Source organism: Parabacteroides sp. AF48-14, from assembly GCF_003477465.1.
Classification (GTDB): domain Bacteria; phylum Bacteroidota; class Bacteroidia; order Bacteroidales; family Tannerellaceae; genus Parabacteroides; species Parabacteroides acidifaciens.
On the sequence record NZ_QUDI01000012.1, the window covers coordinates 57672 to 115342 of the forward strand.

General features: G+C 47.6%; 37 protein-coding genes, 2 tRNA genes and 5 pseudogenes (1 of these 44 only partly in view). 25 read left to right on the plus strand and 19 right to left on the minus strand.

Annotated elements, in window-relative coordinates:
- Positions 1–381 precede the first annotated feature (381 nt).
- The 8 genes from DW083_RS07565 to DW083_RS07600 all read left to right on the plus strand — a co-directional run bounded on the left by DW083_RS07565 (position 382) and on the right by DW083_RS07600 (position 11335).
- Positions 382–942, plus strand: a complete 561-nt coding sequence (locus tag DW083_RS07565; RefSeq protein WP_122331972.1) for a flavin reductase family protein — start codon at positions 382–384, stop codon at positions 940–942.
- A gap of 7 nt (positions 943–949) precedes the next feature.
- Positions 950–1459, plus strand: a complete 510-nt coding sequence (locus DW083_RS07570; protein ID WP_115499795.1) for a GNAT family N-acetyltransferase — start codon at positions 950–952, stop codon at positions 1457–1459.
- A gap of 282 nt (positions 1460–1741) precedes the next feature.
- Positions 1742–3628: an amidophosphoribosyltransferase gene (locus DW083_RS07575; RefSeq protein WP_122331973.1), complete on the plus strand. Its 1887-nt coding sequence runs from the start codon at positions 1742–1744 to the stop codon at positions 3626–3628.
- 7 nt (positions 3629–3635) lie between these two features.
- Entirely contained in the window at positions 3636–4802 is a 1167-nt protein-coding gene (carA, locus tag DW083_RS07580) for a glutamine-hydrolyzing carbamoyl-phosphate synthase small subunit (protein ID WP_122331974.1), read from the plus strand.
- A 29-nt stretch (positions 4803–4831) separates the two neighbouring features.
- The gene (gene carB / locus DW083_RS07585; protein ID WP_122331975.1) at positions 4832–8101 is read left to right on the plus strand and encodes a carbamoyl-phosphate synthase (glutamine-hydrolyzing) large subunit; all 3270 of its coding nucleotides are present in this window, start codon (positions 4832–4834) and stop codon (positions 8099–8101) included.
- Positions 8102–8643: 542 nt separating this feature from the next.
- Positions 8644–9384: a (Fe-S)-binding protein gene (locus tag DW083_RS07590; RefSeq protein ID WP_115499791.1), complete on the plus strand. Its 741-nt coding sequence runs from the start codon at positions 8644–8646 to the stop codon at positions 9382–9384.
- Positions 9381–10748: a lactate utilization protein B gene (locus DW083_RS07595; RefSeq protein WP_122331976.1), complete on the plus strand. Its 1368-nt coding sequence runs from the start codon at positions 9381–9383 to the stop codon at positions 10746–10748. Before DW083_RS07590 ends, DW083_RS07595 begins: the two co-directional genes overlap by 4 nt.
- Positions 10749–10756: 8 nt before the next feature.
- Positions 10757–11335 carry an LUD domain-containing protein gene (locus DW083_RS07600; protein ID WP_122331977.1) on the plus strand — a complete coding sequence of 193 codons (579 nt, stop codon included), beginning with the start codon at positions 10757–10759 and terminating at the stop codon, positions 11333–11335.
- Positions 11336–11414: 79 nt separating this feature from the next.
- On the opposite strand, the gene DW083_RS07605 is transcribed toward DW083_RS07600, so the two are convergent.
- Complete coding sequence (locus DW083_RS07605; RefSeq protein ID WP_115499788.1) at positions 11415–11657, minus strand: GlsB/YeaQ/YmgE family stress response membrane protein; 243 nt, start codon at positions 11655–11657, stop codon at positions 11415–11417.
- A 328-nt stretch (positions 11658–11985) separates the two neighbouring features.
- Here DW083_RS07605 and DW083_RS07615 point away from each other — a divergent pair, with 328 nt between their 5' ends.
- Complete coding sequence (locus tag DW083_RS07615; protein ID WP_122331979.1) at positions 11986–13602, plus strand: ABC-F family ATP-binding cassette domain-containing protein; 1617 nt, start codon at positions 11986–11988, stop codon at positions 13600–13602.
- 96 nt (positions 13603–13698) lie between these two features.
- On the opposite strand, the gene DW083_RS07620 is transcribed toward DW083_RS07615, so the two are convergent.
- Together DW083_RS07620 and DW083_RS07625 are read right to left on the minus strand one after the other, a co-directional pair.
- Positions 13699–14697 (minus strand): gliding motility protein GldB, encoded by a 999-nt coding sequence (locus DW083_RS07620; protein ID WP_122331980.1) that lies wholly within the window; start codon positions 14695–14697, stop codon positions 13699–13701.
- A gap of 243 nt (positions 14698–14940) precedes the next feature.
- Positions 14941–16065: a DNA polymerase III subunit delta gene (locus DW083_RS07625; RefSeq protein WP_122331981.1), complete on the minus strand. Its 1125-nt coding sequence runs from the start codon at positions 16063–16065 to the stop codon at positions 14941–14943.
- Positions 16066–16510: 445 nt separating this feature from the next.
- Here DW083_RS07625 and DW083_RS07635 point away from each other — a divergent pair, with 445 nt between their 5' ends.
- Positions 16511–17554: an asparaginase gene (locus DW083_RS07635; RefSeq protein ID WP_122331983.1), complete on the plus strand. Its 1044-nt coding sequence runs from the start codon at positions 16511–16513 to the stop codon at positions 17552–17554.
- Between the two features lie 80 nt (positions 17555–17634).
- On the opposite strand, the gene metF is transcribed toward DW083_RS07635, so the two are convergent.
- Both metF and DW083_RS07645 read right to left on the minus strand, forming a co-directional pair.
- Positions 17635–18585, minus strand: a complete 951-nt coding sequence (gene metF / locus DW083_RS07640) for a methylenetetrahydrofolate reductase [NAD(P)H] (RefSeq protein ID WP_115499782.1) — start codon at positions 18583–18585, stop codon at positions 17635–17637.
- Positions 18586–18619: 34 nt separating this feature from the next.
- Positions 18620–19054: a pyridoxamine 5'-phosphate oxidase family protein gene (locus tag DW083_RS07645; RefSeq protein ID WP_122331984.1), complete on the minus strand. Its 435-nt coding sequence runs from the start codon at positions 19052–19054 to the stop codon at positions 18620–18622.
- Positions 19055–19419: 365 nt separating this feature from the next.
- Between DW083_RS07645 and DW083_RS07650 the strand changes: the two genes are divergently transcribed.
- From DW083_RS07650 to DW083_RS07665, 4 genes are all read left to right on the plus strand, one after another.
- Entirely contained in the window at positions 19420–20439 is a 1020-nt protein-coding gene (locus DW083_RS07650) for a branched-chain amino acid aminotransferase (protein WP_122331985.1), read from the plus strand.
- Between the two features lie 160 nt (positions 20440–20599).
- The gene (locus tag DW083_RS07655; RefSeq protein WP_122331986.1) at positions 20600–21778 is read left to right on the plus strand and encodes an ATP-binding protein; all 1179 of its coding nucleotides are present in this window, start codon (positions 20600–20602) and stop codon (positions 21776–21778) included.
- A gap of 30 nt (positions 21779–21808) precedes the next feature.
- Entirely contained in the window at positions 21809–25360 is a 3552-nt protein-coding gene (gene nifJ / locus DW083_RS07660) for a pyruvate:ferredoxin (flavodoxin) oxidoreductase (RefSeq protein WP_122331987.1), read from the plus strand.
- 142 nt (positions 25361–25502) lie between these two features.
- Complete coding sequence (locus DW083_RS07665) at positions 25503–26174, plus strand: MIP/aquaporin family protein (protein ID WP_115499776.1); 672 nt, start codon at positions 25503–25505, stop codon at positions 26172–26174.
- A gap of 70 nt (positions 26175–26244) precedes the next feature.
- On the opposite strand, the gene DW083_RS07670 is transcribed toward DW083_RS07665, so the two are convergent.
- On the minus strand, positions 26245–27420 hold the full coding sequence (locus DW083_RS07670; protein ID WP_122331988.1) for a porin: 1176 nt from the start codon (positions 27418–27420) through the stop codon (positions 26245–26247).
- 139 nt (positions 27421–27559) lie between these two features.
- On the opposite strand from DW083_RS07670, the pseudogene DW083_RS07675 reads away from it, so the two are divergent.
- From DW083_RS07675 to DW083_RS07690, 5 genes and pseudogenes are all read left to right on the plus strand, one after another.
- A pseudogene (locus DW083_RS07675) lies at positions 27560–28311 on the plus strand (Cof-type HAD-IIB family hydrolase).
- A 34-nt stretch (positions 28312–28345) separates the two neighbouring features.
- A complete protein-coding gene (locus DW083_RS07680; protein ID WP_122331989.1) occupies positions 28346–28888 on the plus strand; it encodes a carbonic anhydrase in 543 nt (180 codons plus the stop codon).
- A gap of 190 nt (positions 28889–29078) precedes the next feature.
- A complete protein-coding gene (locus DW083_RS22240) occupies positions 29079–29237 on the plus strand; it encodes a hypothetical protein (protein ID WP_167451669.1) in 159 nt (52 codons plus the stop codon).
- A 276-nt stretch (positions 29238–29513) separates the two neighbouring features.
- The gene (locus tag DW083_RS07685) at positions 29514–30512 is read left to right on the plus strand and encodes a M28 family metallopeptidase (protein WP_122331990.1); all 999 of its coding nucleotides are present in this window, start codon (positions 29514–29516) and stop codon (positions 30510–30512) included.
- 668 nt (positions 30513–31180) lie between these two features.
- Entirely contained in the window at positions 31181–32818 is a 1638-nt protein-coding gene (locus DW083_RS07690) for an ABC-F family ATP-binding cassette domain-containing protein (protein ID WP_122331991.1), read from the plus strand.
- Here the strand turns inward: DW083_RS07690 and DW083_RS07695 are convergent.
- Positions 32815–34293, minus strand: coding sequence for a DUF3943 domain-containing protein (locus DW083_RS07695; protein ID WP_115499770.1), 1479 nt, complete (start codon positions 34291–34293; stop codon positions 32815–32817). The genes DW083_RS07690 and DW083_RS07695 overlap by 4 nt on opposite strands.
- A gap of 156 nt (positions 34294–34449) precedes the next feature.
- Here DW083_RS07695 and DW083_RS07700 point away from each other — a divergent pair.
- The 4 genes and pseudogenes from DW083_RS07700 (at position 34450) to DW083_RS07715 (ending at position 37152) form a co-directional block, all read left to right on the plus strand.
- Positions 34450–35060 (plus strand): annotated as a pseudogene (locus DW083_RS07700) (trimeric intracellular cation channel family protein).
- A 22-nt stretch (positions 35061–35082) separates the two neighbouring features.
- Complete coding sequence (locus DW083_RS07705; RefSeq protein WP_115499768.1) at positions 35083–36153, plus strand: asparaginase; 1071 nt, start codon at positions 35083–35085, stop codon at positions 36151–36153.
- A gap of 30 nt (positions 36154–36183) precedes the next feature.
- Entirely contained in the window at positions 36184–36987 is an 804-nt protein-coding gene (locus DW083_RS07710; RefSeq protein WP_115499767.1) for an MBL fold metallo-hydrolase, read from the plus strand.
- A 92-nt stretch (positions 36988–37079) separates the two neighbouring features.
- Positions 37080–37152: transfer RNA gene (locus DW083_RS07715), tRNA-Lys, on the plus strand.
- 129 nt (positions 37153–37281) lie between these two features.
- On the opposite strand, the gene DW083_RS07720 is transcribed toward DW083_RS07715, so the two are convergent.
- The 12 genes and pseudogenes from DW083_RS07720 to DW083_RS07775 form a co-directional block, all read right to left on the minus strand.
- Positions 37282–37356 (minus strand) — tRNA-Val (locus DW083_RS07720).
- Between the two features lie 128 nt (positions 37357–37484).
- On the minus strand, positions 37485–41093 hold the full coding sequence (locus DW083_RS07725; protein ID WP_122331992.1) for a glycoside hydrolase family 38 C-terminal domain-containing protein: 3609 nt from the start codon (positions 41091–41093) through the stop codon (positions 37485–37487).
- 438 nt (positions 41094–41531) lie between these two features.
- A pseudogene (locus DW083_RS07730) lies at positions 41532–43207 on the minus strand (sodium:solute symporter).
- 32 nt (positions 43208–43239) lie between these two features.
- The gene (gene rpiB, locus DW083_RS07735; protein ID WP_115500826.1) at positions 43240–43671 is read right to left on the minus strand and encodes a ribose 5-phosphate isomerase B; all 432 of its coding nucleotides are present in this window, start codon (positions 43669–43671) and stop codon (positions 43240–43242) included.
- A 56-nt stretch (positions 43672–43727) separates the two neighbouring features.
- A complete protein-coding gene (locus DW083_RS07740) occupies positions 43728–45755 on the minus strand; it encodes a transketolase (RefSeq protein WP_122331993.1) in 2028 nt (675 codons plus the stop codon).
- Between the two features lie 56 nt (positions 45756–45811).
- A pseudogene (locus DW083_RS07745) lies at positions 45812–47490 on the minus strand (ribulokinase).
- A gap of 3 nt (positions 47491–47493) precedes the next feature.
- Positions 47494–49004, minus strand: a pseudogene (gene araA, locus DW083_RS07750) (L-arabinose isomerase).
- A gap of 32 nt (positions 49005–49036) precedes the next feature.
- A complete protein-coding gene (locus DW083_RS07755) occupies positions 49037–49723 on the minus strand; it encodes an L-ribulose-5-phosphate 4-epimerase (protein ID WP_122331994.1) in 687 nt (228 codons plus the stop codon).
- Between the two features lie 205 nt (positions 49724–49928).
- On the minus strand, positions 49929–50621 hold the full coding sequence (locus DW083_RS07760) for an NUDIX domain-containing protein (protein ID WP_122331995.1): 693 nt from the start codon (positions 50619–50621) through the stop codon (positions 49929–49931).
- 28 nt (positions 50622–50649) lie between these two features.
- Positions 50650–51795 carry a galactokinase gene (gene galK, locus DW083_RS07765; RefSeq protein ID WP_115500832.1) on the minus strand — a complete coding sequence of 382 codons (1146 nt, stop codon included), beginning with the start codon at positions 51793–51795 and terminating at the stop codon, positions 50650–50652.
- A 101-nt stretch (positions 51796–51896) separates the two neighbouring features.
- A complete protein-coding gene (locus DW083_RS07770; protein WP_122331996.1) occupies positions 51897–53177 on the minus strand; it encodes an MFS transporter in 1281 nt (426 codons plus the stop codon).
- 49 nt (positions 53178–53226) lie between these two features.
- Positions 53227–54306, minus strand: coding sequence for an aldose epimerase family protein (locus DW083_RS07775; protein ID WP_122331997.1), 1080 nt, complete (start codon positions 54304–54306; stop codon positions 53227–53229).
- Between the two features lie 189 nt (positions 54307–54495).
- On the opposite strand from DW083_RS07775, the gene DW083_RS07780 reads away from it, so the two are divergent.
- Together DW083_RS07780 and DW083_RS07785 are read left to right on the plus strand one after the other, a co-directional pair.
- Complete coding sequence (locus DW083_RS07780) at positions 54496–56448, plus strand: alpha-L-arabinofuranosidase C-terminal domain-containing protein (protein ID WP_122331998.1); 1953 nt, start codon at positions 54496–54498, stop codon at positions 56446–56448.
- A gap of 72 nt (positions 56449–56520) precedes the next feature.
- On the plus strand, positions 56521–57671 hold the 5' portion of the coding sequence (locus DW083_RS07785; protein WP_370038856.1) for a glycoside hydrolase family 97 protein. It continues 745 nt past the right edge of the window; 1151 of the gene's 1896 nt are visible here — the first part of the coding sequence; its start codon is at positions 56521–56523; its stop codon lies beyond the right edge, outside the window.

The following is a 57671-nucleotide window of genomic DNA, read 5'->3' on the forward strand; positions in this document are numbered from 1 at the left end:
GGTGCTTTTTTGCCCTTTAGACGGTCCTCTTTTCAATTACGACCGTCCAAATCGCCATTACGACCGTGCTAATCTTCGCGAGGTGCCGAGTGCACTACACATTAGCACGGTCGCGATGGCAAAGAGGACGGTCGTAATGGCTGGAAACGCTCAAAAAAGAGGAAAAAGTCCCTTTTTGACGCCGAAAAAGTGGATTAACATTTGTTTAATTTTGGATGCCTTTTGAGCCTGGAAAATACGTTTTATACAATAAGCCCCCCTCTTGAACAATTATTATTTAGAAATGGACTTTGAATCTGACTATGCCTATCTGTTTTATATATGGATTAGAATCGCTATTTTTGTAACTAATCATATTTATAGAATTAAAAAATAATCAAGATGAGAAAGAATTTTGGAGCAAAACCGTGGAGCTATCCTCAACCCGTGTTTATCGTTGCGACTTATGATGAGGAAGGAACGCCTGATGCCATGAATGCCGCATGGGGAGGTATTGACTTGGATGACCAGATAAACCTGTGCCTGAGTGCCGGTCACAAGACCGTGAAAAATCTGCTTGCTACAAAAGCTTTCACTGTGAGTATGGGTACGGTAGAACAATTGGCTGCCTGTGATTATGTAGGTATTGTTTCCGGAAACAAAGAGCCGGATAAGTTTGCCAAAGCCGGTTTTCATGCTACGAAGTCCGAATTTGTAAATGCTCCGCTCATTGACGAACTGCCGATGGCCATTGAGTGTGAACTCATATCGTATGATTCCGAAACCTGCCACCTTGTGGGCCGCATCATCAATGTTTCGGCGGATGAATCTGTGTTGGATGAAAAAGGTAAGATCGATCCAGCCAAGCTACGTCCTATCACTTTTGATCCGGTACATAACGACTATCTTGTAATCGGTGAAAAAGTAGGGAATGCATTCAAGGATGGAGTGGCATTAAGGTAAATGTAAAATGAAGATACTGGAAACTGAGCGGTTAATATTGAGAACGCTGGTACAGGACGATTTTGATGAGGTATGCAAGTTGTTACAGGATAGTGAAGTTATGTACGCTTACGAAGGGCCCTTCAGCGATCAGGAAGTACAGGAGTGGCTGGATAAACAGTTCAGGCGCTATCGGCATGACGGTTTCGGCTTATGGGGCGTGGTGGAGAAAAGCAGTAACGAATTGATCGGGCAATGCGGCATTACTTATCAAGAATTTGACGGAAAACAAATTGCCGAAGTCGGCTATCTGTTCCGGAAAGAGTTTTGGCATAAAGGCTTTGCCACCGAAGCGGCTATCGCTTGCCGGGAATATGCCTTTCATGCGCTTGGTTTCAACGAAGTTTATTCTATCATCCGGGATACGAATATCGCTTCCCAAAAAGTGGCACAACGTAACGGGATGGAGAAAGTCGCAACTTTCGTCAAGCACTATCGGGGTGTGGATATGCCGCATTTCGTTTATAAGAAAAAGTGAACTATCTGCATCTGGTCGGACGGATACGTCTGAACAAATTCGTCCTGATTATGATTATATAATAAAAGCCCTTTCCTTTTGCACGGATTGTAAGGACGAAAAGGGCTTTTCCTTTGTTTTTGAAAGGTTTGCCGAAACGGCATCGTTTTATATAATAATTTAACTAAATGGCGGATAAAATGATTATTTCTATTAATGTGTCAAATAAATTGCGATTGTATGAATAATATGTAATATAATGTAAGTATCTTTGCACGCAAAATAAAAACAAGTTAGAACCAAATGGAAGTACTTAAACACGAGTGTGGAGTCGCCATGGTCCGGTTACTAAAGCCTTTGGAATATTATCATCAGAAGTATGGTACCTGGATGTATGGGCTCAATAAGCTCTATTTGTTGATGGAAAAGCAGCATAACCGCGGTCAGGAGGGAGCCGGTTTAGCCTGCGTTAAGTTAGAAGCCAGCCCCGGTGAAGAATATATGTTTCGGGAAAGAGCATTAGGAACCGGAGCTATTACCGAAATATTCGCTGACGTTCATCAACATTACAAAGATTTACCACCCGGTAAGCTGAACGATCCGTTTTTTGCTAAGACAGACCTTCCTTTTGCAGGAGAACTTTATATGGGACACCTGCGTTACAGTACAACCGGTAAATCCGGTATTTCCTACGTCCATCCTTTTTTACGCCGCAACAACTGGAGAGCCAAGAACCTCGCTCTTTGCGGTAATTTCAATCTTACCAACGTTCAACATATTTTCGAAGAGATAACAGCCATCGGTCAGCACCCGCGCGCCTATGCCGACACCTTTATCATGCTCGAGCAGGTGGGACACCGCCTGGATCGCGAGGTAGAACGTCTGTATCAGAAATACGAGGCCGAGGGATTGACGGGCATGGATATTACAAACGCAATCGAGGCGAATGTGGATCTGGCGAATGTCCTGAAACGTTGCGCACCGCAGTGGGACGGCGGTTACGTGATCTGCGGGCTGACCGGAAGCGGGGAGTCCTTCAGCGTTCGCGATCCCTGGGGCATCCGTCCGGCTTTCTATTATGCCGACGACGAGATTGTGATTCTGGCCAGTGAGCGTCCGGTTATCCAGACAGCCATGAACGTACATGCGGAAGATATCCGCGAACTGCAAAGGGGAGAAGCCCTCTTTATCAACAAGAAAGGCGAATGGCGCACGTCGCAGATCGTGGAGCCGAAAGAGAATAAAGCCTGCTCGTTTGAGCGCATCTACTTCTCCCGGGGTAGCGATGTGGATATTTACAAAGAGCGCAAACGCTTGGGTGAAAACCTGGTTCCGGCCATTCTGAAATCGGTGGACAACGATCTGAACCATACTGTCTTCTCTTTCATCCCCAACACGGCCGAGGTGGCCTATTTCGGTATGCAGGAGGGATTGAACGAATACCTGAACAAGGTCAAGAAGGAATGGATCGCCGACCGCAGCCACCTGTTGCTGGAAAAAGAACTGGAACAGATACTTTCCATGCGCGTCCGGTGCGAGAAAGTGGCGATTAAGGATATAAAATTGCGTACTTTTATCGCCGAAGGCAACAGCCGCAACGATTTGGCAACCCATGTGTATGATATTACTTACGGCAGCATCGTGCCCGATGTGGACAACCTGGTCGTGATAGACGACAGTATTGTGCGCGGGACGACCCTCCGGCAAAGTATCATCGGAATCCTGGATCGTCTGCATCCGAAGAAAATCGTGATTGTCTCGTCCTCGCCGCAGGTGCGTTATCCGGACTATTACGGCATCGACATGTCGCGTATGAACGAGTTCATCGCTTTCAAGGCTGCTGTTGCCCTGCTGAAAGACCGGGGTATGGAAAACATTCTGCTGGATGCCTACCGCAAGGCGAAGAAGCAACAGGCCGGGCAGGACGGAACGATTGTGAATTATGTCAAGGAAATATATGCGCCTTTCACCGACGAAGAGATTTCCGCCAAGATGGTGGAACTGCTTACTCCGGCCGGTACACGGGCGAAAGTGGAGATCGTCTACCAGACGCTCGAAGGCCTGCACGCATCTTGCCCGAATCATCCGGGAGACTGGTATTTCTCGGGAGATTATCCGACACCGGGCGGCACGCGCATGGTGAACGAAGCGTTTATTCATTATATGGAAGAAGAATATTTAGTCAATTAAAAGAAATATGCAAGTTAGAAAAACAGCGACATTGGTTTTGGATGACGGAAGCGAGTTCCACGGCTTCTCTTTTGGTTACGATAAGGCGGTAGCCGGCGAAGTGGTGTTCAATACTGCCATGACCGGTTATCCGGAAAGCCTTACCGATCCTTCGTACGCCGGTCAGTTGATGGTGCTGACCTATCCGTTGGTCGGAAACTACGGAGTACCTCCTTTCTCTATCGAAGAGAATGATCTGCCTACGTTTATGGAAAGTGAGAAAATCCATGCGGAGGCAATTATTGTGAGTGACTATAGCGAAGAATATAGCCACTGGAATGCTGTGGAAAGCCTGAGTGACTGGCTGAAGCGGGAAATGATTCCCGGAATTACGGGCATAGACACCCGTGCATTGACAAAAAAGATACGCGAGCATGGGGTAATGATGGGACGCATCGTTATCAGCGATGCCGATAACGAAGTGGAAAGTGGAAAGGTGAAAGATGAAAGTGAAATGCCGGATTACGGAAGCATCAACTACGTCGACCGTGTTTCTTGCAAAGATATCATCGTCTACCGGCCCGACGGCACCTCTACCACTTACCCTATAGGCTCTGATAACTTTCAACTTTCACCTTTCAACTCTCAACTAAAGCGCGTTGTGCTTCTTGACTGTGGCGTGAAAGCGAATATCATACGCTGCCTGCTGAAACGGAATGTGACTGTTGTTCGCGTCCCTTGGGACTACGACTTCAATACGCTGGAATACGACGGGCTTTTCATCTCGAACGGTCCCGGCGACCCGGATACCTGCGATGTGGCTGTCCAGCATATCCGCAAGGCACTTGCCGGAGACAAACCGATCTGCGGCATCTGCATGGGAAACCAGTTGCTTGCCAAAGCAGGCGGCGCCTCTATCTATAAACTGAAATACGGTCATCGCAGCCATAACCAGCCGGTGCGCATGGTCGGGACGGAGAAGTGCTTCATCACCAGCCAGAATCATGGTTATGCTGTAGACAACGATACATTGGGCGCAGACTGGGAGCCGCTCTTTATCAATATGAACGACGGGACGAACGAAGGTATCAAGCATAAGACGAAGCCTTTCTTCTCTTCCCAGTTCCACCCCGAAGCATGCAGCGGACCGACGGATACGGAGTTCATCTTCGATAAGTTTGTAGCGTTGCTTTAACCTGATTTTTAAGATTAATACGAATAACAATGAAAGAAGATATAAAGAAAGTCCTGGTACTCGGTTCCGGAGCCCTCAAGATAGGGGAAGCGGGCGAGTTTGATTATTCAGGCAGCCAGGCGTTGAAGGCCATTAAGGAAGAAGGCATCGAGACAGTGCTTATCAACCCGAACATCGCGACGGTGCAGACCTCGGAAGGCGTGGCAGACACGGTCTATTTCCTGCCCGTCACCCCGTTCTTCGTCGAGAAGGTGATTGCCAAGGAACGTCCCGAAGGTATCCTGTTAGCGTTCGGCGGACAGACGGCGTTGAACTGCGGCGTTGCGCTCTACCAGAGTGGCGTGTTGGAAAAATATAACGTCCGTGTGCTCGGTACTCCGGTGCAGGCCATTATGGACACGGAAGACCGTGAGTTGTTTGTCCACAAGCTCGACGAGATTGGCGTGAAGACCATCAAGAGCGAGGCGGTGGAGAATGCGGCGGATGCCCGTCGTGCAGCAGCCGAGTTGGGCTATCCGGTGATTGTCCGCGCTGCATACGCGCTGGGCGGTCTGGGTTCCGGCTTCTGCGACAACGAGGCGGAACTGGATGTGCTGGTTGAAAAAGCCTTCTCTTTCTCGCCCCAGGTGTTGGTCGAGAAGAGCCTGAAAGGTTGGAAGGAAGTGGAGTATGAAGTGGTACGCGACCGTTTCGACAACTGTATCACGGTTTGTAATATGGAAAACTTCGACCCGTTAGGCATCCATACCGGTGAAAGTATCGTCATCGCCCCGTCGCAAACGCTGACCAACAGCGAATATCATAAACTGCGCGAGTTAGCTATCCGCATCATCCGCCATATCGGTATCGTGGGTGAATGTAACGTGCAGTATGCTTTCGACCCCGAAAGCGAGGACTACCGCGTGATCGAGGTGAACGCCCGCCTGAGCCGTTCTTCCGCATTAGCATCGAAAGCGACAGGTTATCCGCTTGCCTTTGTCGCTGCCAAGTTAGGGTTAGGTTACGGCCTGTTCGACCTGAAGAACTCGGTGACGAAGACGACGAGTGCATTCTTCGAACCAGCTCTCGACTACGTAGTTTGCAAGATTCCGCGCTGGGACTTAGGCAAGTTCCACGGCGTAGCCCGTGAATTAGGCTCGAGCATGAAATCCGTCGGCGAGGTAATGGCTATCGGTCGTACCTTCGAAGAGGCTATCCAGAAAGGCCTGCGTATGATCGGGCAGGGTATGCACGGTTTCGTGGAAAACAAAGAGTTAGTGATTGAAGACATCGACAAGGCGCTTCACGAGCCGACCGACCGGCGTGTCTTCGCTATCTCCAAAGCGTTCCGCGCCGGATATACGGTCGACCAGATACATGAACTGACCAAGATAGACCGCTGGTTCCTGCAAAAGCTTTATGGCATCATGCAGACCTCCAAGGAGCTTCACAAATTGACAATTGACAATGGACAATTGACAATTAAGAAAGAAGAGAAGGACTCTAATTGTCCATTGTCCATTGTCCATTGTCCATTGCTTCGCATGGCGAAGCAGCAGGGATTCTCCGACTTCCAGATTGCCCGCGCTTTCGGCCTCGAAGAAGATATCGAGAAGGGCATGATGCTGGTTCGCCAGTTCCGTAAGGCGCATGGCATTGTTCCGGTGGTGAAGCAGATCGATACGCTGGCAGCCGAATATCCGGCACAGACCAACTATCTGTATCTGACCTACAGCGGGACGGAAAACGATGTCCAGTATGTAGGCGACCACCGTTCCATTGTCGTCTTAGGGTCGGGTGCTTACCGTATCGGCAGCTCGGTAGAGTTCGACTGGTGTGGCGTGCAGGCGCTGAACACGATCCGCAAGGAGGGCTGGCGTTCGGTGATGATCAACTATAATCCTGAAACGGTTTCGACCGACTACGATATGTGCGACCGCCTTTATTTCGACGAGCTGACCTTCGAGCGTGTCATGGATATCCTCGAACTGGAGAATCCGCACGGCGTGATCGTCTCTACGGGCGGCCAGATTCCGAATAACCTGGCTATGCGTCTCGACGAGCAGTATGTCAACATTTTAGGGACGTCGGCCAAGAGCATCGACAATGCCGAAGACCGTGAGAAGTTCTCCGCCATGCTGGACCGCATCGGTGTGGACCAGCCGCGCTGGAAAGAGCTTTCCTCGATGGACGATATCAACGACTTTGTGGCCGAAGTAGGTTTCCCGGTTTTGGTTCGTCCGAGCTACGTGCTGAGCGGTGCGGCGATGAACGTCTGCTCCAATCAGGAAGAGTTGGAACGCTTCCTGCAACTGGCGGCTAACGTGTCGAAGAAACATCCGGTCGTGGTCAGCCAGTTTATCGAACATGCTAAAGAGGTGGAAATGGATGCGGTGGCCGATAAGGGCGAGATCGTGATGTATGCGATCTCCGAGCATATCGAGTTTGCCGGGGTGCACTCGGGTGATGCGACTATCCAGTTCCCGTCGCAGAAGCTGTATGTCGAAACCGTGCGCCGTATCAAACGGATCAGCCGTCAGATTGCGAAAGAGTTGAACATCTCCGGTCCGTTCAATATCCAGTATCTGGCTAAAGGTAACGAAATAAAGGTGATCGAGTGTAACCTCCGTGCGAGTCGCTCCTTCCCGTTTGTGAGCAAGGTGTTGAAGATAAACCTGATCGAACTGGCTACCCGTATCATGCTGGGCCTGCCTGTCGAAAAACCGAGCAAGAATGAGTTCGACCTGGATTATGTGGGCATCAAGGCCTCCCAGTTCTCCTTCAACCGCTTGCAGAAGGCCGACCCGGTTCTGGGTGTCGATATGGCTTCGACGGGCGAAGTAGGCTGTATCGGCGATGACCTCTCCGAAGCAGTCCTGAAGAGTATGCTTTCCGTCGGTCTCCGCATTCCGGAAAAGAGTATCCTGCTCTCTACCGGAACACCGAAACAGAAAGTGGCCATGCTGGACGCTGCCCGGATGTTGGCCGAAAAAGGCTACACCCTTTACGCGACAGGCGGCACACACCGCTTCCTCGAAGAGAACGGCATCTCTAACACGCAGGTGTTCTGGCCGAGCGAAGCGGACAAACAACCGCAGGCACTCGACATGCTGCACGAAAAGAAGATCGACATGGTTGTCAACATCCCGCGCGACCTCTCGGCCGGCGAGCTGGACAACGGCTATAAAATCCGCCGTGCCGCTATCGACCTGAACATCCCGCTGATCACGAATGCCCGCTTGGCAAGCGCTTTTATCGAGGCGTTCTGCACGCTGAGTCTGGATGATATACAGATTAAGAGTTGGCAAGAGTATAAATAACGTTACTTTTGGCTTGATCCAAAAGTACAACAAGATCAAGGCTTAACCGTTCGGGCTACTCCGGGCAAAGGCTACGCTGTCGCCTGCGAAACTCGCTTCGCTCAGACAGCGCAGGCTCCTGCCGCTTCGCCTTTACCCTCCGCTTTACGCCCGCCCGCTTAGGCCTTTCCGAGAAAGCTCCGCTTTCTTTTGGGATTGCCGACACCGCCTGTTCCTTTGCGATCCCGCATCGAGTGCGGGAATGAGGAAGCCATCCTTGTCCCCGCGCTTGACGCGGGGCCGCAAAGAAGTAGGCGGTATCGGCAATCCCAATAGGGAGCGGAGCTCCCTATTTCCGGCCTAAACTGGTGAGCGTTAAGCGCAGAGACCGCAGTGAGCGATAGGAGCGTCTGCTGTAGGGGTCGTTCGCGAACGACCCTTACGACGCGACAGCGAACGGAGGGAACGGAGTAGCGAAGCAGGTTAAGCCTTGAACTTTGGTTACTTTTCTTTCAAGAGAAAAGTAACATCGTTATCTTTGTAGTATTATAAAATAAACCAATATGAAGATAGGATTATTTATCCCCTGTTATATCAATGCGGTATACCCGGAAGTTGGTGTTGCTTCTTATAAACTACTGAAAAGTCTCGGGTTGGATGTGGACTATCCGCTGGATCAGACTTGCTGCGGCCAGCCGATGGCGAACGCCGGTTTCGAGCATGAATCGTTGGGGTTGGCTGTCCGGATGGAGGAGTTGTTCAGCAAATACGATTATGTGGTAGGCCCTTCCGCCAGTTGTGTGGCTTTCGTCAAGGAAAACCATCCTGGCATCCTCGAGAAAGCCGGACATGTGTGTATGAACAGCAAGAAGATATATGATATCTGCGAGTTCTTGCACGATGTCGTGAAGGTGAAAGAACTGAAAGCCGAGTTTCCCCATAAGGTGAGCATTCATAATAGCTGCCACGGTGTGCGCGAGTTGCACCTCTCTTCTCCCAGCGAGCGTAATATCCCGTATTACTCCAAGCTGCGCGACCTCCTTTCTCTGGTGCGGGGCATCGAGATATTCGAGCCGAAACGCATAGACGAGTGTTGTGGTTTCGGCGGTATGTTTGCCGTCGAAGAACCGGAAGTCTCCGTCTGCATGGGACAGGACAAGGTGAAAGACCACATGAGCACGGGGGCCGAATACATCACCGGCGCCGACAGCTCTTGCCTGATGCATATGGAAGGCGTGATCAAGCGCGACAATCTTCCTGTCAAAACGATTCATATTGTTGAAATATTAGCCTCCGGATTATGAGCACGAAACATTCAAAAGCGGCTGCCCGCTTCATCGCGAACCGCAAACAGGAAGCCTGGCACGACGAAACCCTCTGGATGGTACGTGCCAAACGGGATAAAATGAGCCATTCGATTCCCGAATGGGAACGCTTGCGCGAACTGGCCTCAGACATCAAACTCTATTCGAACAGCCACCTGGACACGCTGCTCGAGGAGTTCGAAAAGAATGCCCTTGCCAACGGAGCCATTGTCCATTGGGCGAAAGATGCGGCAGAACATAACGCCATCGTGCAGGAAATCCTCCGCCAACACGATGCCCATACGCTGATTAAGAGCAAATCCATGCTGACGGAAGAATGCGGCATGAACGAATTTCTGCAGGAGCAGGGCTATGACATCATCGAAAGCGACCTGGGCGAGCGTATCCTGCAATGGATGCATCTCCATCCCAGCCATATCGTGATGCCGGCCATCCACATCAAACGCCAGGAAGTCGGCGAGATGATGGAGCGCGTACTGGGTACGGAAAAAGGCAATTCCGACCCGACCTATCTGACACATGCTGTGCGGAAGAACATGCGTGAAAAGTTCCTGACCGCCGATGTTGCGATGACGGGGGCTAACTTTGCAGTGGCTTCGACCGGCGAGATCGTGGTCTGCACCAACGAGGGAAATGCCGATATGGGAACATCCTTCCCGAAAGTCCATATCGCAACGTCCGGAATGGAAAAGATTGTCCCTTCCCGGGAGGCATTGGGCGTCTTCACCCGCTTGCTGGCACGTTCCGGTACGGGACAGCCGGTCACATCCTATACTTCCCATTACTGCAAACCGAAGGAGGGCGGCGAATTTCATATTATCATTGTCGATAACGGCCGTAGCGACATCCTGGCACGCCCCGACCATATCCACATGCTCAACTGCATCCGGTGTGGAGAATGCATGAATACGTGTCCGGTTTATCGCCGCACGGGCGGTTATTCCTATACCTATTTTATACCCGGTCCGGTCGGTATCAACCTGGGAATGTTGAAAGACCCGGTGAAGTATTCGGACAATGTGTCCGCCTGCTCGCTTTGTCTCTCCTGTTCCAATGTCTGTCCGGTCAAGATAGACCTCGGCGAACAGATCTACCGCTGGCGTCAGGATCTGGACAGGATAGGGAAGGCGAGTACGGAGAAGAAGATTATGTCCGGCGGCATGAAGTTCCTGATGGAACGCCCGAAACTGTTCAACACCGCTTTGCGGTTTGCCCCGTTAGTGAACAAGATGCCTCGTTTTATGATCTACAATGGTCTGAATGCGTGGGGTAAAGGCCGCGAGCTGCCCACCTTCGCCAAACAGTCTTTCAATGATATGTGGAAAAACAACAAGATAAAATAACGACAACAATGAGTAGTAAAAACGACATATTATCCGCAATCCGCAGTCACACCGGCAAACGCTACGATATGCCCGACCTGACACTGGATGCGATCGTTTACGAAGATAAAATCGCCCAATTCGCCGACGCCCTGCAAGCTGCTGGAGGAAAAGCCGTTCTTTTGCAGACCGGTGAAGACGTTAACGACATCATCCGCCAGCATTTTCCGGATGCTGTCCGTATTGCGTCTAACCTGCCCGATATCACCTGTGCGACCTTTAATCCCGACGACCTTGTCGACCCTCGTGAGTTGAACAACACCGATCTTGCCATCGTGGAAGGCCATTTCGGTGTAGCTGAAAACGGGGCTGTTTGGATCACCCGTCAGGTGAAACATAAGGCTCTGTATTTCATTTCCAACAGCCTGGTTATGCTGATCGATAGAGAGGCGATCGTGAATAATATGCATGAAGCCTACAAACGGACGGAAGGTATGACCTATGATTTTGGAGCCTTCATCTCCGGTCCTTCCAAGACTGCCGATATCGAACAGGCGCTTGTGTTTGGTGCACATGGACCGGTCGGAGTATTAGTGATATTGAAGTAAATAAAAATACGGATTTCACGGATTAACATGATCATTTATTGATCGAGTCCGCGAAATCCGTAAAATCCGGATATTGTTTTTATGATTTGTTGAACAAAGAAGCAATCCATAATACCAGAATCGCTCCGACTGTAGCCGTAATCAGGCTGCCGATTATGCCGGAAGCAGCAATTCCGAACAGACCGAATACCCAGCCGCCCAAAACGCCGCCTATTATTCCTAAAATCAAATTGATTATCACTCCGAAGCCACCGCCCCGCATTATTTTACCGGCAAGAAAACCGGCTACTATCCCTATAAGAATGTACCATAAGAACCCCATAGCTTTTAAATTTTATATTATACGTATATATAACTGTTTGTAAAGGAACAAAGTTGTCTTTGAAGGCAATTTTCTGTTGATACGGATTTGTTTTGTCAAATAAGTGGTTATATCGGAAAAACGTGTATCTTTGCGGTCATAAATTATATAAGTATTCCGATGAAAATATCCAAGTAAGCCGGTTTTCGACATAAACACTTTATCGATGTAATTGTCAATTGTCCATTTTCAATTGTCCATTGTTTAGTCCGGCCTTTCCCCCAGTGCCACTCTCCGGCACGTTTGTGAATTATCCTTTTAGTTTTAATTTCTTAATCCAAAGAAAACTATGTGCATATCCGTACATCAGCTATGCTATGTTCATGCCGACAAAGAACCACTTTTTCAGAACATCAATTTAACAGTTAATAAAGGACAGCGTTTGGCGCTGGTCGGCAATAATGGTTCCGGTAAATCGACCTTACTGCGTATTCTCGAAGGAAGCCTGAAACCCTCCTCAGGAGAGGTTGTATGTACTTCCCGGCCTTATTACGTCCCGCAACATTTCGGGCAGTTCGACCACCTGACGGTGGCGGAGGCTTTGCGGGTGGACGGACCGATAAAGGCACTTCATGCTATTCTTGCGGGCGACGCTTCGGTGGAAAATTTTACCCGTCTGAATGACGATTGGAGTGTGGAGGAACGTTGCCTCTCGGCTCTTGCTTTCTGGGATTTGGAACATCTGCAATTATCCCAACCGATGCATTCGTTGAGCGGAGGGGAAAAGACAAAGGTGTTCCTTTCCGGCATTTCGGTTCATACACCGGAAATAATCCTGATGGACGAACCGACGAACCATCTGGATATATCCAGTCGGGACAAACTCTATGAAATGGTCCGGACCGGGCGTTCGACCCTGTTGATTGTCAGCCATGACCGGACGTTGCTGAACCTTTTACCAGGCATCTGTGAACTGGAAAGGAACGGCGTTACTCTCTACGGCGGCAATTATGATTTCTATAAGGAGCAGAAGGAGCTGGCTTTGACAGCCTTGCAGAACCAGTTGGATGAAAAGGAAAAAGAGTTGCGCCTGGCTCGCAAAATGGCCCGTGAAACGTTGGAACGGAAGAATAAAGCGAATGCCCATAGCGATAAGACGAGTTTTAAAAAGGGAATTTCGCGGATGGCTGTCAATACGCTGAAAGATAAAGCAGAGAAGAGTACTGTCCGGCTGAATGATGTCCACGAGGAGAAGATCGTTTCCCTGCAAAGTTCGGTTGCGGAACTCCAGAACACAATCCCTGATATGCGGGCGCTTCAGACGAACTTTAATTCTTCCGCCTTACACACCGGCAAGATACTGATAACTGCCGAACAGGTCAACTTCGGCTATTCTTCCTCTTGCCTGTGGCCGTCGCCGCTGGATTTTCGGATCAGGAGTGGAGACCGCGTTCATATTACCGGGAATAACGGGAGCGGGAAAACTACTCTGGTCAGGCTTTTACTGGGTGAATTGCAGCCGGTGTCCGGAGTAATCACGCGGGCTGATTTCAGTTATCTTTATATCGACCAGGAATGTTCTGTGATCGATCCCGCCCTGACTGTCTTTGAACAGACGGAACGCTTCAATACCGGACATAAGGCGGAGCATGAACTGAAATCGATCCTGAACCGTTATCTGTTTCCTTACGGGACGTGGGATAAACCTTGCGCCTGTCTGAGTGGGGGAGAGAAGATACGCCTGCTGTTCTGCTGCCTGATGATTGGCAATAATACACCGGATCTGTTTATTTTAGACGAACCGACGAACAATCTGGATATTCGGAGTGTTGAGATAATAACAGCGGCTATAAAGAGTTATAGAGGAACGGTGCTGTTGATCTCGCATGATCTTTATTTTGTGAAAGAAATACAAATAAACCGCTCCATTAAACTTTTTAATTCCGGACCTGTTATTAAGACATAGTGTTTTTCATGGTATTAGAATTAAGTTAGATTAGGTTATCCGTCCCGTTCGCGAGAATAGGACGGTTTTCTTTTTTATCTGATTTGCCGTTTCCTTTCAGGGTTTGTATTTTGAAGCTGTCAGGATGGCTTGGCTGTCGTTGTTCTGCATCAGAGCTTCGGGCGTAGCATCCGTTTCCTTCATATATTTGTCAACAATCTGCCAACCGATCCAACTGCCGATGTTTCCCGGAGCGTCGCTGGAGAGGAACACGCAGGGCGTACTTTCGAAATATTTGGCAGTCGTCATCTGGTCGGGAGTGTAGAGGTGTTTGCGTTCTATGATTGCTTTCCACAGGTTGGCTTCGTTTTCCTTGCACCAGTTATAGGAAGCCCCGGTGTAACCCATTAGCTGTTCGGGCGTCAGTTCGGGGAATGCCTGGTGGATCAGGTATTTTATTTTTCCTTCATAAACCATGCGGTCCAGCAGCACATTCTCTTTTCCTTCAAACGGATATTCGGACATCAACCAACCGGCCAGATAGTCGGGAACGATATGTTCGGGCGTCATGAGGCGGCGTTGGAAATCGTAGAAGAACTCCTGATAGAGAGGGTATTCTTCGCCTAAGTATTTATCGATTGAGATAGATAGCAGGCTGTCGCCGACCAATACATTCTGGTTAAAACCGGAAACGTGCATATAAATAGCCGGAATCTGCATGGATGGGAAACAAGCTTTCAGCCATGCGAAACCGTTGCCTAATTGTTGTTCGATCTGTGATACGTCGTCATATTGGCGGATGGCATCGGCATACAGGCTTTTCAGCGTCGGTTCGGAATAGTAGTTTGTCAGCTTATCGAAGAATCCGGGCATTGCCGGCGATTTCATATTCAGGATGCCTTTTCCGAGGACGTCGAGCATTTGGGGATATCCGCCGGTGATTTCTGCTTGTCGGGTTGAGTCGCCTGTATCGACCAGCTTAAAAAGCTCTTTGTCGAAACGGTTGATTTTTACCGGAGCAGCCGACGTGACGGCAGCCGGAATATGGGAGTTCTGCCCGTTACAACTAAACAGGTAGAATGACAGGGAAAGTACCAGCAGTAATTTTGATTTCATAAGAATTTCATTTGAATCGACAACGTTACCAATAATAACGGATATAGTTACATTATATTGTACAATCCCTTCTTTGTATTCACTCGAACGAATGTCGATGATTCACATATCAACAAATGCAGTACTTCATGGGTTTATAGTGCCGTAAAGGAATGAATAACCCGGCAGATAGAATGAATGATGCGGGATGTGTGCCCCTTCGATACCTACCCGCTATTCATGTCACAGTCGTGAAACAAAAGATTACCGTTTGATCAGCACTGTCAGTCGCAAGGAGAGGTCGAAGAAGACCATTTTTGCATTTACGTTCTGTGTCACATGGCGTTCTGCTTTTGCCAATTCGTCCATGATGTCGATTACATTCCGCTCATTGATAAAAGGAGCGAACTTCACGGCGAAACCGGCTTCGTCCAGATTCATATAATTAAGTTCCGGCGATTGGAAACGGTACATGAAATTCTCGCGTATCAGATGTTGGCAGTAAGCCAGGAAGTTTTTTTGCCGTTCGCGGCCGATGCTTGCCAATACGTCCGCCATATCTTTCATGCCCCTGACATTCCGTGCCCAGGAGTTACGCATCATACCTTTGAATTGTTCCAGATAGAACTTGTTCTCTTCCCCTAAGCTGATTGCTTCGACTGCTTTCAGGTAGCTGCCGTTTGCCAGGTGGGCGACATGCTTGGCATCTTCGGGAGCCAACCCGAAGCGGGAGATCATAGCGGTTGTGATGTCTTCCGGTTGAATGCCCCGCACATTGATACGCTGTGCACGCGAAAGAATCGTTCCTAAAACCAGGTCGGGAAGTTCCGATACCATCAGGATAACTGTGTTCTGCGGCGGTTCCTCAATGATTTTCAAGAGCTTGTTGGCACAGGTCGGATGCAGTTTTTCAGGTAGCCAGACCAGCAAGATCCGGTAGGTCGCTTCATATATTTTGAGGCTTAGCTTGCGGATAATCTCGTCGCTTTCCTTCGAATAGATCAATGCCTGCGAATTGCCTGCGTCGATATAATCCAGCCAGTTGTCAATATCGAAATAAGGACGGTCTTTCAGGAAACCCCGCCATTCGGTGAGGTAATCGTCGCAGACTTCCTTCTTCTTCTCTTTCTTGGAAATAATCGGAAACACGAAGTGGAGGTCCGGGTGTGCCAGTTCGCTGTACTTCAGACATGACGGGCAATGGCCGCAAGAATCCGTTTCTGTCCGATCCGTGCAGTTCAGGTAGCGTGCATAAGCCAATGCAAGAGGAAAAGCGCCTGCACCGCCCTGTTCCGTGAAAAGTTGTGCATGCGGGACGACGCCTGTTTGCGCCGATTGTATAAGTCGTTTTTTTATATCTTCCTGACCGATAATATCTTTGAAGTACATGTATGCTCCTTATTGAGTTGATAGAGCAAAGGTACGAATAATTTTTTCTTTGATGCCTTTCGCAATAAAAAGCAGGAGCAAAAAAGGATATAAAGCCAGATCCATTGCAATAAACAAAACGTATTTCATCTTCGTAAAAATTATAATTTTACCAGTAAGACGGTGATGTCTCGAAAAACCCCTATTCAATAACAATCTTTTTTTCATTTTGTTGCATAACTTCTGATCTTTTGTCGATTTTATCCGGGTGAGGTTTTTACCGATTGGATGACTCTTCTTTTTATATTATTCCGGTTTGTGACAAAATGTAATATTTTGCTGGGTTTTATTTGGTTTTGTAGGTCTGATTTATACTTTTGTATTATTTTGTTTTGCTACTTTGATTTCAAAATGATAGTTCTTATCTTTGCGTTGTGAAGAATAACAAATAAACTCTGGCAGTATTATGAATGTATGCAAAAATGACGCTTCTATTCTGATTATATATACAGGCGGTACTATTGGAATGATAGAAAACCCGGAAACAGGCTCTTTGGAAGCCTTTAATTTTGAGCATTTGGAAGAACACGTCCCTGAACTGAAAAATCTTGGATATAAAGTCTCTTCCATCCAGTTTAATCCTCCGATGGATTCTTCGGAAATGGGACCGGATTCATGGATGAAGATTGTACAGATCATCGCGGAAAACTATCATGACTATGATGGTTTTGTCGTGTTGCATGGGACTGATACGATGGCGTTTACTGCATCCGCCCTGAGTTTTATGCTCGAGAACCTGAGCAAACCGGTGATCCTGACCGGTTCGCAGCTTCCGATCGGCATGCTTCGTACGGATGGAAAGGAAAATCTGATTACAGCAATAGAGATTGCCGCTGCCCGGGAAAATGATATGCCGTTGGTGCCCGAAGTCTGTATTTTCTTTGAGAACGATCTCTTGCGCGGAAACCGGACCAGCAAGACGAATGCCGATAATTTCAATGCTTTCCGTTCCTATAATTATCCGCCGTTGGCGCATGCCGGTATTTCAATTAAATATGATTTTCCCCAGATTTATCATCCGGTATCCAGAAAGCCGTTGAAACCTCATTATCTGTTGGACCGGAATATTGCTATTCTGAAGATTTTCCCCGGAATCTCTCCACTGGTGGTGGAAAGCATCCTGAATATTCCCGGATTGAAAGGTGTCGTGATGGAGACGTTCGGCAGCGGAAATGCTCCCGGATATGACTGGCTATTGGAAATGCTGAAAGATGCGGTCGACCGGGGCATTGTCATTGTCAATGTCACACAATGCCTGGCCGGGAGCGTGGAAATGCATCGCTATGAAACCGGACGAAGATTGCTGGACGCTGGTGTCGTGAGCGGTTACGACAGTACGACCGAATGTGCGGTAGCCAAACTGATGTTCCTGTTCGGTCACGGCATGACACCGGACGAAGTAAAGGAACATCTGAACTGTTCGCTGATCGGAGAGATTACTATTGTTTGAGAATATATTTCATGAGCATGGAAACATATTTTCATGGGCATGGAAATATTGTTTTATGCCCATGAAAAGAATTCCGTATTTCAATAGACCTCTTTTGCCACCTTATAGACGCTATCCGAAGCCATCATCGTATAGAAATGCAGACTTGGAACGCCATGCGCAATCAAGTCTTTGCATTGCTGGATGCACCATTCGACACCGACAGCCTTTGCCTCTTCGTCAGTCTTGCATTTGCGAAGCTCTGTTGCGAACGGTTCGGGGATGTCCGAACGGAATATCTTAGGCAGGACGGTCAGTTGGTTCTTAAATACGATCGGCTTGATTCCGGGAATAATAGGGACTGTAATGCCTTCCGCACGGCAACGGTCAACGAATGAGTAATATTTCTCATTGTCGAAAAACATCTGTGTCACCAGATAATCCGCCCCGTTCTTTACTTTCTCTTTCAGATAGAAAATATCCGATTCCATATTGGGCGCCTCTTCATGCTTTTCCGGATAGCAAGCCATTCCGTAAGAGTACGGAGTTTCGTTCGCCTCAAATCTCGATCCGTCCAGAGCAATACCTTTATTGAAGTTGTTCACTTGTTCCTGAAGGTCGGTTGCATGTTCGTGATACAGGTCCGTGTTTTGTCCGGCTTCGATTGTTTTCACATCTCCGCGAAGCAGCAACAGGTCGTACACGCCTAAAAAATTCAGGTCGATCAGTGCATATTCCGTCTCGTCCTTCGTGAATCCCTTACATATAATATGAGGCACAGCCGTGATGTTATATTTATTCTGGATAGCCGAAGCGATGGCAACCGAACCGGGGCGTTTGCGGATATTCACCTTCTGGATGCTGCCGTCCGGCAACGTCTTATAAATATATTCGCTGTGGTGAGACGTTATATTAATGTATTTAGGATCGAATTCTATCAGTTTGTCTATGACATTATAGACTTTCTGTATGCTGTTCCCTTTCAGTGGAGGAAGTATTTCAAATGAAAAAGCAGTGCTCTTGCTATTATTGATCAGATCGATTACTTTCATATTGTGCTATATTTTGCCACAAAAGTAATAAATCCTACCTGTTCCTGCAATCTGAGATTATAAAATCCTCGGATTTAAAGTTGCTGTAATACCTTCCGGAAATTGCCGTGAACCGCAAAACACAGTAATCCGGGTCTGTTACTCCCTCCGGATAATACATTGTGTCGCCGTCTTGCCAGATCATTTCTTTGCTGGCATTGTCGGTCAGGACTTCCATTGTGCCGCGCAGCATGACGCCCCGGAAGAAACGCTTGTCGCAGAAGTATATGCAGGCATGGTTATCTTTCAGGTACTGGGCGACGCGCCTGGATGACGTATTCGTAGTAAAATAGAATGTTTGAATCCCTTCACGTTTCCGGGGCTGTAACATGGCTTTTATATTCGGAAATCCTTCCGCATCTATCGAGCCGATAAAAGAAATAGACTGTTTGTCGGCTATGGCTCCAATTGTTTTTTCTGCATCTTTCATTGTGTTCTGTTTTATTGATTAATATTATCTTTTTCCTGTTTTTATTACAGGACGAAATTAGTAAATATAGGGATACGCTCCTAATATCTAAATCTTCTATACCCGGTGGCCTTTAAATAAATTGCTAATAATCAGAATAATGAACAGGTTTTATTCGTGTGTTAATGCCGATTGTCTTGTTGGCCGATAATTATAAGCCGTATGATCGACGGTTATCGGCATCGGATTAGTTGCCGGGGAAATTTCAGATACATCCCGGTCTATTTTCAAATAGGTTTAGGTGAAGACTTTCTTTTAGCGGCTTTTTTGTTTCGATCTGTCGTTTTATTAATATCTTTGCGTTCAATATCTAATTACGATAAGATATGGAAAATATGAATTGGTCTGATCTGGCATTCGGTTATATGAAGACAGACTATAATGTAAGGTGTTACTATCGAGATGGTAAATGGGGGGAGCTGGAAGTGAGTTCTTCCGAAATCATTAATATTCATATGGCGGCTACTTGTCTGCATTATGGACAGGAGTCGTTTGAAGGGCTGAAAGCGTTCAAGGGGAAAGACGGCAAGATCCGTGTGTTCCGTATGGACGAGAACGGTAAACGCATGCAGTCTTCCAGCCGTGGCATCAAGATGGCTGAACTGCCCGTCGAGATGTTCGAGGAAGCGGTCCGCAAGGTGGTGAAGCTGAACGAACGTTTTGTTCCGCCTTATGAAAGCGGCGCAGCCTTGTATATCCGTCCGTTGATGATCGGTTTGGGCGCGCAGGTGGGCGTGAAACCGGCTCCCGAATATATGTTCATGGTATTTGTTACTCCGGTAGGACCGTATTTCAAAGGCGGTTTCAAACCTTCCAAAGTGTGTATCATGCGCGAATACGACCGTGCAGCTCCACAGGGAACTGGTACGATCAAAGTAGGCGGTAACTATGCAGCCAGCTTGGTTGCTGGTGAAAGAGCTCACGAACTGGGTTATGCCGCTGTTCTGTATCTGGACCCGAAAGAAAAGAAATATCTGGACGAATGCGGTCCGGCTAACTTCTTCGGTATTCGCGGCAACAGTTATATCACTCCGCAATCTCATTCGATCCTGCCTTCTATTACGAACAAGAGTTTGCAACAGTTGGCTGCTGATATGGGCCTGACAGTGGAACGCCGTCCGATCCCGGTAGAAGAAATCGCTACATTCGACGAAGCTGCCGAATGCGGAACAGCTGCCGTTATCGCTCCGATCTCGCAGATCGACGACCTGGATATCAATAAATCGTATGTTATCGCCAAAGACGGCAAGCCGGGTCCTGTGTGCGAAAAGCTATACAATAAATTGCGTGCTATTCAATACGGTGACGAACCTGATACGTACGGTTGGGTCACGGTAATTGAATAAGAAGTTTGAACATTGGAAATTGAAAATTGAGAATGCCGTTTGTTAGTTTTAACTTTATCTTTTTGTAATAAAATTGCAATCTCGGCATTGCAAATAAGAAAAGATTCTTATCTTTGTGCCGGTAATTTTCAATTTTTAATTTTCAATTTTCAATTACCAAGTGGAATCATTCTTTAAAACACATAAATACCTGGTAGAGCACTTGTATTCGCCGGTTCGCAGAGGACTGATGGATGAGATCGACTGGAACGACCGGTTGATCGGCATAAAAGGTTCCCGCGGAGTAGGGAAGACGACTTTTCTGCTGGATTATGCCCGTGAACATTTTGGTGCGGATAATAAGGAGTGTCTCTACATCAATCTGAATCATTTTTATTTCACGGAACGTACGCTGGTCGATTTTGCTTCTGAATTCAGAGCAAAAGGGGGAAAAGTGCTGCTGATCGATCAGGTATTCAAATATTCGGGATGGTCCAAAGAACTCCGGTATTGCTTTGATAACTTCACAGATCTGAAGATCATATTTTCCGGTTCGTCCGTGATGCGGTTGAAAGAAGAAAATCCGGATCTGTCGGGCAAGGTGGTTTCTTATAACCTGAGGGGTTTTTCATTTCGTGAGTTTTTTAACCTGATGTCCGGGAATAGTTTTCCGGCATACACATTTGATGAAATATTGGTGGGCCACCAGGAGATTGCGAAAGGAATCTGTTCGGTGGGGAAACCGATGGCATATTTTCAGGATTATCTGCATCATGGTTTTTACCCGTTCTTCTTAGAGAAACGCAATTTCTCGGAGAACCTGTTGAAGACGATGAATATGATGCTGGAAGTAGACGTGTTATACATAAAACAAATCGAACAAAGCTATCTGCCAAAACTGCGGAAACTGCTTTATTTGCTGGCGATAAGTGCCCCTTGTACGCCCAATGTAAGCCAGTTGAGCAAGGATATAGAAACGTCAAGAGCTACGGTGATGAACTATATCAAATACCTGACTGATGCCCGTTTGATGAATATGCTTTATCCGGTGGGAGAGTCGTTTCCCAAGAAGCCGTCTAAGGTATATATGTACAACTCCAATCTGATGTATCCCATCCGGCCGATGGAAGTGAATATGCAGTCTGTGCGCGAATCATTCTTTTATAACCAGTTGTTGAAAGACAACAAACTGAATGAAGGCGGAAAGAACGCCCATTTCCTGGTGAACGGGACCTATAATTTCAGGATTGAAGAAAACATGAAAGTGAAGAACAACCCTGATTTGTATTATGCGATCGATAAGGTTGAAGTAGGAGAGGGCAACATGATCCCGCTTTGGCTTTTCGGCTTTTTATATTGAAATATTTTTAAATACTAATAGTAAGAGTCTATGACAAAACAGAAGAAATTTTTAACCTGTGATGGTAACCAGGCTGCTGCACATATTTCTTATATGTTCAGTGAAGTTGCGGCTATTTACCCCATCACTCCGTCATCTACAATGGCAGAATATGTAGATGAATGGGCTGCTGCCGGACGTAAGAATATTTTCGGCGAAACTGTAATGGTGCAGGAAATGCAATCTGAAGGCGGTGCTGCCGGTGCAGTTCACGGTTCATTGCAGGCTGGTGCGCTGACTACGACTTACACAGCTTCTCAGGGTCTGTTGCTGATGATCCCGAACATGTACAAGATCGCAGGTGAATTGCTGCCTTGCGTATTCCACGTATCTGCCCGTACATTGGCTTCACACGCACTGTGTATCTTTGGCGACCACCAGGACGTTATGTCTGCCCGTCAGACAGGTTTTGCTATGTTGGCTGAAGGTTCTGTACAGGAAGTTATGGACCTGGCTGGTGTGGCTCACCTTTCTACGATCAAATCCCGTGTTCCTTTCGTGAACTTCTTCGACGGTTTCCGTACATCACACGAAATCCAGAAGATCGAAGCATTGGAAAATGAAGACTTGGCTCCGCTGATCGACCAGAAAGCGCTGGCTGAATTCCGCGCACGTGCCTTGAATCCGAAGACTCCGGTTGCACGTGGTATGGCTGAAAATCCTGACCACTTCTTCCAGCACAGAGAATCGAGCAACTCTTACTATGAAGCAGTTCCTGCTATCGTAGAAGAATATATGAACGAACTTTCCAAGATCACAGGCCGCAAATACGGTTTGTTCGATTACTACGGAGCTGAAGATGCAGAACGCGTAATCATCGCAATGGGTTCTGTTACGGAAGCTGCACGCGAAGCTATCGACTATCTGACAGCTAAGGGTGAAAAAGTTGGTTTGGTATCCGTTCACTTGTATCGTCCGTTCTCGGCTAAACACTTCCTGGCAGCTGTTCCTAAGACTGCTAAGCGTATTGCTGTTCTGGATCGTACAAAAGAACCGGGTGCAACGGGCGAACCGCTGTATCTGGATGTAAAAGACTGCTTCTATGGCCAGGAAAATGCTCCGGTTATCGTAGGCGGCCGTTATGGTCTGGGTTCTAAGGACACGACTCCGGCTCAGATTCTTTCCGTATATGAAAACCTGGCATTGCCGATGCCGAAGAACCAGTTCACGATCGGTATCGTGGATGACATGACTTTCACTTCTCTTCCTCAGAAAGAAGAAATCGCTTTGGGCGGCGAAGGCATGTTCGAAGCTAAGTTCTACGGTTTGGGTGCTGACGGTACGGTCGGTGCTAACAAGAACTCGGTTAAGATCATCGGTGATAACACGGATAAATATTGCCAGGCTTATTTCTCTTACGACTCTAAGAAATCAGGCGGTTTCACTTGTTCTCACTTGCGTTTCGGTGATCATCCGATCCGTTCTACCTATTTGGTGAACACTCCGAACTTCGTTGCTTGCCACGTTCAGGCTTATCTGCGTATGTACGATGTGACTCGCGGTTTGCGTGAAAACGGTACGTTCTTGCTGAACACAGTATGGAATGGCGAAGAACTGGCAAAACACCTGCCGAACAAGGTAAAACGCTATTTCGCTCAGAAAAATATTACTGTTTATTATATCAACGCTACACAGATTGCGTTGGAAATCGGTTTGGGCAATCGTACCAATACGATCCTCCAGTCTGCATTCTTCCGTATCACAGGCGTAATTCCTGTCGATCTGGCTATCGAACAGATGAAGAAATTCATCGTGAAGTCTTACGGTAAGAAGGGTGAAGACGTTGTAAACAAGAACTATGCTGCCGTAGACCGCGGTGGTGAATACACTCAGCTGACTGTTGATCCTGCATGGGCAAACCTGCCGGACGATGACGCTGTTGTTAACAACGATCCGGCGTTCATCAACGAAGTGGTTCGTCCTATCAATGCACAGGATGGCGACTTGTTGAAGGTTTCTGCTTTCAAAGGCATCGAAGACGGTACTTGGTATCAGGGCACTTCCAAATACGAAAAACGCGGTGTTGCCGCATTTGTTCCGGTTTGGAATGAAGCAAACTGTATCCAGTGTAACCAGTGTGCTTATGTTTGTCCTCACGCTTCTATCCGTCCGTTCGTACTGAATGACGAAGAACAGAAGGGCGCTAACTTCCCGATGCTGGATGTAAAGGCTCCGGCTACGATGAAGGGCATGAAGTTCCGTATGCAGGTTGACGTTCTCGACTGTTTAGGTTGCGGTAACTGTGCCGATATCTGTCCGGGCTTCAAGGGCAACAAGGCGTTGTCTATGGCTCCGCTGGAAGGCCAGTTGGCTGAAGCTGACAACTGGGCATACTGTGTGGCTAACGTAAGCTCTAAACAGAGCTTGGTAGACATCAAGTCTAACGTGAAGAACTCACAGTTCGCAACTCCGTTGTTCGAGTTCTCCGGCGCTTGCTCCGGTTGTGGTGAAACTCCGTATGTGAAATTGATTTCCCAGTTGTTCGGTGACCGTGAAATGGTTGCTAACGCTACTGGATGTTCTTCTATCTATTCAGGTTCTGTTCCTTCTACTCCGTACACAACAAATGAAAAGGGTGAAGGTCCTGCATGGGCTAACTCTCTGTTCGAGGACTTCTGTGAATTCGGTCTGGGTATGGAACTGGCTAACGAAAAGATGCGTTTGCGCCTGACAGACCTGATGAACAAGATCGGTGCCGGCGAGCATTCACCAGCTGAGATGAAAGAATTGGCTGCTGCATGGGTCGCTAATCAGAATGATGCTGACAAGACAAAAGAATTGGCTCCGCAATTGATGGCTTTCGTGGAAGAAGGTATCAAGGCCGGTTGTCCGGTTTGTGCTCAGATCAAGGAATTGTCTCACTTCCTGGTAAAACGTTCACAATGGATTATCGGTGGTGACGGTGCTTCTTACGATATCGGTTACGGAGGTCTTGACCATGTAATCGCTTCCGGTAAGAACGTGAACATCCTGGTTCTGGATACAGAGGTATATTCTAACACAGGCGGTCAGTCTTCTAAGGCTACTCCGGTTGGTGCAATCGCTAAGTTTGCCGCTTCCGGTAAGCGTGTCCGCAAGAAAGACCTGGGTCTGATGGCAACAACTTACGGTTACGTTTATGTTGCCCAGATCGCTATGGGTGCAGACCAGGCTCAGACATTGAAGGCTATCCGCGAAGCTGAAGCATACGACGGTCCTTCTTTGATTATCGCTTATGCTCCTTGTATCAACCACGGTTTGAAGAAAGGTATGGGTAAATCGCAGGCTGAAGAGAAAGAAGCTGTTGCATGTGGCTACTGGCACTTGTGGCGCTACAATCCTACTCTGGAAGCTGAAGGCAAGAACCCGTTCACCTTGGATTCTAAAGAACCGGATTGGAGCAAGTTCCAGGACTTCCTGAAAGGTGAAGTTCGTTTCGCTTCTGTAGCAAAACAATATCCGGCAGAAGCTGCCGAACTGTTTGCCGCTGCCGAAGAAAACGCAAAATGGCGTCTGCGCAGCTACAAACGTATGGCTGCTGAAAACTGGAGCGTGGAAGAGTAATTGATTTTTGTAGATAAGAGGGAATTTATTCCCTCTTGATAAAATAGAAAAGACGGGGTTGTCGAAAGATGATCCTGTCTTTTCTATTTTATTAAATAAGTAGTATCTTTACGACATTGAATCTATAATTAATTTTCTTATTATGAAAAAGTATTTGGCAGAAATGATCGGTACGATGGTTCTGGTACTGATGGGATGCGGTAGCGCAATTTTTAATGGCGGATGTGGAACTCCCGCACAGGTATTAATGGTTGCGATGGCGTTCGGACTTTCGGTTGTGGCGATGGCTTATACAATTGGCGGGACTTCAGGATGCCATATTAATCCGGCTATTACGTTGGGGTGTATGTTGTCAGGCCGGATGAAATCAAAGGAAGGCCTTATGTATATGCTGTTCCAAGTGATCGGAGCCTTGATCGGTTCCACGATTCTGTGGATACTTACTTCTAATATCGATATGGAATATGCGACAACGACGGGAGCTAATTCGTGTGCTCCGGGTGTCGGGATTGCCGGCGGCCTGATTGCGGAAATCGTCTTTACATTTGTTTTCGTGCTGGTCGTATTGGGTACGACTGATGCGAAGAAAGGGGCGGGCAATTTTGCCGGATTGGCTATCGGTCTGTCTCTTGTCCTGGTGCACATTGTTTGCATACCTCTTACAGGTACATCCGTAAACCCCGCCCGTAGTATCGGTCCGGCTTTGTTTGCCGGTGGAGAGGCTTTGTCGCAGTTGTGGCTGTTTATCGTAGCTCCGTTAATCGGTGCGGCTTTGTCTGCCGGAGTGTGGAAAATGGTTGCTGAGAAAGAATAGAATTTAAAGAAACATAATTGAGGCGGAATCTTCGAAAGAGGATTCCGCTTTTTGTAACCAAAGGAGCCGTTTAAAATACAGGGATTGAATAGACCAGTCCCAGCGAAATGCGATGTGTGTCGGGGTCGATGGCTCCCATGTCAAGGGCCGGTCTTTCGAGTTTCACGCCCCGGTACGTGTAGAGCAGGAAGATGAAGAGGTCGCTTTGCTTGATCGGGAAAAACTCGATGCTGCTTTGTGCGTTCCAGGAACGGCGGTACATGCCTTTGGCGAACGGGCCGTTTGCCTTGTAGACGCGTCCGGTTTCGTATGCACCTTTCACATAGACGTTCCAGCGCGGATGGATGCGGTAATCGACATCGGCGATGATAGACAGGTATTCGGTGTTGCAAGCTGTCTGTGCAATTGCAGGCAGGCGGCTGATGACACCATGTTGGTCCAGTCCTTGCCGCGTGTACATGATATCCAAGTAAGTGAGCAACGGCCCTTTCTCGACCGTATTGCCGCAGGTGAAATAGTAAGAATAACGCTTCTGCGTCTGCTGTCCCATCGCGGCTGCATAGCGGAGTTGCAGGACGCGGTCGAAATAATAACTGTTCCAGTTCACCGTGTACATGAAAGGCACTTTCGCCTCCCGTGTATTCTCAGGCAGTCCGGTCGGATAGATCTCATCGTCCTGGCCGCTCCGGTTGTTGACGATCTGGAAGCAAATCTCTTGGTTTGTGTTGACTTGCCAGTTGCCCGATATACCTGCCTGGTAACAAGTCAGCAGGTTATTGAACTCACTGAACTCGCGCACTTTTATCGAATTGACATAATACTCATATCCTCCGAAGTTCACGAACTGTTTACCTATCGTAAAGCCAAATTTGTCATGCACTTTCAGGTTGACATAAGCTAATTCGAGCGAAGACGAAAGATTGTCCAGTGAATAAGGGTCCGAATATTTGTTGAACGACTGACGATAATGATAGGAGAGGTTTTTCCATACATCTCCTTTTATTTCCAACCGGACACGGTTTAGCTTGAAATTCATGCCGTCGAAATTAGATCCGGTGAAGTTGGCGTTGGCCGAAGTGAACAGCTGGAAATTCATTTCCGCACTTTCGATCAACTTCCTTCCTCCCGTGAGGCGTTCAACGAGCGTCGGTTCCTGTCCCGGAGTGGATTCCTTTTCAACTTCTTGTGCCAAAACCGATTGGACCGATAATAATAGTATTGTCAATAAGTAAAGATGTGTTTTCATGTTTGCAATTGAAATATTTTAGCGTTCAAATATAGTAATTTTCCACAACCTTTGGAAATCCGTATTTATTCTTACCTTTGCCTAAGGTTTTTAATATGGTAAAGAGTTTAGGTTATGATTAAGGCAGTTTTTTTTTGATATCGACGGGACGTTAGTCAGTTTTAAGACACATGTTGTTCCCAAGTCGACTCTTCATGCGCTTGAATTATTGAAGAAAAAAGGAATTAAAGTGTTTATCGCTACCGGTCGTCATCGCAGCTCCATTAATAATTTAGGCGATCTCGAGTTTGACGGTTATGTGACGCTGAACGGCGGTTATGTGTTTGCCGGAAAGGACGATGTGATCTATAAACATAGCATTCCGGATAAGGACATTGAAGCGCTGGTGCGCTATCAGAATCAGGAAGGCGAGTTCCCATGCGCCTTTGTGCAGGAAAACGAGATTTTCATGAACTATACGGATAAGGCGGTGAACGACGTGTTTCATCTGCTGAATTTCCCTGCGCCTCCTATCCGTCCGATAGAAGATATTTATGGAAAGACGGTTTACCAGTTGATCGCTTTCTTTACGGCAGAACAGGAAAAGCGTATTATGAAAGTCTTGTCCCATTGTGAGTCTACACGCTGGAATCCGTTGTTTACAGATGTTGTGCCGCACGGAAGCAGTAAGCGTGTCGGCATCGACAAGATGCTGGAATATTTCCATATCGGCTTGGACGAATGTATGGCTTTTGGTGACGGAGGCAATGACATCCAGATGCTTAGCCATGTCGCATCGGTGTGGCAATGGGAAATGCGTCAGAAGAGGTAATGAAGTCGGCCGCCTATGTGACGACTTCCGTCGATGAGAACGGTATCTACAATGCACTGAAACATTTCAACATAATTTGATTTTGAACTGTTATATAAAAAAATAGGGGAGATTATGATAGACGAACTATTAAGATTCAATCGTGAATTTGTAAAGAATAAAGGATATGAGAAGTTTATCACCAACAAATATCCTGATAAGAAAATAGCGATCGTGTCCTGTATGGATACCCGCCTGACGGAGTTGTTGCCCGCCGCTTTGGGCATAAAGAACGGCGATGTCAAGATTATCAAGAATGCGGGAGCTATCATATCCCATCCTTTCGGCAGTGTGATCCGGAGTCTGCTGGTTGCCATTTATGAATTGGGTGTGAACGAAGTGATGATTATCGGACATACCGACTGCGGCGCCAAGCATATGGACAGCGAACAGATGATCGAGGTGATGAAGAAAAGGGGAATCCCTTCGGAGCATATCGACATGATGCGCTATTGCGGCATTGACTTCAAGTCCTGGTTGCGCGGGTTCGACACACCGGAAAGTTCAGTCCGCGAGACTGTGTCGCAAGTGCGAAACCATCCGCTGATCCCATTGGATATAACGGTTAGCGGATTTGTAGTCGACTCGACAACAGGCGAGTTAACTCCGGTCGTTTGATTGGGAAACAGGACTGGATAGACTTGGGTGAAAACTTAAAAATGTATAAACGTGCAAGAAAAACTATGTTTTACAGCATTATTTTAAATAAAATGCTTATCTTTGCACTGTAAACAAAAAGAAAGAGAAAGTTTAGGTTTAGTTATTATTAATCGTTCTCCAAGCGTGGGGAACTTAAATGAGTAAAATTATGATGATGAGAGAAAATGAAAAAAGTATGCGTACTTTAGCGATGTTGCGTTATCAGGCTGATCGTTATCAGTCCGTTGGAAATGGTTCAATGTGTCAGCGAGTAAATGCTGAGATCCGCAGATTGATGAACCAAATGAGCGAAAGCTCTAAAAATTGAGTATTAAACAAGTAAATAATTTGTATTGATGTTGTCTCTCCACCCTTGTCTTTAGAAAGACAGGTGAGAGATAGATGCAGAGGAGGCATTCGACGCTTAAGAGATAGCGGAGTTTGGCCTTTTTTTATTGCCCTTTTCCTTCCTTCCTAATTCGTATTTCCGGGTATTTACAAACCATTTTATTAACATTCTATTTATCAGGAGTGATTTTATTACGCCGCTTTTATGTTATCTTTGTAGTTGTAAAACTATAATCAGTAAAAACACAGTATCAAAATGAGAAAAGCGGGATTATTCTTAGTCTCCATAGCGCTAAGTGCTACATTGTGGGCCGAATCGCCCGAAAAGAAAGGGCTGGATGTGATTAATAAGACCAATGCGGAGGCCTATATCGGTTTCTTGGCAAGCGATGCCCTCGAAGGGCGCGAGGCCGGTTTCCGCGGCGGGCGTATTGCCGGCGAATATATTGTTTCCAATCTGAAGACGATGGGGATCGAGCCTTTGTTCGAGTCTTATTATCAGCCTTTCGATGCCTATAATAAAGAGCGCCAGAAGAGAGGGCGTTTCCAGGTTCATCCGGATTCGATCGCCAAGCTGAAGCAAGGTGTCCACCAGAAGTTGTCAATGAATAATATTTTGGGAAAGATCGAAGGCAAGAACCCGAACGAATATGTGATTATCGGTGCCCATTACGATCATTTGGGGATCGACCCGATGCTGGATGGCGACCAAATCTATAATGGCGCCGACGACAATGCATCCGGCGTTTCGGCTGTTTTGCAGGTCGCAAAAGCGTTTTTGGCAACGGGCGTGCAGCCGGAGCGAACTGTGATCTTTGCTTTCTGGGACGGTGAGGAAAAAGGCCTGTTGGGTTCCAAATATTTTGTGCAGACATTCCCCGATATGGATAAAGTGAAAGGATATCTGAATTACGATATGATAGGCCGCAATAACGACGAGTCTAAACCGACGCACGTCGTCTATTTCTATACCGAGGCGCATCCTGCGTTTGGCGACTGGCTGAAGAACGATATCAAGAAATACGGTTTGAATCTGGCTCCGGATTATCGTCCGTGGGACAAGCCGGTAGGAGGGAGTGATAATGCTTCTTTTGCCCTGTTGGACATTCCGGTTATCTGGTATCATACGGACGGCCATCCCGACTATCATATGCCGGGCGACCATGTGGAAAAAATCAATTGGAACAAAATCGTCGATATCACCAAAGCCTCTTTCCTGAATATGTGGAATCTGGCGAATGAGAAAGAGTATTAAATAATGCTATTCCTACCCCCTTATTGTATAAAACGCATTTTTTAGTCTCAAAAGACATCTGAAATTAAATAAATGTTAATCCATTTTTTTGACCTCAAAAAGGGACTTTTTCGCCTTTTTTGAGTGTTTCCAGCAATTACGACCGTCCTCTTTGCCATTGCGACCGTTCTAATGTGTAGTGCACTCGGCACCTCGCGAAGATTAGGACGGTCGTAATGGAGATTAGGACGGTCATAATTGAAAAGAGGACCGTTTTCATGGCAAAAAAGCCCCTGAATTTCCTTGGGATATTTGGAACGCCGTCCGTTTTATTTTGCTACAGGCGATTCTCCGGGAGTTAAGCTTTATCACTTTGCCGCTGTTTTGGCCTTCTGATAATCAAATTGCACGTATTTCGGAGTGACCTCGGCACCTCATTTCATCTGGTGTCAGGTAGAGGGGGTAAAACCATAAAAAGAGTCAATCCAAAATCGATCGAAATTTCGGACGAAATAGAAAAACGGCCGAAATGGGGGTTATTGTCTATTTTTTTATTTGCAAAAGGTTCAAAACTTGCCGGAATAGAATCATCATTTATATGATAAGACACGAAAAGGCATTCGTTAGGAATGTCGATTTATTTCGTACCTTTGCCGCTCATTTTATATAAGGTAATACATTAATAATATATGATTTCAATAGACGGACTAACAGTAGAGTTTGGCGGTAGCGCACTATTTTCAGATGTTTCTTTTGTCATTAACGAGAAAGACCGGATTGCCCTGATGGGTAAGAATGGGGCCGGTAAATCCACCTTGTTGAAGATATTGGCAGGCGTGCGTGAGGCGACTCGCGGAAAAGTATCCGCCCCGAAAGGTACGGTGATCGCTTACCTGCCGCAGCATCTGATGACGGAAGACGGACGTACGGTGTTTGAAGAGACTGCACAGGCCTTTGCCCATCTGCACCAGATGGAGGCGGAGATTGCCGAACTGAACAAGGAGTTGGAAACGCGTACGGACTACGAATCGGACAGTTATATGGAACTGATCGAACGTGTTTCGACCCTGAGTGAGAAGTTCTATTCCATAGAAGAGATCAATTATGATGCCGACATAGAGAAAACGCTGATGGGGCTGGGCTTTACCCGTGAAGACTTTACGCGCCAGACGAGCGAGTTCAGCGGTGGATGGCGTATGCGTATCGAGCTGGCCAAGTTGCTGCTGAAGAAGCCGGATGTGTTGTTGCTGGACGAGCCGACGAACCACCTCGATATCGAGTCTATCCAATGGCTGGAAGATTTCCTGATCGATAACGGGCAGGCGGTTGTCGTGATCAGCCACGACCGTGCCTTTGTCGACCATATCACCACCCGCACGATTGAAGTGACGATGGGCCGTATATATGATTATAAAGTGAATTACAGCCAATACCTGCAATTGCGCAAGGAACGCCGCGAACAGCAGCAGAAAGCCTACGACGAGCAGCAGAAGTTTATTGCCGAAACGAAGGAGTTTATCGAACGTTTCAAAGGTACTTATTCCAAGACTTTGCAAGTGCAGAGCCGTGTGAAGATGCTGGAAAAGCTGGAGATACTGGAAGTGGACGAAGAGGATACTTCCGCTTTGCGCCTGAAATTCCCGCCGTCTCCCCGTTCCGGCTCCTATCCGGTGATCATCGAGAATGTGGCGAAATCGTATGGCGAGCACACGGTCTTCCGTAATGCCAATCTGACGATCGAACGCGGCGACAAGATTGCTTTTGTCGGAAAGAACGGCGAAGGTAAATCTACGTTGGTGAAATGTATCATGAAAGAAATCGAGCACGACGGCACGCTGACGATCGGCCACAATGTGATGATCGGTTATTTCGCTCAGAACCAGGCTTCCTTGCTGGATGAAAACCTGACGGTGTTCCAGACGATAGACGATGTGGCTAAAGGTGATATCCGGAATAAAATCAAAGACCTGTTAGGAGCCTTTATGTTTGGCGGCGAGAACTCGGCGAAGAAAGTGAAAGTGCTTTCGGGTGGCGAACGGACGCGTCTGGCGATGATCAAGTTGTTGCTCGAACCGGTCAACCTGTTGATTCTCGACGAGCCGACGAACCACTTGGATATGAAAACGAAAGATATCCTGAAACAGGCCCTGCTGGATTTTGACGGGACGTTGATTGTCGTTTCGCACGACCGTGATTTCCTCGACGGGCTTGTCACCAAAGTATATGAGTTCGGCAACAAGAAAGTCACCGAACATCTGGAAGGAATCTACGAATTCCTGCAACGCAAGAAGATGGAGAACCTGAACGAGCTGGAACGGAAGAACTAAATCCGTATGCCCAATCCCAACATCAAGTCGTAAGTGGAGCTATCTACGCGCGGATAATACTTGTAGTTTGTCCGGCGCGAGAAATAGCGGTTTGTCAGCGTGATGTTCCACCGGTCTTTCAGTATGTAAGCTAATTTCATCGAGAAAATCGTCAGACGTGCATTTCCCTTGTCGCCCTGGATGTTCAGGGTGCTTGGGTCTGTTGTGGACCAATCCATCTCCGGATTGTAGCCCTTCCATGTGAAGATATGGTAATTCTCTAAATTGAGCAGGAAAGCCAGCCGTTTGTCATAGATGATGCCGGCTCCGGCTTTTGTGCTGTAGCCGCTGCCTAAGTTGTAATCCCGTTCGCCGAGCAGCATATAATCGGACAGGCTGGCGCCGAGCGCAACGCCGTTGAGGTAAAATTCGGAATATATATCAGTTTTGTCTCCCGGTGTCGCTTGCTTGTAATAGATTAGACCGCCTCCTGCTGAGGCCGGTGCGGCGATGCGATAGGGCGGAACGGTCATGTCGCTTCCGTGGCGCAGTTCGGAATTGTAGAAGTCGAAATGCTGGAAGAACCCGGCGGAGAGTGTACGAGGTCCTTTCGTCCAAACCGTTTTTCCCCATAAGGCGCCGATGGCATTCACTTGGCTGACGACCGGTTGGGCGGAGAACAGGTCGAGCCCGAAGTTAAAGCGGAACCATTCGTAAGGCGAATAGAAATCATCATTAATCGGTGTCCCGTAGTCGATACGGAAGTTAACATTTAAACTGGTCGTTCCCCGTTTCGATCCTTCCTGTTCGGCTAAAAAACGAGGTCCTGTCGTCACTACGAAGTTGACCGGGACGGAGCTGTAAGTACGTCCTTTGGAAGAGCTGTGCCGCCAGGCTTCGCCCGAAATGATGCGGTTGAATGCACGGACGGGGGAGAGGATACCCGACAACACTTCGCGCCCTACGCGTTCGGCTCCCGACGAGCGGTTGTCGATAAACAAATCGGACAGGCGGTAGGTGATTTCACCCAACTCGATCCCGCCGAATGTCGTTGCCAGCATATCGTTGATCGAAGGCGGTTCGGTCTCCATAAAAAATTCCCACATCAGGCTACCGCCGGCCGCAAACGGGGCGGACTGCCAGAAATTCATCCCGTTGCTGCGGGCCGCATTGAAATAGAGCGAACCGTGATAGGGGTGGGAGAACAGGTTTGTGGTGAACTGGTCGGTGTCCCAGACCGGGCCTTTCTTGAAGTTGCTTTTAATGGTATGCCCGTTGATATAGGACCACTCTTCCTTCATGATAAAACGGTCGAATCCCCAAACAAGCATATTGAGCCCGAATGTTTCGGCTGCCGCTTTCCAGGGGCGGCGGGGTTGGAACAAGGTCGTATCACTGACGTAATAACGGTGTACTGTTTGAGGGATATAATCTTGTCCCCATGCCCAAGAGGACGAAAGCAGACAAATCAGTCCGGCTAATATAAATTTCTTCATTTTTCTCTTAATTAGATAATCATCAGCACATAATCAGGTACAAACATATATATAATAAACAGCCGGATATTCGTTTGGTTTAAATTATTATCAGGTCGACTTGATAGAAAACAACAACATTGGAAGGAAATACTTATTTTTGCAGAAAAAATCAAAATGATAGACTTCATTACGTTTTGCGACTACACCGGGACATTTGCCTTCGCTATTAGTGGTATCCGCTTGGCTTCTGCTAAACAATTTGACTGGTTCGGTGCGTATGTGATTGGTGTAGTTACTGCAGTAGGGGGCGGTACGATTCGCGATATCCTGCTCAATGCCACTCCTTTCTGGATGGAACAGGCCTCTTACCTGATTATCTCGGCACTGGCATTACTCTTCGTTATTATATTTCGGAAATATGTAATTAGTTTGAACAATACCTTTTTTATATTCGACGCGATCGGGCTTGGTTTGTTTGGCGTGGTCGGTATCGAGAAAGCGCTTGCCTCGGTTTCCCCATGTGGGTGGCTATCGTGATGGGGACGATCACGGGAGCTTTCGGCGGTATGATCCGTGACATCCTGATTAACGAGGTGCCGCTGATATTCCGTAAAGATATCTATGCGCTGGCCTGTGTGCTGGGCGGTGTAATTTATTTTGCCTGCCTGCAAATGGGGATCGGTCCGTCGCTGACACAGCTCATTGCGGCGACCGGTATATTTGTTGCAAGAATACTGGCCGTAAAATATCATATAAGCGTTCCTGTATTAAAAGGGGAAGAATAAAATTATTAACTTTGTGCTCTATATGACAGCAAACATGAACACTCAAAGTGAGAAAGCCTCTATCCTGCTCATCTATACAGGTGGAACAATCGGTATGATCGAAAACCCTGAAACCGGCGTGCTGGAATCGTTCAACTTCCAGCATTTGAAGGATAATATGCCGGAGTTGAAAAAGCTGGGATATGCTGTTTCGACTATCCAGTTCGACCCGGCGATGGATTCGTCGGAGATGGGGCCGGAATCGTGGATGAAGATTGTGAAGATCATTGCTGACAACTATCAGTTGTATGACGGTTTTGTCGTGCTTCATGGTACGGATACGATGTCGTTCACTGCATCAGCTTTGAGTTTTATGTTAGAGAATCTGAGTAAACCGGTCATCTTTACCGGTTCGCAGTTGCCGATCGGTATGTTGCGGACGGATGGAAAGGAGAACCTGATTACCGCTATCGAGATTGCCGCCGCCAAGGACAACGGCATTCCGATCGTGCCGGAGGTTTGCATCTTTTTCGAGAACGACCTGTTGCGGGGTAACCGTACGAGTAAGATCAACGCGGACAATTTCAATGCGTTCCGTTCATACAATTATCCTCCGCTGGCACATGCCGGCATCTATATAAAGTATGACACGCAGCAGGTCTATCATCCTGTGTCGCGGAAACCGTTGAAGCCGCATTACCTGCTGGACAGGAATATTGCGATACTGAAGCTTTTCCCGGGTATTTCCCCGCAGGTGGTAGAAAGTATCCTGAATATCCCGGACTTGAAAGGAGTGGTCATGGAAACGTTCGGAAGCGGAAACGCTCCGTGTTACGACTGGTTCCTGGCGATGCTCAAAGATGCGGTAAGCCGGGGAATTGTGATTGTGAATGTAACCCAGTGTAGTGCCGGAAGTGTGGAAATGCACCGGTATGAGACAGGGCATAAATTATTGGAAGCGGGGGTGATAAGCGGATTTGACAGCACGACGGAAAGTGCTGTGACCAAGCTCATGTTCCTTTTCGGTCACGGCTTGACGCCGGAGGAGGTGAAGGACCATATGAACTGTTCGCTGATCGGGGAGGTGACAATCCCGGATACGTTTCGCCCGTAATTCCTGTTAAGGACTGAATTGGATATTGAAATGAAACTATCATTTTTAAGTTTAGCAAGTGGAAGCAGTGGAAACTGCTATTATCTGGGAACACCCGAGTTCGGGGTGTTGATTGATGCAGGTATCGGTATTCGTACCATAAAGAAGGTGTTGAAAGATAGAGCGATCGACTTCTCCAAAATTATTGCAGTCCTGATCACGCACGACCATGCTGATCACATCAAGACGGTGGGTTGCCTGGGAGAGAAGCTTAATTTGCCGGTCTACGCGACTGCCGCCGTCCATAGAGGTATCGAGAAGAGTCGCTATGTGGAGGAGACACTGGTCAATTCCCGTAGAATAATCGAAAAGGAAATCCCTTTTACGATCCGTGATTTTCATATTACAGCTTTTGAAGTTCCGCATGACAGTACCGACAATGTCGGCTACTACATCGAATACGGGGACCATAAGTTCACTTTTGCGACGGATGTCGGCCATATTACCGATACGGTAAGCAAATATATGAGTATGGCGAACCATCTGATCATAGAGGCCAATTATGATGAGGAAATGTTGAAGTTCGGTACTTATCCCGCTTTCTTGAAAGAGCGTGTGGCCAGTCCGACCGGACATTTGAGCAACCGTGAAGCAGCCGAGTTTCTGGCGACTCATTATGATCCGAAGCTGAAAGACATCTGGTTGTGTCACCTGAGCCGTGATAATAACCATCCCGAGCTTGCTTATAAGACTGTCGATATCCGCTTGTTCCAGGAAGGCGTGCGGGTAGGCAAAGATGTCTCTTTGCATGCATTGAAGCGGACTACACCGTCCGACATTTTTGAGTTTGAATAGATTTTTTCGATAAAAACTGCAGGAAAAGTTTGCAAAGAAAAATTAAACTCCTATCTTTGCACCCGCAATCGAGAAACAACGATAGCATGAATGACTTGGTAGCTCAGTTGGTAGAGCAAATGACTCTTAATCATTGGGTCGAGGGTTCGAGCCCCTCCCAGGTCACAAATAACAAAACAGCATTTCACAGTGATTCTGTGAAATGCTGTTTTTGTTTATAGACCCTTTATGATATAGTGAAATAAGAGGCTGAGCAATTATGGGATCAGAAGTGTGGATATTGATTGATATAAGTGAACCGTGCCGGATTCGAACCGGCGACCTCTGCCCTGTCAAGGCAGCGCTCTAAACCAGCTGAGCTAACGGTTCAGGGTGGCAAAGATAAGAAAAGAATGAATAAAAAACAATTCTATGGCTCAATTTGTAAAACGGAAGAATAAGGCATCAAGCCTTATTCTTCCGTTTTTAATGCTGTTTAGTGAAACAAACTGTTCACATTATTTGTAGACTTCAAGCTCGTAAATGCGGGTGTCACGATCCCCGGTCTTTTGTGTAGGCTGGGTAACCAACAGGCGTAAATAGCGGGCTGATTCCGGTTTGGTCAGCAAACTGGTTGCCTCGTTTTTGTGGTTACCGGCCAGAACATCCAAAGTCTTCCATTCTTCGTTCAAACTGTTTCTGCCTTGAAGGAAACAGGTTCCGGTGACATAAGAATGTTCTTCATTTCCGGCGCTGACCAGCTTCCAACCGCTTATTGATTGGGTTGTTCCCAAATCGAAATCAACATGACTCGGAATGCCGGAAATATCGCACCATTTTGTTTCCGTATTGCCATCGATCATGTGCTCGGGAGATTCCTCTTCGTTCACGAAACCGGAACAGGCAATGATTTTAGCACTCTTCATCAGGTTTTCTTTTGCGGCTTCTTTCGTTGCCTCTTTGGGTCTTATGGCCGAGCGGAACAATTCGGATGCGACAGCAACCTGTTTATTGTCTTCTTGGGCAACCGTAACGGCAAACAAAACAATATTCTTGTTGTCCGGCAAGATCAGGCTTGTAGCTCCTTTAGGAATGTCCATGCCAAACTTGAACATATAGGTGTATTCGTAAGCCTGGTCTCCGTCAGGAGCATGGCGGTGAGTACCGACGTAAGCGATGTCGCCGTCTTTCAGGAAGCCTTCCGTATGTCCTAAATGTCCCCATTGGCCGATAAAGCCGGTGTATTCGGGAACCGTAATTTCCTGTTCGGATTTACCTAGACGGAATGTTCCGGTGCAATCGCCTTCGGTGGACGCTGCCAGGAAATAGATACGGTTGTAATTGCTTCCGGCAGGCAATTGGATAGTGTCTCCCTGGCAAGCTAAACCGTTGAAAGATTCTTTGTCTCCCAAACCGAACGAGATATCACCGGCATGAATTGTTTTCGGTAACAGCTCGGCTGCATACGAATAGCCAGAACTGAAGTTGCCCTCTCTGCGGAACTCATTCCAGCTCACACACTTCTTGTTGAATTTCAGAGGAACATGAGCATATTGAGGCTCTTTGACAGGATTGCCGGACGGTTTGAGTTTCACTTTGAAAGTCTTAATGGAGTAAGGCTTGATGGACACCTGCAACTTGTTACCGTTGAATAGCGCCTTGCCGATTGTTTTCTCGGTTCCGTCAGCTTCACTGGCACTCTGGATGGCGCCGGCAAAAGTAATCTCGGCAGTCTGTTCCTTCTCGCCGCCGGTTTCGTATAGGCGGATTACCAATTCGTCCGAGGATTCAGCCTTTTTCAGTGTCTTTACCACTACGCTGTTGTTATCGGAGTTGGCAAATGTGAACGATTTGCCCAACTGTCCGGCATGTTTATCCGCCACAAAAGCGGTTAACGGCTGATTCAATTCGTCTGCTCTTAGAACAGTCTTCGATTTATCCAAAGCTCCGGAATGAGGCAGCAGGCTGTAAGTGAAACGGTGGTAGCCGAAATCCTGGCGGTCCTGATAGGAATAATTGCCCTTTGTCTGCGGAGTATGGAGCAAAGTCAGACGGATTGTATTATCGTTCGGTTTGTCCCATCCGTACTTGCTGTCGTTGAGGACGGAAACGCCATAGCTGTTCCCTTTGTCGGTCAGGTCTGCCCAATACTGCGCATACACTTCGTAAGCCGTTATCGTATTGTTGCCGCGTTTCACGCTTCCGATACCTAAGTCATAAGTAGCTTCCGGGTTCGATACGCTCAACGGGAATTCTGCTTTCAACAATGAGTTGGTAGACTGCCAGTCTACTTCATTGTAGAAGTCGATGCGGTCGGCGCGGGGACCTTCGAACAAACGGATATACTGTTTAAAGACAGATTGCCCGTGATGTTTCTCTACGCAAAGCGCTTTTCTCAACTCTCCGTTCTCCACCAATGAGATTTTTACATCTTCGGTGATGGAAACCGGTTCGCGGTCTACGGTTTCTTTCATGATTTCCCAGGCGGGCCAGTTATACGATTTGTTTTCCGTAAAGAGAGCCAGGCGGATGGCTTTTCCCTCTTTCACCAATTCCTTGTTGTTTTTCTTGTCGAGGAGGGAAGTGATATCGCCGTTTTTATCCAGTGTAATCTTGTATAAGGAGTTTTCCAGCGTATTGACGCCTGCCTGCTGCAAAGCGGAAGCGGCCGGACCTCCTTCACGGACGTCGTAAACAACATAGCCGGTAGCCGGGACAGTTGCCGAAATCAATACATGAGCTTTCCCGTTTTCATAAGAAAGCAATTGGGCGGGGACTTTCTTTCCTTTCTCATCATATACTGTCATGCCTTTGGGGGCTTTAGGCATATCTAACATAACTTCAGCGAGGTCGGACACAGGGAAAGCATGTGCGTTGTAGAGGATGACCGGAGTCCCTTTCACCCGTGTATCCAACTGGCCGGCAATGCCGTTTACGGATGAAGTCAATACGCCGGCAAACTGCTTCAACGCGATCAGTTCGTCATTCCAAGAGAACTCGTAAGCTCTCGGAATACTGGTTCCTGTCAGGTCGTCATGGAACTGGTGGACGATAAAGCGGCGCCAGGCTTCTGTCAGCGTGTTTAGCGGATAGGCGTTCGTTCCCAGCCAGTCGGCTGCAACGGCAGCATTTTCAGCAGCATTGCCTAATACCTCGTTCTGGCGGTTGTATGCTTTCATAGCTGCTTCCGAAGTATAACAGCCGGTGCCGTGCACGTCCATCAACAGTTCCCCGTTGAAAACCGGCAGTTCCGGGTGGTTCTTGTAAGGCATGAAATCCTTGAACAGCTGGTCGCTGGTTGCACTGATCACTTCGACTGGTCCGTCTCCCTTGATCCCTTTTTCAACCGAACGGACAGAGGCTAAGTTCGGAGAACCACCCGTATCGCCCGTCCCATAATAACGATATACGATATTAAGAGGATCGCGTTGGCTCAGTTCCAGCAAATATTTACTGTTGGAAAGGTCTTCGTCTCTCCATCTTCTGCCATAATCATAGCCGTGTGCCAGCATGATGGAAGAGCCGTCCACGCCTTGCCACAGCCCGATGAGGAACGGATGTTTGCTGTCTCCGTAGAACGGATGGTTACGCCAGTCGAGTTTCTGCGAAGAAAAGCCGATCAGCCCGCAATGGCTGGCAATCGTCGGCAAAGTCCATCCGAAGCCGAAACAGTCCGGCAGGAATATGTCCGTACTTTCCACGCCGAACTCTTTACGATAGTATTCCTGTCCGAGCGTAATATTACGGATGAACGATTCGGGAGAAGGAATCAGGGCATCGGTCGCATCCCAGCTGCTGCCGGAGATATGCCAACGTCCGTTCTTTACGTATTCCTTTAACTCCTCATACTGGGTAGGATAATATTCCTTCATCCAGGCATATTTTACTCCTCCCTCGAAATTGAACACATAGTTGGGATAACGTTTCAGCAGGAACAAATTCTGGTTAAGCGTATTCCACACGTACTCTTTGATTGTAGTCTGGACATCCCAATTCCATTGGGTGTCTAAGTGGGCATCGGCAACCATGTAGGCCTTTGCCTTTTTCTCTTGCTTGTCTGTTTGGGCGAACAAGGAATTTCCGCTCGAAAGGATTGCGAGCGAAAGGATAGCAATTCGTAATTTCATTTGTCTAAAAAATTAAGTTCACAAATATATTATGAATTATTTGAATAAGTTCTAAAACCAGAGAAAAAGCAGCTTTTTTCGATTAGAAGGTGACTCTTCTTTAAATATGTTAAATAGTTCCACCTTTTTCTCGGTGTGAAACTAAAGTTTCATCGGCATGGAACAAAAGTTTCGTAGTCATGGAACAAAAGTTTCATAGGGAGGAACTGTTTGCTGTATAGTAACAAAAACATTACTTCAATTGGTACAAATTTAGGAGAGGATAGGAGGAAGGCGTAAAGTTTTGCGTACAAGGGGGTGTGTCAAAACTGTCCTGTTCCCGCGCTTGACGCGGGATCGCATTAAAACCGACCATATAAGCAACTGATTGATAAGGTCTGTTCTTTTGCGGCCCCGCGTCAAGCGCGGGAACAAGGGTGTTTTGACACATCCCTTTGTTTACCAGAAATACCAATAGAAAGCAGCCGTAATACCCAAGATGATGACAGAGTGGATCACATCCCAATGGTTCCAGCTGGCACGCGTAGCCGCCCGTTCGGCAGGTGTCGAGGTTCCGAAGACCAAACCTTGTATCTTTCCGGGTTCGGGAGCCTTCGTGCAGAGGCTGACAACGATTGTCAGGATAATGCAGAACAGGAACATCCATCCGCAGAAGAAGAGCCAGTTCATATCGTAGAACAGCGCCTTGAACAGATTGTCGGATGCATCTGCAACGTTGCTATAATACACTTTTGCACTCAGGCGGGTGATACCGATCATGATACCGGCCAGCATGCCCCACATACCGCCTTGCGCGGAAGTCCGTTTCCAGCAGACGCCCAAAAGGAAGGCTGCGGCAATACCCGGAGAAAGTACGGATTGCACATCTTGCAGGTAATTGTAGAGTACGTCGCCAACGCTACGCATGATAGGAATCCACAGAATACCGAGGACTACGATTACGACTGTGGCTATCTGTCCGATTACGACCAGCTTCTTTTCCGGCGTTTCCGGTTTGAAACGTTTATAGAAGTCGATAGTAAACAACATGGCCGATGAATTGAACAGGGAAGCCAGTGAGCTCATCAGGGCTGCCAGAATACCGCATACGACAAGTCCTTTTACACCGGCCGGCAGCAGTTTCGCTACGAGAGTCGGAAAGGCAGCATCGGGAATCGAGAGTGTAAACACTTCACCGTTGATGACGATGCCATTCTTGCTCAATGCGAACGCAATCATACCGGGGATCAGAAACAGGAAAACGGGCAGTAGTTTCAAATAAGCGCCGAAGATCGCCCCGCGCCGGGCTTGTTGCATATTTTTACCGGAAAGAACACGCTGCACGATATACTGGTCCGTACACCAATACCAGAAGCCGATGATAGAAGAACCGATCAGGCGCCGAGCCACGGATATTGCGGGTCGCGGTTGTCGCGGATCAATTGTGTCATCGTATCGCCGTAATCATTGACAACGACGGATTTGCAAGCCGCTATCATTTCATTCCATCCGCCTAATGCCTTGAAGCCGAGCACGAGGATTATCAGAGAACCCAGCAGTAGGATAGGGGTTTGAAGAACAGAGGTATAAAGGACGGATTTCATACCGCCGACAATCGTGTAGAGGGCGGTCAACAGCACCAGCCCGATGGCTGCAATCCAGAAGAAGTCGATGCCCCATATTTCTTTAATGCCGAATACTTGTTGGAATACCAGTCCGCCGGCATACACTGTAACGGCGACTTTGGTCAATACATAACTGATAAGGGAGATGACGGAAAGGATTGTGCGGGATTGCGGGTTGTACCGCCTTTCCAGAAATTCCGGCATTGTGTACACCATGCTGCGTGTATAGAAAGGAACGAATACCCAGCCTAATATCAGGATCATCCATCCCTGTATTTCCCAGTGTGCCATTGCCATACCGCTGGATGCTCCTGCTCCGGCCAGTCCGATCAGGTGTTCGGAACCGATGTTGGATGCGAAGATAGATGCACCGATCGCGATCCAGCTTGCATCGCGGCCGCCGAGGAAATAGTCGGCGGAATTGTTTTGTTTTTGTTTAGTTACCCATATAATAATCCCGATTAGAGCTATTGCGAACAGCCCTATTACAATGAAGTCTAATGTTGCCATAATAGTGTTTTACATGATATCCCCCTTGAATGCTACAAGGGGATTTTGTCAATCCTGCGTTGATGCCGACCGCCTTCAAACGAGGTGTTCAGGAAGGCTTCGACCGTGCGAGTGGCTTCCTCTTGACTGATAAATCTGCCGGGCATGACAAGTATGTTTGCATCGTTATGCTCGCGTGCGAGACGTGCTATTTCTTCCATCCAGCATAGAGCTGCCCGTATTCCCTGGTGTTTATTGAGTGTCATGGCTATTCCGTTTCCGGTTCCGCAGATTGCTATTCCGGGATATACTTCACCGGCTTCTACCGCTTTAGCGAGCGGATGGGCGAAATCGGGATAATCACAACTTTCTGTCGAACAGGTTCCGAAATCTTTATAAGCTAACCCTTTCGAGTCGAGTATTTGTTTTACGTATTCTTTCAATTCGTACCCTGCGTGGTCACAACATAAACCGAGTGTTTTCATATTTATCTGTTAGAGGGAGAGGTGTCGCCTCTGCAACACCTCTCTTTATGTGTTTCTTATGCTAATAATTCTTTTACCTGATTGTAGACATTCTGTCCTGTGAAGCCGAGCTTCTCATCCAGCACCTTGTAAGGAGCGGAGAAGCCGAATGATTCGAGTCCCCAGACTTTACCGTTGGCGCCAACCAATCCTTCGAGGTTGACAGGCAGGCCGGCTGTGAGTCCGAATACCTTGCTTCCTGCCGGGATGACAGATTCCTGGTATTCTTTGCTCTGGCTGCGGAACAATCCTTCAGACGGAACAGATACAATGCGAACCTTGATGCCGTCGGCACGAAGCAGTGCTGCTCCTTCCTCCAGTGTGGACACTTCCGAGCCGGAAGCAACCATGATTACATCGGGATTCTCGTCGCCTTCTACAATATAAGCTCCCTTTTCTGCCTGCAAAGCTTCCTCATAGCGGTTTCCTTTTGCGGGCAGGTCAGTGATGTTCTGACGGGAAAGAATTAATGCGGTAGGAGTGGCTGTGTTTTCCATCGCCATCTTCCATGCAATCGTCGTTTCGGTCACGTCTGCCGGACGAAGTACCAACATGGAGTTATGTCCCTTGTGGTTCTTCAGTTTTTCCATCAGACGGATCTGTGCTTCCTGTTCAACCGGTTCGTGAGTCGGTCCGTCTTCACCAACGCGGAAGGCGTCGTGCGACCAGACGAACTTAACCGGCTGTTCCATCAGGGCAGCCATACGGATAGCGGGTTTCATGTAGTCGGAGAATACGAAGAATGTACCGCAAGCAACGATAACACCTCCGTGCAGTGACATACCGATACATACGCAAGCCATCGTCAGTTCGGCTACGCCGGCCTGGAAGAATGCTCCGCTAAAATCGCCTCTCACGAATGAATGTGTCTTCTTCAGGAAACCGTCTGTCTTGTCCGAGTTGGAAAGGTCGGCGGAAGAAACGATCATGTTTTCAACCTGGGTTGCCAATACGCCTAAGACTGTGGCAGAGGCGGCGCGGGTAGCCTGGTTCGGCTTCTGTTCGATAGCTTTCCAGTCGATAACGGGCGCTTTGCCTGAGAACCATTGTTCCATCTTGGCAGCCAACTCCGGGTTTGCCTTTGCCCATTCTGCTTTTGCAGCATAGCGTTCGGCAACAATTGCTTCCAGTTCTTTAGTCCGTTTAGCATACAGTTCTGCAACTTCGGGGAAGACTTGGAACGGCTCGTCCGGGTTTCCTCCTAAGTTCTTGATTGTGTCTGCGATTGATACGCCGGCAGCGGAAAGGGGTTGTCCGTGTGTGGAAACCTTGTTTTCGTAGCTACTGTTGTCCGGACCAACGGCACCTTTACCCATGATCGTATTTCCGATGATCAGGGTCGGACGGGATGTTTCGGCTTTCGCTTCGGTCAGTGCCCGGCGGATTTCCGCAACGTCGTTTCCGTTGATCGTAATGACTTTCCAGCCCCATGCTTCGTATTTCATGGCTACGTTTTCGGCAGTCACTTCTTCTACGGTTGTAGAAAGCTGGATGTTGTTGGCATCGTAGAACATAATCAGGTTATCCAGTCCCAGCGTACCGGCAATACGTCCGGCTCCCTGTGAGATTTCTTCCTGGATACCTCCGTCAGAAATATATGTGTAAATCGTCTGATTCATAACGTCACCCAAGCGTGCTTTCAGGAACTTGGCGGCAATAGCGGCACCTACGGCGTAGGTATGGCCTTGTCCCAGCGGACCGGATGTGTTTTCTATACCACGCATCACGTTGACTTCGGGATGGCCCGGAGTTACGCTACCCCACTGGCGGAACTGTTTCAGTTCGTCGATAGTGAATTTACCTGTGAGGGCGAGTACTGAATAAAGCATAGGCGACATATGGCCCGGGTCTTGGAAGTAGCGGTCTCTGCCTTCCCATGTGGGGTTCTTGGGATCATATACGAGAAACTCCGAAAACAGTACGTTTATGAAGTCTGCACCACCCATTGCTCCGCCGGGGTGACCGGATTTCGCCTTTTCAACCATAGACGCAGCCAAAATACGGATGTTGTCTGCTGCTTTGTTCATTAATTTAATATCGTTCATCGTATGAATTATTTTATTTTTTTGCAAAGATAGGCAATCTCTTCGTATTGACCATCCTATCCTTGAAACAATTCATTTTCCGTAAAGTTTCCTAATTTCCGATATTTCTCATAAAGAGCAAGATACGTCAGATGATTTTCGTGATTCGGCAGGTATTCTTTTGCAAAACCTTGTCCCATAGCTTGCTGGGCATCTTCAATTTTGGCATATATACCGGCTGCCACGGCGGCAAACATGGAAGCACCGAAAGCGCATGCCTGTTCTGCTTTTGCCACTTTGATCGGCATATCCAATACGTCTGCCAATGTCTGCATCACAAACGGGGATTTCAGCGAGATGCCGCCGATACCGATCACACTCTCGATCTTGATGCCGTTCTCGAGGAAACGGTCTACGATGCTTTCGATCCGAATGCCGTCGCTTCCACCAGTGCGCGGAAGATAAGCGGAGCGGAGCTTGCAAGGTTGAGACCGGTGATCGTTCCTTTTACCAGTTGGCTGGCATCGGGCGTACGGCGTCCGTTCATCCAGTCTACCGCCAGGATCGTGCTTTCGCTTACCGGAACCTTGGCTGCCTCTTCGGACAGGAGCGGGATGATCTTGTCTGCTGTCTCTGCGATCAGCCTGGCTTTTGTCTCTTCGTCGATCAGCGTGCTCTTGGCTAATATGTTTTCGAGCGGCCATACCAGTACACGTTTGAACCAGGCATAGATGTCTCCGAAACCGGATTGTCCGGCTTCCAGTCCTACCATGCCGGGAATAACGGAACCGTCTACCTGTCCGCAGATGCCGGGAACCAGTTTGTCTCCCATCTCTTCATAAGAAGAAACCATGATGTCGCAGGTCGATGTGCCGATCACACGGACGAAGGTCCGGGGCGTGATTTCCGCACCTACGGCTCCCATGTGGCAGTCGAATGCGCCGACGGAAACGGCAACGTTGGTTGTCAGTCCGAGGCGTTCCGCCCATTCCGGCGTTAAAGTTCCTACCTGCGTGTCGCTGGTATATGTCTTTTCGAATAGATGGCTGCGGAAGCCTGCCAGTTTAGGTTCGAGGGCTGTCAGGAATTCTTCCGTAGGCAGCCCGCCCCATTTCTCCAGCCACATGGCTTTATGTCCGGCGGCACAACGACTGCGGTACACCTCTTCCGATTTTGTCTTACCGGTGATAAGGGCAGGCAGCCAGTCGCAATGTTCGATCCAGGCATATGCGTCTTTGCAGAGACAGTCGTCTGTGCGAAGCACATGCGCCATCTTGGCCCATACCCATTCGGAGGAATAGATGCCGCCTTCATATGCCGTGTAGTCAATGCCCCAACGTTTAGCTAATTCATTGATCTCGGCTGCTTCCCGGATAGCCGTATGGTCCTTCCATAGCACGAACATCGCATTCGGGTTCTCTGCATATTCCGGCAGCAGGGCGAGGGGAGTACCGTTTTTGTCAGTCAGGACAGGTGTACTTCCGGTCGTATCGAAAGCGATACCGACCACCTTTGCGGCTGTTCCGGCAGAGCATTGTGTTAATGATTCTTTGACTGTCGCTTCCAGCCCTTCGATATAATCCAGCGGATGCTGGCGATAGCGGTTTTTTGCCGGGTCGCAGTATTTCCCTTCCATCCAGCGGGGATAATACTTGACAGCCGAAGCGATTTCTTCGCCTGTGGCTGCATTCACGACTACGGCGCGACAGGAGTCGCTGCCGTAGTCAAGACCTATAACATATTGTTCGTTTGCCATAGCTTATGCCTGTAATGCACGGTTCAACATATAATACAGGTCATTGTATTGCAATTCCTTTTTGAAGCTGGAGATCGTCGTATCCTTGTCGATAACCACCAGTTCGATGCCTGCGATATCGGCATAATCTTCCATATATTCGACTGTCAGGTCGTAGGAGAAGCTCGTATGGTGCGTACCTCCGGCCAGAATCCAGGCAGCAGCGCCGATCTCGAGATTCGGTTGCGGAATCCACAGTGCACTGGCAACAGGAAGGTTGGGTAGCGGTTTGCTCTTGATACAGTCTACTTTGTTTACGATGAGGCGGAAGCGGTTGCCATATCGACAATTGTTGCGGCAACGCCTTCACCCGGTTTGCTGGTGAATACGAGACGCGCTGTTTCGCTGTCTATGCCGATGCTCAGGCGGTGTACTTCCAGTTTCGGCTTGTGTTCGGCTATCAGCGGACAAACTTCCAGCATATGCGCTTGCAGGATTGCGCTCCGTTCTCCGTCGAAGTTCAGCGTGTAGTCTTCGAGGAAAGAACAACCTTTCGGCATTCCCTGGCTCATGTACCACATCGTACGGTATAAGGCTGCTGTTTTCCAGTCGCCTTCCGCACCGAAACCGTACCCTTCCGTCATCAGGCGTTGAGATGCCAGTCCGGGGATCTGGTCGAAGTTGCCCAGGTCGTCGAAGTTTGTGGTAAAGGCTTTCGCTCCCTTGTCTTTCAAGATACGGCGGATTGCTATTTCTGCTTTAGCCGAGTTCCAGACCTTGGCATATGCTTCCGTACTTTTGTCTTCCAGTTCGGGGGCATGGTCGTATTCTGCAAAATACTTGCCGACAAGTTCCAGTGTGTCTTTGTCTTCTACAGAATTATAGTATTCCATCAGGTCGTTAACCGGACAGTAGTCTACATGATAACCCAGTTTCAGCTCGGCTTCCACCTTGTCGCCATCCGTAACGGCTACATTGTTCATCTGGTCGCCGAAGCGGATGATCAGCATATCCTGTGCGTCCGCCCAAGCAGCAGCTACGCGCATCCAGATTGCGATCTTAGCCTGTGCTTTCGGGTCTTGCCAGTGTCCGACCACTACTTTACGGTTCTTGCGCATACGGCTTACCATGTGGCCAAACTCACGGTCTCCGTGGGCGGACTGGTTTAGGTTCATGAAGTCCATATCCATTGTTTCCCAGGGAATCTCTTTGTTAAACTGAGTATGGAAATGAAGTAACGGTTTTTTCAATTCCTGCAGGCCGTGTATCCACATTTTGGCAGGAGAGAAGGTGTGCATCCAGGTAATGACGCCGATACATTTGTCATCGTTGTTGGCTGCCTTGAATGCTGCTGTCACTTCTTTAGCCGAGTTCACGGTTCCTTTATACACCACTTTGACCGGCAGGTTTCCGGATTCGTTCAATCCTTTTACCATTTCATTGGAATGGGCATCCACCTGGATTACCGCGTCGCCTCCGTACAGCAGCTGCGCTCCTGTTACGAACCATACTTCAAGATCTTTAAAATTTGTCATGGTCTATTGATTTAATTGTTATATGTTTATTTCTATTTTTGTCCGTAGTAAGCATTCGGGCCGTGTTTGCGCTCGAAATGTTTCGTGATAAGATGCTTGTTCATCGTAAGTTGCGGGTTGATTCCGTAAGAGATGTAAGCCATCTTGGCAACCTGTTCCATCACAACTGCGTTGTAGACGGCTTCGGCGGCATCCTTTCCCCATGAGAACGGGCCGTGATTTCCGACCAATACTCCCGGAATATGCACCGGGTTCAACTCTTTAAAACGTTCGACAATCACGTTGCCGGTTTCCTTTTCATAATCGCCTTCCACTTCCTCTTTCGTCATCTGGCGGGTGCAGGGAATGGCGTCGCTGAAATAATCGGCGTGCGTCGTACCTATGTTCGGTATGTCGCATCCGGCCTGTGCCCACGATGTCGCATAGGTGGAGTGGGTGTGTACGATTCCTCCGATTTCCGGGAATGCTTTGTATAAAACCAAATGGGTAGGAGTGTCTGACGACGGCTTTAGTTTGCCTTCCATTATATTTCCGTCCAGATCGAGAACCACCATGTCGCTGGCTTTCATTGTCTCGTAAGAAACTCCGGATGGTTTGATTACAATCAGGCCCTTTTCCCGGTCTATGGCACTGACATTGCCCCAGGTGAATAGGACCAACCCATGTTTTACCAGGTCCAGATTGGCTTCGAAAACCTGTTCTTTTAACTCTTTAACCATACTTATTTACTTCTTTATTGTGGTTTGTATGTGTCGGGTGTAAAAGTAACACTTTTGTAAAGTGAGTGCACAAAAAAAGCTATGTTCTACAACATAGCTGCCTTTATTTTGCTTTTTCTTCCCCGGGCATGGAATTTTAGTTTCATGCCCGAGAAATTCCAATCCCATGGGCATGAAGCCGAAATTGCATTCGGATGGCTCTTTTTTATAACGAGAAGTAGAAACCCTGTTCCAGCAAACGATCGTATTTTTCTTTGTTGAACATATAATAGAATGCTCCTCTTTTGGAACCTTTCTTGTCTTTCTCGTCCAACTTTTCCAGGATATCCATCGCATTGAGTTTTTTGCGGAAGTTACGTTTATCCAGTTGAGTCTGGTAGATTGCTTCATACAGGCTTTGCAATTGAGGCAAAGTGAATTTTTCGGGAAGCAGATTGAAACCGACCGGACGGGTAGCTGCTTTTCTGCGCAGGCGTGCCAGCGTGTCGGTGATCATCCGGTTATGGTCGAATATAAGTTGCGGCACTTCGCTGATCTTTGTCCATACGGCATTGTGCTCTTCCAGTGTTTCGGCACTGAAGTCATTCATGTTTACCAGTGAATAGTATGCTACGGAGATCACCCGCTCTCCAAGATCGCGGGTAACATCTCCGTAAGCACCTACCTGTTCCATAAAAAGATTATCGATTCCGGTACAGTCGGTAAGCACACGTGATGCGGCTTCTTCTATACTCTCACCGGCTTTGATAAAACCGCCCATCAGGGACCATTGTCCTAACATTGGTTCAAACTTCCGTTTATAAAGTAATACATTAAGTTCACCCTGGTTGAATCCTAAGATGATACAGTCTACAGAAACGTAAAATTTGGTTTCCTCCTGATAAAAAGCGGCTGTCATGATTTTATGGAATTATAATTAATTATGTTTATGCAAGTTTGCGTGCGCCGTCGCTGATAACTACGTTGTACAATTTCGGCTCGTGACCAAACTTGGCTGTGTAAGATTCGAATGCTTCTTTCACGAATGCATCGTATTTTTCTTCTTTCACCAGGTTAATCGTACAACCTCCGAAACCACCGCCCATTACGCGTGAACCGGTTACACCGCATTTCTTAGCTACATCGTTCAGGAAATCCAGTTCTTCGCAGCTGACTTCGTAGAGTTTGCTCATGCCGTGATGTGTTTCGAACATCTTCTGGCCTACGGTTTCGTAATCGTCTTTTTCCAGTGCTTCGCAAACGTCGAGTACGCGTTGTACTTCTTCGATTACGTATTCTGCACGCATATAGTCTTCTGCACTGATGTCACCTTTCACTTCGTTCAGCATATCCATTGTTGCATCACGCAGGAATTCAACTTCCGGATGATTGCGACGGATGGCTGCAGCAGCGTTTTCGCAAGACTGACGGCGTTTGTTGTAAGCAGAAGAAGCCAGTTCGTGTTTTACTACAGAATCCAGCAATACCAACTTGTAACCAACCGGGTGGAACGGGAAATATTTATATTCGAGTGAACGGCAATCCAGGCGGATCAGGCTTCCTTCTTTACCGAATACGGAAGCGAACTGGTCCATGATACCGCAGTTTACACCGCAATAATTATGTTCGGTGGACTGGCCGATCTTAGCTAATTCAAATTTGTCGATGTTCAGGGAGAACAGGTCGTTCAACGCAAATGCGTATGTGCTTTCCAATGCAGCGGAAGAGGACATACCTGCACCCAGGGGAACATCACCTGCAAATACGGTGTCGAATCCCTGGATCTGTCCGCCACGTTTGATGATTTCGCGGCAAACACCGAAGATGTATCTTGCCCAGCTTGCTTTTGGTGCGTCTTCTTCGTTCAGACCAAATTCGGCGTAATCATTCAGGTCCACAGAGAAAGCACGGACTTTACCTGTTCCGTTCGGCTTGATTTCAGCAATCATGCCTTTGTCGATTGCACCCGGGAATACGAAACCTCCATTATAGTCGGTATGTTCACCGATCAAATTGATACGACCCGGAGATGCATATACGCTACCTTCTACAGAGAATAACTCCTGAAATTTATTTCTGATTTTTTGTCTCATGATAGATTTGTTTTTTAATTAGGTTATTAAACAATTGAAGAAATTATCCGACTACAAATATAGTTAGATAATTTCTTCAATCATATAGTTACACTTATTTTTTATTCAACAGGAATGTCCTTGTTTACATTCTTGCAACCGACTAATGCATAGAACAACAAGTAAGCCAAAGCGATGAGGATGACAGCGTAGCTGGTCATGAATCCGGACATATCGGCTATCTGGCCCTGGATCAGAGGCAGAATACCACCACCGCAAACCAATACCATAAAGATACCGGAAGCAGCTTCCGTGTATTTACCTAAACCTTCTACAGCCAAGTTGAAGATACCACCCCACATGATGGAAGTACAAAGACCGCAAAGTGCCATAAACATGATGCTGATAGGAACTTGTGCCGTACCGAAAGAAATATCGCTCTTAAATACCGGCATACTTACCAAAGTTGTGATCGGGCAGACAAATGCAAGGATGATGAACAGGATACCGACACTTGATGCAAGCGTAAGCATCGCTTTACTTGTAAACTTACCACCCAGAGATGCTCCGACCAAACGTCCGATCAGCATCAGGAACCAATATGTTCCTACTACCGAACCTGCGATTGTAGAGTCGATTGCCAAACCGCCGCCTGCTTCCGGTGTCATCATAAACAAACCTGCGAAATGAGGAATACCAACTTCGATACCTACATACACAAAGATTGCGATTGCACCGAATTTGAAATGACGGAAGGACAACGGGCTGTGTTCGTTCTTTACATTTTTAGCTTTAGCCAAACTTGGTTCCGGAATGCTCATGAAGAACAAAACCAGGAATGCTATGGCAAAGATAGCCATTGCGATGTACAGAGCGGGTAATGCTTTTTCAATTGTGCGTTCTTCAACAACGGTACCCATCAGATAACCGACCAAAACCGGAACGATAGTTGCTGAAACCGAGTTCAACGAACCACCCATCTGGATTAACTGGTTACCCTTCTTGCCGCCACCACCGAGCGTGTTCAACATCGGGTTTACTACTGTATTCAACATACACATAGAGAAACCTGAAACGAAAGCACCGGCAACGTAAGTGGCAAATCCCATTTTAGAGGAAAGTACCTGGATACCTACACCGACAAAACCAACGATAATTGCGATTAACGCTGTCTTTTTGTAACCGATTTTTTGCAAAAGCATACCTGCGGGGATTCCCATAAAGGCATAGGCTATAAAGTTTGCAAAGAAACCTAACGTAGCTTCGAAGTTGGATGCTCCGAATTCGTTTTGCACAATTGCCCCGAAAGGTTGAGGCAAACCCGTAACGAAAGAGATCATAGCGAACAATGCGAACATCATCGCTATTGGTAATACATAACTTTTCTGTTTAGTTGACTCCATTTCTTTTTAGATATTTAGATTATTAATATTTAGGTCTGTTGGATTCTATTTATTCAATCGTGAATTTATAGATAGTCTTGCTCTGGAATACTTCGCCCGGGCGCAATACGGTGGACGGATATTCCGGCTTATTCGGACTGTCGGGATAATGCTGTGTTTCCAGGCAGAGAGCGGCGCGGGCCGGATAGCGCTGTCCGTTCTTCCCAACGAAATTGCCGGTCATCCAGTTACCTGTATATAGTTGCACGCCCGGTTGTGTGGTGTAGCATTCCATTACGATGCCGGTTTTAGGCGACATGCAACGGGCACAGAACGACAGTTCGTTTTCTTCTGTTTTATTTAATATATATGTATGGTCATATCCTTTTCCGAAATTCAGCGCTTCGAAATCTTCGTCGATGCGTTCGCCTACTTCGTGCGGAGTGCGGAAGTCCATCGGAGTGCCTTCCACCTTTTCTTTCGGGCCATAAGGGATAGCCGTATCGTCTGTCGGCAGGTAATAATCTGCGTTGATTGTCAGTTTATGGTCGTAAACGGAAGGATCGCCCTGGCCTGAGAGGTTGAAATAGGAGTGGTTCGTCAGGTTGAGCACAGTCGGCTTGTCCGTTACGGCGTGATACATGATCACGACTTCGTTGTCATCGGAGAGGTGGTAAGTCACAGTCGTATCAAGCTTTCCGGGGAAGCCTTCTTCGCCGTCGGCGGAAGTGTATTTCAGCTCTACCGTCTGGTTGTCGATCTTGTTCAGATCCCAGACAACGGAGTTGAATCCTTTCAAACCGCCGTGCAGACTGTTAGGCCCGTTGTTGATAGCCAGTTTATCGTACACAACACCATCCAATGTGAATTTTCCGCCTGCAATACGGTTTCCATATCGTCCGCAGATTGCTCCGAAATAGGCTTCTTCGGAAACCAGGTATTCGTCTATAGAATTGTGTCCTGTTACTACATCGGTTAACTTCCCGGACCGATCCGGTACCATAAGCGATACAATTTTTGCACCGTAGTTGGTAATGGTAAGTTCTGCTCCTTTGTTATTTGTAAGGATGCATAGCATCGTCTCCTTGCCGTCTAATTGCTTGCTGAAGTTAGCCACAGTTAAGCCAGACAGCGTGCTTTCGTTCTTCATGTAAATAATGTTTCAAAATTGTGTGTAAAATTACTCTCTTCTTTGTATTCATGCACTACTTTAAAGATGTTTTATAGCATAAAAGGGCTTTTTGTCGACTAAAATGAGTGATTTCTCACCTTTGAATCAAAACAATTAGTGTACATTTGCAACTAAATAATCTTTATATTCACGGAAAAACACATATCTATGACAAAAAGTATGAGAAAAGCCATTGCCCTGTGTCTATTTAGTATGGGAGCTGTCGGTTTAATGGCACAAAGTAATGAGTTTAAGATAGATGTACAGAGGCCGGGTGCACCTATCCAATCGACCATGTACGGTATCTTTTTTGAAGACATCAATTTTGGTGCAGACGGAGGCTTGTACGCTGAGCTTATTAAGAACCGTTCTTTTGAGTTCGATAATCCTTTTGGTGGCTGGACTCCTTTTGGGAATGTGACAGTGCAGACTAAAAATCCCTGTTTCGACCGTAACCCGCATTATGTCCGTCTTTCTTATGAAAAAGAACTGACCGGCACGGGCTTGGATAACGAAGGTTTTAAAGGTATCGGTATCCGGGATGGGGAAAAGTATGATTTTTCTTTGTACGCCCGTGTTCAGTCCGGTGCGCCTGTCAAATTGCGTATTAATCTGGTGAACAGCCAAAACGACCTGTATGAAGAAAAGGTAATTGAGGTTAGCGGTAAGGAATGGAAAAAATATACGGTAGTCCTGACCCCGGGAGCAACAGAGGCTCATTCCCGCCTGCGTATTACGATGGCGACAAAAGGAACGGTCGACCTGGAACATATTTCATTGTTCCCGCAAAAGACATTCAACAATCGTCCGAACGGGATGCGTGCCGACCTGGCGCAGGCGTTGAAAGATTTGAAACCGGGTGTTTTCCGTTTTCCGGGCGGTTGTATTGTGGAAGGGACCGACAAGGCAACCCGCTATCAGTGGAAGAACACGATCGGCCCGGTTGAAAACCGTCCGATCAACATCAACCGCTGGAATTATACATTTGCCCATAAGAAGTTTCCCGACTATTACCAGTCTTACGGTTTAGGCTTCTTCGAATATTTCCAGTTGAGCGAAGATATAGGAGCCGAACCGCTTCCCGTATTGAACTGCGGTCTTTCCTGCCAGTATGAAAATCATGATCCGAATGAGAATTGTCCGGTGGATAAGCTGCAACCTTATATTGACGACGCACTCGACCTGATCGAGTTTGCCAACGGCCCGGTTACCAGCAAATGGGGAAAGATCCGTGCCGATATGGGACATCCGGCCCCGTTCAACCTAAAACTTCTTGCGATCGGCAACGAACAATGGGGATCGCTTTACACGGAACGTCTTGAGCCGTTTGTAGAGGCCATCCGTGCCAAATATCCGGAAATACAGATTGTCGGGAGTTCCGGTCCGCAGTCGGAAGGAGAAGACTTCGATTATCTATGGCCGGAGATGAAACGGCTGAAGGTCGATTTGGTGGACGAACATTTCTATCGTTCTCCCGAATGGTTCCTGAACGGAGCCAAACGTTATGATTCGTATGACCGGCAAGGCCCGAAAGTGTTTGCCGGAGAATACGCCTGTCATGCTCCCAATCGTGAGAACAGCTTCCTGACAGCCCTTTGCGAGGCCGCCTTTATGACGGGGCTCGAACGAAATGCGGATGTCGTACATTTATGTACATACGCTCCGCTTTTTGCCCATGTCGATGCCTGGCAATGGCGTCCGGATCTGATCTGGTTCGATAATTTGTCGTTGGTAAAAACTCCGAACTATTATGTACAGCAGTTATACGGCCACAATGCCGGCACGAATGTACTGCCGTTAACGATGCAGAATGAGCCTGTAACGGGACAAAACGATCTTTATGCCACTGCCGCTGTCGACAAAAAGACAAATGAACTGATTATCAAGATTGCCAATACCGGAATCCGGCATAAAAAAGTGAAACTGAATATGAACGGCCTTTCCGCCGGCAAACATAAAGGAACGCTCACATTGCTTCATTCTTCGGATCTGGAAGCAAAGAATACATTGTGTAATCCTTCTGTTGTTGTCCCGGTCGTGTCCGATATCGAGATCGAAGCGCCGGAGACAGAAGTGACATTGAGTCCGCTCAGTTTCTCAGTTTATCGTTTTAAACTGTAAGAATAAAAGATGTTAAAGACGGAAAAGATGAGAGCTGATTTAATAACATAGCTACTGTCACTGACTGTTTCCGTGCTATCAGCACAGGAACTGTCGGTGGCAGGTCCGGATCAAAACCTGGAAGTTCAGGTTTCTTTAAAAGATGGCAAACCTGTTTACCGGGTTAGCTATAAGGAGAAAACAATACTTGAAAATTCACCTTTGGGACTTGTCTCGAATGTCGGTGATTTCAGCAAGAACATGACCTATGTGGAGCATAAGGCCAGGCGGATAGACAAGACTTATACGCAGGATCGCATCAAACAATCGAGTATTCATTACCAGGCGAACGAGTTGACCTGTACGTTTGCCAATCCGGATCAGCAGAAAATCGAGGTTGTTTTCCGTGTCAGCAATAACGATGTCGCGTTCCGTTATGTGATGCCGCGATACGGGGAAACCGGCAGTTGTATGATCGAGAAGGAAATGACGGGATTCGATTTCCCTTCTTACACGACTACATTCCTGTGTCCGCAAAGTGATGCCATGATCGGCTGGAAGCGGACAAAGCCCAGTTATGAGGAAGAATACAAGGCTGATGCTCCGATGGACGAACGTTCGCAGTATGGGCATGGTTACACATTCCCTTGCTTGTTTCGTGTGGGCGGTGATGGCTGGGTTCTTGTCAGTGAAACGGGTGTCGACAGCCGTTATTGCGCTTCCCATTTGAGTGATGCTACAGCGGATGGTCTGTACACGATTGCATTTCCGATGCCGGAGGAAAATAATGGAAACGGTTCTGCCGCTCCCGGTTTGTCTCTACCAGGCAGTACACCGTGGCGCACGCTTACAGTCGGCGAAACATTGAAACCGATCGTCGAAACGACTATTCCCTGGGATGTCGTAGACCCTTTATATGAAACAGAGCATGATTATCGCTTCGGACGTGGAACCTGGAGCTGGATTCTCTGGCAGGACGGGAGTATTAATTATGACGACCAGGTGAAATATGTAGACTTTGCAGCAGCGATGGGTTATGAATATGTATTGATCGATAACTGGTGGGATACGAATATCGGTCGCGACCGGATGAAATCGCTTGTCGACTATGCGCACCGCAAACATGTGGATGTATTCCTGTGGTATAGTTCCAGTGGTTATTGGAATGATATCGAACAGGGGCCGGTCAACTGTATGGATAACCCTATTATACGCAAGCGGGAGATGAAATGGCTTCGCAGCTT

Coding starts and splice junctions, on each gene's coding strand:
- DW083_RS22240 (WP_167451669.1), top strand. CDS start 29,079: ATGATGATGAGAGAAAATGAAAAAAGTATGCGTACTTTAGCGATGTTG.
- DW083_RS07755 (WP_122331994.1), bottom strand. CDS start 49,723: ATGGTTAAAGAGTTAAAAGAACAGGTTTTCGAAGCCAATCTGGACCTG.
- DW083_RS07590 (WP_115499791.1), top strand. CDS start 8,644: ATGAAGATAGGATTATTTATCCCCTGTTATATCAATGCGGTATACCCG.
- nifJ (WP_122331987.1), top strand. CDS start 21,809: ATGACAAAACAGAAGAAATTTTTAACCTGTGATGGTAACCAGGCTGCT.
- DW083_RS07770 (WP_122331996.1), bottom strand. CDS start 53,177: ATGGAGTCAACTAAACAGAAAAGTTATGTATTACCAATAGCGATGATG.
- DW083_RS07695 (WP_115499770.1), bottom strand. CDS start 34,293: ATGAAGAAATTTATATTAGCCGGACTGATTTGTCTGCTTTCGTCCTCT.
- DW083_RS07760 (WP_122331995.1), bottom strand. CDS start 50,621: ATGACAGCCGCTTTTTATCAGGAGGAAACCAAATTTTACGTTTCTGTA.
- DW083_RS07645 (WP_122331984.1), bottom strand. CDS start 19,054: ATGAAAGATGCAGAAAAAACAATTGGAGCCATAGCCGACAAACAGTCT.
- DW083_RS07575 (WP_122331973.1), top strand. CDS start 1,742: ATGGAAGTACTTAAACACGAGTGTGGAGTCGCCATGGTCCGGTTACTA.
- DW083_RS07605 (WP_115499788.1), bottom strand. CDS start 11,657: ATGGGGTTCTTATGGTACATTCTTATAGGGATAGTAGCCGGTTTTCTT.
- DW083_RS07725 (WP_122331992.1), bottom strand. CDS start 41,093: ATGAAATTACGAATTGCTATCCTTTCGCTCGCAATCCTTTCGAGCGGA.
- DW083_RS07680 (WP_122331989.1), top strand. CDS start 28,346: ATGATAGACGAACTATTAAGATTCAATCGTGAATTTGTAAAGAATAAA.
- DW083_RS07670 (WP_122331988.1), bottom strand. CDS start 27,420: ATGAAAACACATCTTTACTTATTGACAATACTATTATTATCGGTCCAA.
- DW083_RS07650 (WP_122331985.1), top strand. CDS start 19,420: ATGGAAAATATGAATTGGTCTGATCTGGCATTCGGTTATATGAAGACA.
- DW083_RS07595 (WP_122331976.1), top strand. CDS start 9,381: ATGAGCACGAAACATTCAAAAGCGGCTGCCCGCTTCATCGCGAACCGC.
- carA (WP_122331974.1), top strand. CDS start 3,636: ATGCAAGTTAGAAAAACAGCGACATTGGTTTTGGATGACGGAAGCGAG.
- DW083_RS07705 (WP_115499768.1), top strand. CDS start 35,083: ATGACAGCAAACATGAACACTCAAAGTGAGAAAGCCTCTATCCTGCTC.
- DW083_RS07620 (WP_122331980.1), bottom strand. CDS start 14,697: ATGAAATCAAAATTACTGCTGGTACTTTCCCTGTCATTCTACCTGTTT.
- rpiB (WP_115500826.1), bottom strand. CDS start 43,671: ATGAAAACACTCGGTTTATGTTGTGACCACGCAGGGTACGAATTGAAA.
- DW083_RS07635 (WP_122331983.1), top strand. CDS start 16,511: ATGAATGTATGCAAAAATGACGCTTCTATTCTGATTATATATACAGGC.
- DW083_RS07570 (WP_115499795.1), top strand. CDS start 950: ATGAAGATACTGGAAACTGAGCGGTTAATATTGAGAACGCTGGTACAG.
- DW083_RS07780 (WP_122331998.1), top strand. CDS start 54,496: ATGACAAAAAGTATGAGAAAAGCCATTGCCCTGTGTCTATTTAGTATG.
- DW083_RS07685 (WP_122331990.1), top strand. CDS start 29,514: ATGAGAAAAGCGGGATTATTCTTAGTCTCCATAGCGCTAAGTGCTACA.
- DW083_RS07775 (WP_122331997.1), bottom strand. CDS start 54,306: ATGAAGAACGAAAGCACGCTGTCTGGCTTAACTGTGGCTAACTTCAGC.
- galK (WP_115500832.1), bottom strand. CDS start 51,795: ATGAGACAAAAAATCAGAAATAAATTTCAGGAGTTATTCTCTGTAGAA.
- DW083_RS07600 (WP_122331977.1), top strand. CDS start 10,757: ATGAGTAGTAAAAACGACATATTATCCGCAATCCGCAGTCACACCGGC.
- metF (WP_115499782.1), bottom strand. CDS start 18,585: ATGAAAGTAATCGATCTGATCAATAATAGCAAGAGCACTGCTTTTTCA.
- DW083_RS07565 (WP_122331972.1), top strand. CDS start 382: ATGAGAAAGAATTTTGGAGCAAAACCGTGGAGCTATCCTCAACCCGTG.
- DW083_RS07625 (WP_122331981.1), bottom strand. CDS start 16,065: ATGTACTTCAAAGATATTATCGGTCAGGAAGATATAAAAAAACGACTT.
- carB (WP_122331975.1), top strand. CDS start 4,832: ATGAAAGAAGATATAAAGAAAGTCCTGGTACTCGGTTCCGGAGCCCTC.
- DW083_RS07615 (WP_122331979.1), top strand. CDS start 11,986: ATGTGCATATCCGTACATCAGCTATGCTATGTTCATGCCGACAAAGAA.
- DW083_RS07665 (WP_115499776.1), top strand. CDS start 25,503: ATGAAAAAGTATTTGGCAGAAATGATCGGTACGATGGTTCTGGTACTG.
- DW083_RS07740 (WP_122331993.1), bottom strand. CDS start 45,755: ATGAACGATATTAAATTAATGAACAAAGCAGCAGACAACATCCGTATT.
- DW083_RS07690 (WP_122331991.1), top strand. CDS start 31,181: ATGATTTCAATAGACGGACTAACAGTAGAGTTTGGCGGTAGCGCACTA.
- DW083_RS07710 (WP_115499767.1), top strand. CDS start 36,184: ATGAAACTATCATTTTTAAGTTTAGCAAGTGGAAGCAGTGGAAACTGC.